Annotated in this window: 45 protein-coding genes and 4 pseudogenes; 33 read left to right on the forward strand and 16 right to left on the reverse strand. The window is 58.5% G+C overall.

Annotated elements, in window-relative coordinates; all coding sequences use genetic code 11:
- The 3 genes and pseudogenes from C0Z16_RS38430 to C0Z16_RS32075 all read right to left on the reverse strand — a co-directional run.
- Positions 1 to 189, reverse strand: a pseudogene (locus tag C0Z16_RS38430) (hypothetical protein); the annotation flags it as partial.
- A gap of 3,465 nt (positions 190 to 3,654) precedes the next feature.
- Positions 3,655 to 4,635: a ParB/RepB/Spo0J family partition protein gene (locus C0Z16_RS32070; protein WP_102636053.1), complete on the reverse strand. Its 981-nt coding sequence runs from the start codon at positions 4,633 to 4,635 to the stop codon at positions 3,655 to 3,657.
- The gene (locus C0Z16_RS32075; protein ID WP_102636054.1) at positions 4,632 to 5,840 is read right to left on the reverse strand and encodes a ParA family protein; all 1,209 of its coding nucleotides are present in this window, start codon (positions 5,838 to 5,840) and stop codon (positions 4,632 to 4,634) included. Before C0Z16_RS32075 ends, C0Z16_RS32070 begins: the two co-directional genes overlap by 4 nt.
- 805 nt (positions 5,841 to 6,645) lie before the next feature.
- On the opposite strand from C0Z16_RS32075, the gene C0Z16_RS32080 reads away from it, so the two are divergent.
- The 4 genes and pseudogenes from C0Z16_RS32080 to C0Z16_RS39050 all read left to right on the forward strand — a co-directional run bounded on the left by C0Z16_RS32080 (position 6,646) and on the right by C0Z16_RS39050 (position 9,971).
- Entirely contained in the window at positions 6,646 to 8,022 is a 1,377-nt protein-coding gene (locus tag C0Z16_RS32080; RefSeq protein ID WP_102636055.1) for a replication initiation protein, read from the forward strand.
- Positions 8,023 to 8,989: 967 nt separating this feature from the next.
- Positions 8,990 to 9,385 carry a primase-helicase zinc-binding domain-containing protein gene (locus C0Z16_RS39045; RefSeq protein WP_244201433.1) on the forward strand — a complete coding sequence of 132 codons (396 nt, stop codon included), beginning with the start codon at positions 8,990 to 8,992 and terminating at the stop codon, positions 9,383 to 9,385.
- Positions 9,366 to 9,449 (forward strand): annotated as a pseudogene (locus C0Z16_RS39760) (DUF7146 domain-containing protein); the annotation flags it as partial. The gene C0Z16_RS39045 and the pseudogene C0Z16_RS39760, both read left to right, overlap by 20 nt.
- An 87-nt stretch (positions 9,450 to 9,536) precedes the next feature.
- On the forward strand, positions 9,537 to 9,971 hold the full coding sequence (locus C0Z16_RS39050) for a toprim domain-containing protein (RefSeq protein WP_244201434.1): 435 nt from the start codon (positions 9,537 to 9,539) through the stop codon (positions 9,969 to 9,971).
- A gap of 382 nt (positions 9,972 to 10,353) precedes the next feature.
- Here C0Z16_RS39050 and C0Z16_RS32095 read toward each other — a convergent pair whose 3' ends face one another.
- From C0Z16_RS32095 to C0Z16_RS32105, 3 genes are all read right to left on the reverse strand, one after another.
- Complete coding sequence (locus C0Z16_RS32095; RefSeq protein WP_102636056.1) at positions 10,354 to 10,587, reverse strand: hypothetical protein; 234 nt, start codon at positions 10,585 to 10,587, stop codon at positions 10,354 to 10,356.
- Positions 10,588 to 10,819: 232 nt separating this feature from the next.
- Complete coding sequence (locus tag C0Z16_RS32100; RefSeq protein WP_102636057.1) at positions 10,820 to 11,164, reverse strand: hypothetical protein; 345 nt, start codon at positions 11,162 to 11,164, stop codon at positions 10,820 to 10,822.
- Entirely contained in the window at positions 11,161 to 12,183 is a 1,023-nt protein-coding gene (locus tag C0Z16_RS32105) for a PRTRC system protein D (protein WP_102636058.1), read from the reverse strand. Before C0Z16_RS32105 ends, C0Z16_RS32100 begins: the two co-directional genes overlap by 4 nt.
- A 1,209-nt stretch (positions 12,184 to 13,392) precedes the next feature.
- On the opposite strand from C0Z16_RS32105, the gene C0Z16_RS32110 reads away from it, so the two are divergent.
- Positions 13,393 to 14,520, forward strand: coding sequence for an integrase domain-containing protein (locus C0Z16_RS32110; RefSeq protein WP_102636059.1), 1,128 nt, complete (start codon positions 13,393 to 13,395; stop codon positions 14,518 to 14,520).
- A gap of 373 nt (positions 14,521 to 14,893) precedes the next feature.
- On the opposite strand, the gene C0Z16_RS37920 is transcribed toward C0Z16_RS32110, so the two are convergent.
- Together C0Z16_RS37920 and C0Z16_RS32115 are read right to left on the reverse strand one after the other, a co-directional pair.
- Positions 14,894 to 15,031 carry a hypothetical protein gene (locus C0Z16_RS37920; RefSeq protein ID WP_154670924.1) on the reverse strand — a complete coding sequence of 46 codons (138 nt, stop codon included), beginning with the start codon at positions 15,029 to 15,031 and terminating at the stop codon, positions 14,894 to 14,896.
- An 81-nt stretch (positions 15,032 to 15,112) separates the two neighbouring features.
- On the reverse strand, positions 15,113 to 15,355 hold the full coding sequence (locus tag C0Z16_RS32115; RefSeq protein ID WP_102636060.1) for a hypothetical protein: 243 nt from the start codon (positions 15,353 to 15,355) through the stop codon (positions 15,113 to 15,115).
- A gap of 350 nt (positions 15,356 to 15,705) precedes the next feature.
- Between C0Z16_RS32115 and C0Z16_RS37925 the strand changes: the two genes are divergently transcribed.
- Positions 15,706 to 15,873, forward strand: coding sequence for a hypothetical protein (locus C0Z16_RS37925; protein ID WP_158244555.1), 168 nt, complete (start codon positions 15,706 to 15,708; stop codon positions 15,871 to 15,873).
- A 36-nt stretch (positions 15,874 to 15,909) separates the two neighbouring features.
- On the forward strand, positions 15,910 to 16,383 hold the full coding sequence (locus C0Z16_RS39665) for a hypothetical protein (protein ID WP_407070715.1): 474 nt from the start codon (positions 15,910 to 15,912) through the stop codon (positions 16,381 to 16,383).
- Positions 16,384 to 16,389: 6 nt separating this feature from the next.
- Here the strand turns inward: C0Z16_RS39665 and C0Z16_RS37930 are convergent, their stop codons facing one another.
- On the reverse strand, positions 16,390 to 16,554 hold the full coding sequence (locus tag C0Z16_RS37930) for a hypothetical protein (RefSeq protein WP_158244556.1): 165 nt from the start codon (positions 16,552 to 16,554) through the stop codon (positions 16,390 to 16,392).
- An 85-nt stretch (positions 16,555 to 16,639) separates the two neighbouring features.
- Between C0Z16_RS37930 and C0Z16_RS32140 the strand changes: the two genes are divergently transcribed.
- Positions 16,640 to 17,032, forward strand: coding sequence for a hypothetical protein (locus C0Z16_RS32140; RefSeq protein WP_102636062.1), 393 nt, complete (start codon positions 16,640 to 16,642; stop codon positions 17,030 to 17,032).
- A gap of 762 nt (positions 17,033 to 17,794) precedes the next feature.
- Complete coding sequence (locus C0Z16_RS32150) at positions 17,795 to 18,220, forward strand: hypothetical protein (protein WP_244201435.1); 426 nt, start codon at positions 17,795 to 17,797, stop codon at positions 18,218 to 18,220.
- A 32-nt stretch (positions 18,221 to 18,252) separates the two neighbouring features.
- Here C0Z16_RS32150 and C0Z16_RS32155 read toward each other — a convergent pair.
- Positions 18,253 to 19,687, reverse strand: a pseudogene (locus C0Z16_RS32155) (Y-family DNA polymerase).
- Positions 19,688 to 20,413: 726 nt separating this feature from the next.
- Between C0Z16_RS32155 and C0Z16_RS32165 the strand changes: the two are divergent.
- The 3 genes and pseudogenes from C0Z16_RS32165 to C0Z16_RS32175 all read left to right on the forward strand — a co-directional run bounded on the left by C0Z16_RS32165 (position 20,414) and on the right by C0Z16_RS32175 (position 22,025).
- Positions 20,414 to 20,892, forward strand: a pseudogene (locus tag C0Z16_RS32165) (DUF2778 domain-containing protein).
- Positions 20,892 to 21,170, forward strand: coding sequence for a hypothetical protein (locus tag C0Z16_RS32170; RefSeq protein WP_102636063.1), 279 nt, complete (start codon positions 20,892 to 20,894; stop codon positions 21,168 to 21,170). The pseudogene C0Z16_RS32165 and the gene C0Z16_RS32170 overlap by 1 nt, the downstream one beginning before the upstream one ends.
- Before the next feature lie 180 nt (positions 21,171 to 21,350).
- A complete protein-coding gene (locus C0Z16_RS32175) occupies positions 21,351 to 22,025 on the forward strand; it encodes a hypothetical protein (protein WP_102636064.1) in 675 nt (224 codons plus the stop codon).
- Between the two features lie 493 nt (positions 22,026 to 22,518).
- Here C0Z16_RS32175 and C0Z16_RS37935 read toward each other — a convergent pair whose 3' ends face one another.
- The 4 genes from C0Z16_RS37935 to C0Z16_RS32195 all read right to left on the reverse strand — a co-directional run bounded on the left by C0Z16_RS37935 (position 22,519) and on the right by C0Z16_RS32195 (position 24,618).
- Entirely contained in the window at positions 22,519 to 22,695 is a 177-nt protein-coding gene (locus C0Z16_RS37935; protein ID WP_158244557.1) for a hypothetical protein, read from the reverse strand.
- 143 nt (positions 22,696 to 22,838) lie between these two features.
- A complete protein-coding gene (locus C0Z16_RS32185; RefSeq protein WP_102636066.1) occupies positions 22,839 to 23,294 on the reverse strand; it encodes a hypothetical protein in 456 nt (151 codons plus the stop codon).
- Positions 23,295 to 23,411: 117 nt separating this feature from the next.
- A complete protein-coding gene (locus tag C0Z16_RS32190; protein WP_102636067.1) occupies positions 23,412 to 24,353 on the reverse strand; it encodes a tyrosine-type recombinase/integrase in 942 nt (313 codons plus the stop codon).
- Positions 24,322 to 24,618, reverse strand: a complete 297-nt coding sequence (locus C0Z16_RS32195) for a hypothetical protein (protein ID WP_146014386.1) — start codon at positions 24,616 to 24,618, stop codon at positions 24,322 to 24,324. Before C0Z16_RS32195 ends, C0Z16_RS32190 begins: the two co-directional genes overlap by 32 nt.
- Positions 24,619 to 24,732: 114 nt before the next feature.
- Between C0Z16_RS32195 and C0Z16_RS32200 the strand changes: the two genes are divergently transcribed.
- The 11 genes from C0Z16_RS32200 (at position 24,733) to C0Z16_RS32255 (ending at position 33,717) form a co-directional block, all read left to right on the forward strand.
- Positions 24,733 to 25,938, forward strand: coding sequence for a hypothetical protein (locus C0Z16_RS32200; RefSeq protein WP_102636069.1), 1,206 nt, complete (start codon positions 24,733 to 24,735; stop codon positions 25,936 to 25,938).
- A 145-nt stretch (positions 25,939 to 26,083) separates the two neighbouring features.
- The gene (locus C0Z16_RS32205) at positions 26,084 to 26,917 is read left to right on the forward strand and encodes a tyrosine-type recombinase/integrase (protein WP_407070716.1); all 834 of its coding nucleotides are present in this window, start codon (positions 26,084 to 26,086) and stop codon (positions 26,915 to 26,917) included.
- A 168-nt stretch (positions 26,918 to 27,085) separates the two neighbouring features.
- Positions 27,086 to 27,337: an AbrB/MazE/SpoVT family DNA-binding domain-containing protein gene (locus tag C0Z16_RS32210; RefSeq protein ID WP_102636070.1), complete on the forward strand. Its 252-nt coding sequence runs from the start codon at positions 27,086 to 27,088 to the stop codon at positions 27,335 to 27,337.
- Complete coding sequence (locus C0Z16_RS32215; protein WP_102636071.1) at positions 27,331 to 27,681, forward strand: type II toxin-antitoxin system ChpB family toxin; 351 nt, start codon at positions 27,331 to 27,333, stop codon at positions 27,679 to 27,681. Before C0Z16_RS32210 ends, C0Z16_RS32215 begins: the two co-directional genes overlap by 7 nt.
- Before the next feature lie 554 nt (positions 27,682 to 28,235).
- Entirely contained in the window at positions 28,236 to 28,430 is a 195-nt protein-coding gene (locus C0Z16_RS32230; protein ID WP_102636074.1) for a hypothetical protein, read from the forward strand.
- Positions 28,431 to 28,454: 24 nt separating this feature from the next.
- A complete protein-coding gene (locus C0Z16_RS39410) occupies positions 28,455 to 28,583 on the forward strand; it encodes a hypothetical protein (protein WP_279635090.1) in 129 nt (42 codons plus the stop codon).
- Positions 28,584 to 28,892: 309 nt separating this feature from the next.
- Positions 28,893 to 30,068, forward strand: a complete 1,176-nt coding sequence (locus C0Z16_RS32235; RefSeq protein WP_102636075.1) for a hypothetical protein — start codon at positions 28,893 to 28,895, stop codon at positions 30,066 to 30,068.
- Positions 30,069 to 30,446: 378 nt separating this feature from the next.
- Positions 30,447 to 30,623 (forward strand): hypothetical protein, encoded by a 177-nt coding sequence (locus tag C0Z16_RS38285; protein WP_167403578.1) that lies wholly within the window; start codon positions 30,447 to 30,449, stop codon positions 30,621 to 30,623.
- An 813-nt stretch (positions 30,624 to 31,436) separates the two neighbouring features.
- Complete coding sequence (locus C0Z16_RS32245; RefSeq protein ID WP_102636077.1) at positions 31,437 to 31,844, forward strand: hypothetical protein; 408 nt, start codon at positions 31,437 to 31,439, stop codon at positions 31,842 to 31,844.
- A gap of 81 nt (positions 31,845 to 31,925) precedes the next feature.
- On the forward strand, positions 31,926 to 32,795 hold the full coding sequence (locus C0Z16_RS32250) for a hypothetical protein (RefSeq protein WP_102636078.1): 870 nt from the start codon (positions 31,926 to 31,928) through the stop codon (positions 32,793 to 32,795).
- Positions 32,796 to 33,012: 217 nt separating this feature from the next.
- Positions 33,013 to 33,717, forward strand: a complete 705-nt coding sequence (locus C0Z16_RS32255; protein WP_102636079.1) for an H-NS family nucleoid-associated regulatory protein — start codon at positions 33,013 to 33,015, stop codon at positions 33,715 to 33,717.
- A gap of 557 nt (positions 33,718 to 34,274) precedes the next feature.
- On the opposite strand, the gene C0Z16_RS32265 is transcribed toward C0Z16_RS32255, so the two are convergent.
- Positions 34,275 to 35,003, reverse strand: coding sequence for a haloacid dehalogenase type II (locus tag C0Z16_RS32265; RefSeq protein WP_102636081.1), 729 nt, complete (start codon positions 35,001 to 35,003; stop codon positions 34,275 to 34,277).
- A 581-nt stretch (positions 35,004 to 35,584) separates the two neighbouring features.
- Between C0Z16_RS32265 and C0Z16_RS32270 the strand changes: the two genes are divergently transcribed.
- The 4 genes from C0Z16_RS32270 (at position 35,585) to C0Z16_RS32285 (ending at position 39,928) form a co-directional block, all read left to right on the forward strand.
- A complete protein-coding gene (locus C0Z16_RS32270; protein ID WP_102636082.1) occupies positions 35,585 to 37,462 on the forward strand; it encodes a potassium transporter Kup in 1,878 nt (625 codons plus the stop codon).
- A 310-nt stretch (positions 37,463 to 37,772) separates the two neighbouring features.
- Positions 37,773 to 37,997 carry a dodecin family protein gene (locus tag C0Z16_RS32275; RefSeq protein WP_018419010.1) on the forward strand — a complete coding sequence of 75 codons (225 nt, stop codon included), beginning with the start codon at positions 37,773 to 37,775 and terminating at the stop codon, positions 37,995 to 37,997.
- Positions 37,998 to 38,400: 403 nt separating this feature from the next.
- The gene (locus C0Z16_RS32280) at positions 38,401 to 38,979 is read left to right on the forward strand and encodes a phasin family protein (protein ID WP_102636083.1); all 579 of its coding nucleotides are present in this window, start codon (positions 38,401 to 38,403) and stop codon (positions 38,977 to 38,979) included.
- A 568-nt stretch (positions 38,980 to 39,547) separates the two neighbouring features.
- Positions 39,548 to 39,928 (forward strand): DNA-binding transcriptional response regulator, encoded by a 381-nt coding sequence (locus C0Z16_RS32285; protein WP_102636091.1) that lies wholly within the window; start codon positions 39,548 to 39,550, stop codon positions 39,926 to 39,928.
- A 322-nt stretch (positions 39,929 to 40,250) separates the two neighbouring features.
- Here the strand turns inward: C0Z16_RS32285 and C0Z16_RS32290 are convergent, their stop codons facing one another.
- The gene (locus tag C0Z16_RS32290; protein ID WP_102636084.1) at positions 40,251 to 40,508 is read right to left on the reverse strand and encodes a hypothetical protein; all 258 of its coding nucleotides are present in this window, start codon (positions 40,506 to 40,508) and stop codon (positions 40,251 to 40,253) included.
- 1,549 nt (positions 40,509 to 42,057) lie between these two features.
- Here C0Z16_RS32290 and C0Z16_RS32300 point away from each other — a divergent pair.
- The 6 genes from C0Z16_RS32300 to C0Z16_RS39065 form a co-directional block, all read left to right on the forward strand.
- The gene (locus C0Z16_RS32300; RefSeq protein ID WP_102636086.1) at positions 42,058 to 43,431 is read left to right on the forward strand and encodes a M14 family metallopeptidase; all 1,374 of its coding nucleotides are present in this window, start codon (positions 42,058 to 42,060) and stop codon (positions 43,429 to 43,431) included.
- A 739-nt stretch (positions 43,432 to 44,170) separates the two neighbouring features.
- Positions 44,171 to 44,785 (forward strand): GNAT family N-acetyltransferase, encoded by a 615-nt coding sequence (locus tag C0Z16_RS32305; protein WP_102636092.1) that lies wholly within the window; start codon positions 44,171 to 44,173, stop codon positions 44,783 to 44,785.
- A 97-nt stretch (positions 44,786 to 44,882) separates the two neighbouring features.
- A complete protein-coding gene (locus C0Z16_RS32310) occupies positions 44,883 to 45,305 on the forward strand; it encodes a hypothetical protein (protein WP_175130780.1) in 423 nt (140 codons plus the stop codon).
- A 95-nt stretch (positions 45,306 to 45,400) separates the two neighbouring features.
- A complete protein-coding gene (locus C0Z16_RS32315; RefSeq protein WP_244201436.1) occupies positions 45,401 to 46,357 on the forward strand; it encodes a T6SS immunity protein Tli4 family protein in 957 nt (318 codons plus the stop codon).
- A gap of 9 nt (positions 46,358 to 46,366) precedes the next feature.
- Positions 46,367 to 46,654, forward strand: coding sequence for a PAAR domain-containing protein (locus tag C0Z16_RS32320; RefSeq protein WP_102636088.1), 288 nt, complete (start codon positions 46,367 to 46,369; stop codon positions 46,652 to 46,654).
- 42 nt (positions 46,655 to 46,696) lie between these two features.
- On the forward strand, positions 46,697 to 46,778 hold an 82-nt coding region (locus C0Z16_RS39065), incomplete at its 3' end, for a transposase (protein ID WP_407070698.1).

Consider the following 46,778-nt stretch of genomic DNA (forward strand, 5'->3'; position numbering starts at 1 on the left):
GAACGCTCCACTCCATTGAGCATGTGATGTCGTGGTCAATCTGGCGGCGTCAACATCAATACCGCGCCCAGCAATGTCACTACCGGCGACGCGGTGGCGTGCCTCCGGCGTATCTACGGCTGTAGTACTAAACAGGTGCCCGTTGCCATGACCGTCGCGGCAGGCAACAAGCGCAAGATGGGAGGTCAACGATTGCTCCCGAACCGACGCCCGGTCCATGGGCAATAACATCGCTTTTGTGAGGTGTTTTCGTGGGCGCGAAACCGCTGCTCCGCCTCGCCTTGAACTCATGCCGTCCGGAAATGTATGTGTGACAGTGCGACTATTCTAACGAGGTCTTCTCCGCGATCGGTGATTCTGGCGTCACGAGCCCCTCACCTTCCGTCGTCTATGCGCGATAGAACGCGGGTTCGCTCCGCTTTCAGAAAGGTACCTTCGTCGCGGCACGCATCGTTCGACGCGCCAGCCCGAAGATGCGATCCGGCACTAACTTGACGTCTACAACGGCCGCCCGGGCGATTGGTATCATGCGGCTTTCGGTATTGCCGGCAGTGTGCGGCTCACGGCTACCACAGCGTGCTGCATCGGCTTGCAGAGGAAGATTGGAGTGCGGCGCACCAGCAAAGGCTCCGCAGGCGCTGTCCGCAATGCCGCCGCCAGAGTCCGTTTATTATCAACAGCTGTGTGATCGAAGCGCCATTCCGCTGCGCCTGATGTCGTTCACACTTCTGCTATGGGCTGCTCTTGGTCCGTTCGACGACGCAGGCTATGCGACGGCACGACCCGCCTCGCGATCAAGGGTCGCTTACTTCTACGACTAGGTAGAGATGCCTCGGGTGTGTCGAACGGGTAATTGCCGCATTTCGGTGCCGTCTGCGGGTTAGCAGACCGCCCTCCTTTTTGCCGAACGGTTTATGGCGAAGCTGCGGAAGTTATTGCGGCGATTGACGGTTAGTTGCGCCCGTCGGCGCCGACGCGAAGTGGCAGATTTAATTGCGCAATGGAGACAGATTTAATACGTTCTACGCGAAGCCTCAATCACACGACTATGGTCTGCTTCGCGCCGGATGCGCTTTGTTGCCTCGTCAATTTCCTTCTGCAGCTTTGCCGCGACGCCCCGCTTTCGGTCGATCTCGAGCAGCGCGAGACGGAGAGTATGAGTCTGCAGCCGTCTAGGGCTCGTTTGTAACTAAAACAACAGAACACGTAGCATTTACTACGACGCCGACAGAAAGCGCGGAAAGCCCCTCCGGCGCGTCCGCGGCAGCCCTATCCAGCACGTCACAACTCTCGCGTTGACCGGTGCTGCGTGAAACATTTTCACCGATAGAACAGATTAATCAAGAAACACAATGACTTGCGACTTCCGGCCAGTCTCTACCGTTGTTTCACGGAAGCTGCACTTTCGCCTCTCGACGTCGGGGCCATGTTGCTTCGCAGTCCGAAATTGTGCGATGAAGCGTGCGGCAGCTGCGATTTCCTTGGTTTCTCAGGCAAAGCGACGTGCAGCGCAACGGCCGGCGCCAATGTCAAAGCGGCGGAGCCAAGGCGACGAAACCCGCGGGACGCCAGAAGGTTGCAGCATCTGCCGTTTTCCCACGGCTACCTTGGGCTCCCGGCTCCTGCAGAGTTCGCCGGCCAGTACTCTAAGTTCGGGCAGGCGCGCGCGAGCTCGTCTCGACACCCAAGGGCGGTGACAGACGCCGTCATGAATGCCAAGACTTCACAACCGCGCGGCTGTTCTGTGTCCGCGAGGCGACCGTTCGTCGCCTTTCAACGCGGCAAGTTCTCGACGGCTCCAGTATAGAAATTGAACTGCTCGAGCTTTTCGTCCTGTGCATCCGCGCTATGACGCAGAGACCAGCGGCGCGTACAGCGACCTGCGGGTGATCGATTCCTGGCGTCCCCGCCAAGGGAAACTTCGCGCGAGGAAACTACACACCAGAAAAGCGCAGTCGCTACGATCGACCGGGACGAACAAAGATCGGCATCGGTTTTAGCATCGACGACCGTGGATTAACAAACCATTTCCTGGTTTCATCCCGCACCGGCCATACAGAGTTATGAGATCGCCAAGCGCCGCTGGGCCGCCTCGGCTGGTACCACTTTTTGCGGCTCCGCGGCAAAAGGCCGTCAGCGAGAGCTTGCCGATGGGAAGAAGTGCTTCTCCAGTGCGATCGCCGCGTGTGTGTCAACTCGATGAGGGTTGGCGGTGCCGCGCAGGCGGCGAGTGGGCCGGGGAGCGTCGCGATGCTGGTGCTTGGTGCTGCGCTGAGGCTGTGCGGCCCATTGCGGTTCACGCTGGCTATTTGTATGCAACGCAGACCCGCGCCGCGTCCGACTGTTCGGAATATTCCCGGACGAGATCAGTATCCGCTACGCCGACGCGAGGAGGTTGGTTCGAAGTGCCGTGCGTCGAGGGCAAGGTACAGAGATCGCTGTTTCGCTGGAGCCGACTTCCCGCCATGCGCTTGGTGACTATGTTCAATCCCCCCGGCCGTCCACTCTGTCAGCACCGTTGCCCTGTCCGTACTCGCTTCCGCTGCGTTGAAAGGTCTCTAGGCGCGTGCGCCGCGCAGCAGCACGCAACTACCGCAGCACCCTTCCGCATTCATTCGTTCGTGCGCTTCTGAGTTTGCGGCAGTCACGCGCATTTGCCTCGGCACTCCTTTGTCGTCGTTGAGTGCGCGGGTCTAACGGTGCGTTCAATTTGCCGCCACGATCCCCTCGACATCGGCGGCATATTTACAACAACAGTTCTCGCGCTCCAACGTCGGGAAGATGTTTTCTGCAACCCAGCTGTGCAACTGAGTTGATGCTTTCGCGGGCGCCGGGACTCGGCTAAACATCCCGTATCCGCTAAAGCTCACACGGTTTGCACGATTTCGCCGACGCGAGGACCCTCGGGATGCAGATTCCGTTACCCTTCGTGATTGCACCTCGGGCTCCGACAACTCTCCACGTTGCGTGGCCACAGCGGGAGCCAGCCGTTTTCACCGAACCCCAGCAGTTCCCCGGCAACACGCCATCTCCGGCCGCTGGCAGCTTAACGCACTAACGCGCCGGCGAGTTCGCGGCGCGATGAGCGAGACCGAGTGACCACAACGGACACATTTCTGTCACTTATTCGAAAGATAAGCAGTTCGCGGCAACAGACGGCCCGCCGGGCGTTACAGGTTGTGATCAATCAATCGACGGCCCCTGGGATAGGGTGCGGAGGCGTTCGGCCACGGCGTGCTGCGGCGGATCAACGCCCGTCTCTGGGAGATATTGACGGCTGGAAAGGTGTCCCTAATGGGGACACGCATGGTGAATATCCATCGCGTTGGCGGCTCGTCGTTAGGCTCCAACCTTGATGGTTGAGCGCCTGAGCCAGCACTTGAGTGGGCCGGCGGGAGCACAAGTCGGGAAGGCAACAAGGTCCGGCCTGCCTGCTTCCTGTCACTGGCTCGACGCCGGGCGTCAGAGAACGGGTGTTATGGGTCGCGAACGAATCGCTGCCTAGCTGTGCATTGGTCGTCGCGTCGCCGCAAGCCTAGTCTTCACTAGGTGTCCCCACTGGGGACACCCTAGGACAACCGCCGCGCACCCGCGCGTGGGGACAGCGCGCCCGCCGTCCCCTAATCGATCTCGTGGAGCCGCCGTTCCCACGTTTCAAGCGGGATTATCTTGGCCGTTTGCGAAAAGCTCGGCGATAAGTGCACGTATTTTCATCTCCTTCTCGGCAGACAACATACCTGCCTTGATCTTGACGGTAAAGCCAACCGCGTCCTTCGTGATCGACCCAGCCTGGCTCTTGCCGGAGAATATCTTCTCAATGCTTCTATCGCTGACCGCACCAGGCGCGCTCCCATCAGCGTCTATCGCAACTTTAATCGACCGTGCCAACTTCGTCTGGTCGAGCTCGCCGCTAACAACCTTCCTCCAAATGTTCCTCGCAATTTCGAACGCGCGCGGGTTTTTGTCGCGAAGGGCTGACACTACGCCTTCTGCGGCGTGCGCGCCGATTAACCGTGGGTGGACATCCAGGTCCTGGATGACAAAATCCGGCAACTCGCCGAATGCCAAGAACCGGTAGAGTTCCGAGCGAGAGATTCCCAACGCTTCCGCCATCCGTTTGCGATTCGGGAATTCCTTTTCTGTTCGCCGGATGGAACGTGCGACCTCGTAATCGGACAAATCTTCCCGCGCGACATTCTCGACCAAAGCCAACATCGCCATCTCTTCGTCGGACAGGTCGATGATGACGACCTTAATCGACTCCTTGCCGATCATCTTGTGCGCCCGCCACCGCCGTTCACCTGCCACGATCTGATAACCATTCGCAGCCCGACGGACCACAATCGGCTGCACTAGCCCAGCTTCTCGTATCGATTCGGCAAGCTGCGTAAGCTTTGCTTCATTAAAGACCTGCCGGGGTTGCCAAGGATTGGGAACAATGTCCTTTACCGAAAGCTCGGAAGCCGCGCCGGAGTTCTCCAACTCGACAATGCGCTGCTGCGCTGCTGCCAACGCGCCCGCCATCCCTGGCGCCGTACGCGGGCTAGATGGCTTATCCTGCGGATCAATCTTAATGTCCTTGGCTGCACGCACTTCAGCAGTCTTGCTCATCATGCGGTCGCGGAGACTGCTCATTGCCCGGCCCTCCATTGCGCTACATATTGGTCATCGATCCACTTGCAGTATTCCATCAGTGGTGATTTCACACGCGCCAAGGTCTTGGCCACGGAATCGGCTCGGGACAGGTCGAAGACTGTGGAGAATGCCAATGCACCGTTGCTCATCACCGAACTAGCAGGAACTTCCGTTGTGTGTAACCAATCCGCGTATGCACGCTGCGCCCAAGAGCGCACTACCGGCGCCGATGACGTCGTACCGTAGTCCACTCTCGATAGAAGAACCGAGATGAAGTCGTATGTCTTGTCCACTTCATGCTCAACAAAGCCGTTCGCGACCTCTGCGAACAATGACCAAAAAGATACCGATGAAATGAAGTCCAAGCTCTCAGGGACCAAAGGCATGACCATCGAATCGGCCGCCATTAAGCCGTTAAGGGTCATGTAGGATAGGGACGGCGCCGTGTCGAGAACAATGTAGTCGTATTGAGACCGCAAGGGCTCGATACCTCTTCGCAATACGGACCAGAACTCAAATCCCGGGCTACTCTTCTGCGCCGTGGGAAGATGAAATTCCGCGTCATGCAAATAGTTATGTGCCGGAATAACGTCAAGCCCGTCCCAATAAGTGCTTTGGACCTTTGTACTGAGCCCGCCTTCGATGGTCGGGTCATAGATGTATGGGAGCACAGTGTCCTCCCAACTGACGTCCTTTTCCGCGTAAAGCCCGCATAGTTCGGACAGCGAGGCTTGGGGGTCCAAGTCGATCACCAATACTTTTCGACCGCGGAGACTGAGACCTTGGCCGATGCACATTGTCGTTGTTGTTTTACAGGAACCGCCCTTGAAGTTGGCCGTTATCAGTACACGTCCACGATGTTCACGCGTACCCGTGACCAGTGGCGTTTGATAGATGTCAGATACCTGCTGGACCCAGGTGCGCACGTCCTTCAGCGAAAATATTCGCGCACGACCCGTCCCGTGAGCCTCACCCGGCGGTAGTTCGCCACCTTCTTTCGTCGCCAGATAGTTGATTTTCGATCGGTCCATCCCACACAGTTCCGACAGCTCGCCGATCGTGAATGAAGGAGGTGTCTTTCGCGGACGCGGCGCCAATATCTGATCGCGCAGTTCATTCGTCATTACCGATAGGCGCTCAGAGAACTCTCCAAGGTCAGACAGCTTGACGCTTCGGTCAATGCCTGGCAACTCACTGAAGTTCATTCACGTTTTCCTTTGAGTTAGACGGTGAGGCGATTTATGCACGCACACCGCACGTTTTTACGGTTTCATATCGAGATATCGTCGAACCGTAGAATACCTCCGAGACCGAAGAATAGCTATCGCAATACTAGGGTCAGCCTAGATCTCCCCTAATTTTTCAACCACTTAGACAGCGGCTGCTCAGAAATCGCCAACCGCCAGATGCCACACGGAGGTATCGGCTCGTGGGGATATCACAGAAGACCTCACCTTGCTTGCCCGAAAGGCGGCGGTTTGCGAGAGTCTTTACGGCTCGTCGCACAATTCACCTCACCTTTCGAGGCGAAGCGGCTTATGGTTTTTGCCTGCCGCTGGTCTAGCAATCTGTAGTTTCGGCCCGGCGACGTAAGCAAAGCTTCGCACCCTCAGAAACCCTCTGATTCGTTCCCACTCAGCGGTGCCTTCATCGCCTGACTCCCGCAGGTAGTTTGTGTTTTTAAAAAGAAAAACTAACCCACTACTAACAGCTTCCGTGCACTTCCTTTTAAAACAAAGGCTTAGGGGAATAAGGTGAGGCGTTGTGTGTCTGAGGTGCTGTGAATTGAGCAAGCAGGTGAGGTCTTTTGCGCTGCATGGTGCCGTCCCCTGATCTCAAAGGTGAGGTCAGAAAGCGCGGGTAGGTGAGGTGAATTGAGCATCTGCCTTCTTAAGGTGAGGCGTTTTGTGACGCCCATATCGCAAGGTGAGGTGATGTGTGTTGACAGGGCACCTTTGTGCCGGTACGGTACCGGGCGGTGAAAACCCATAACTACGATCGGGAGGTCGAATGACGACAGGAGCGCAAGTGGCCACTTCCAGGCAACTAGCACTGGCCTTATTCGACGATGCACACGCTCAAGACTTGCCGCTTGATGCCGCCCGTTCCGACATTGGATTTGCGCGAAAGAACGTCCTGATACGCATCATCGATCTCGGGGTCGCTGCTCGTCGGTTGATAGACGCCGCATATTTCATCGTTGCGCAGGAAGAGTTGCCGCGGGATTTGTATGACGTCGAGCTAGACTACTTCAAGTGGCTCATGCGGTACTCGAGCCGCAACAATGCTCACCTTGAACAAGTGATCACCGAGGCGCAACGAGCCCTCATTCAAGCCACCACTGCACCCGATGCAGATGGAACCAAGCCATTTGGTTCTGTGCAGTTGATCGGTCGAATTTCCTATCAGGGCGGGCGCTTTCAGTTCCGCGTCCCGCCCGACCTCATAGGAATTATACGGGGCCCGGGGAAGTCGCACTGGCTGAGCCTTCGGATAACATCGCTCTTTACGCTCAGCTACGCGCGGGTGATGTACGACCATCTGTTGCCGTACGCGGATGGCGGGATAACCGATTGGTTCGCCCTGGACGAGTTGCGCTCGTGGCAAGGGACAATGGGCGCCAAGGCGCACGAGTTCAAATATTTCAAGCGGGACTGGCTCGCGCCTGCCGTTGATCAGATCAACGAAGTTTCGGATTTGAACGTCTCGTATGAGACCCGCAACGAACCGGGATCGCGGAAGATCGGTCGCCTACGATTTCGCATTGAGAGGAAGGAGTTGGCCGAGCGGGTCTTGCACACGCACGAACAGGCGCAAGCACTCTACAGGACCTTGAAACAAGAATTAGGACTGTCGAGCGCGCAACTCAATCAAATTGCGGCAGACCGAGATAAATACACCGATGAACGTCTGGAGCAGGCTATTGAGCGCACGCGCTTCAGCCTAAAGCTCGGCAATATATCCAAGAGCCCCGCGGGGTTCTTCATGAAGGCGTTGAAGGAGCAGTGGATCGTTTCCGATGCTGAACGGCAGATGGTGCAGATTCAGGAGACTCTTGCGCAGACAGAGACACGCGTTCTGGAAGAAAAGCAGCACGTTCAAACCCGTATGGCTTTGCGAATCGCCGCGCAAGACGTCCACGCGCAAGACCGAATGGCCGAGGAGCGTCGCCGTGGCTGGGAAGCATACGAAGTGGCGACTACTAAGCAGAGGGAAGACTGGCGACGCACCTACAAAGGAACGCCAGCGGGAAAGCTGACGTTGCGGCGGTTAGGCGTCGACGCCAGTGCAGACCTATCGGACGCAATGATCCAGAAATATCCGGATCTCAAAGACGGATTTGCCGGGTATGTGTTCAATAGATCTAAGACCATGACGAGTCCGTAGTCCAACACAGGGTTTGATCTAAACGAATGGGTTTATGAAGTTCCAGGCCTATCGTCACAACGACCACCGAAATGCTCCCCTGAGAAACCCCTAGCCCTTGAGCGACCGGGGCGGGTACTCCGAGGAAGATCTCTTGAAGATCGTTATCGATAAGGGTACGCCCTTGCCCCCTCCGACAACTGTCTTCGGTTCAAACGAACGGTATCTACCGACGCTCGCATTGACGTAGGCTCTCCGGGAAATGAGCGGGCCGAATCGAGTCCAACACGTCTTGCTGCTGTCGAAAGTAATTCTTGCGAAGAACGTTCACGCCGCACGACTGTGAAAAACTGCTGACCCTCAAGGGAGAAGCAATACACGGCTCATTCATCCCAGCCAAACGCGAGGGCTCCCAAACAAGGCGTCCACGATTGACGGTCATCGCCGCTCCAGAAAAAATATAGCCAGCTTTGGGAGTCTTTCTCGGACCGCCGCCTCGACAACAGTCGTTCAGAGCACCGCTGGAAGTTATCGCGTCACGCTGTCGACAGCAACCCGGCTGCCTTCTCATGGGTTGGCTGGCGACCAACGCACCTCATAGCAACATTCAATTCGTCCTAGTCGACAGACGCCGGCGGAATGGTAGGCGCAGGACAGTGAAGCGACCGCACGGTGACGTTTTTCTTAGCTGGTAACTGGCGGGGCCCGTCCTAAGAGCCCTCGTGTGTCATTGATGATGGCAGCCTTTGGCCGTTCCCTTAGACCGGAAGGATAGGAAAACGCCGGCTATCAGCTGATAGATGATTTTTTCCCGCACGAGTCTTAACTCCCTCCCGCCGGGCGCTGCTGCGTTTCTACCCGCGGAGAGACCAACAATGGCTTGTTCTTGTTGGTCTCTCCGAACATCACGTTGAGAACCGCTTCCAGTTCTGGGATCCACGGGGAAATCTGCTCGAAGTTCGGCACGTCGAAAGGCGCACCTTGTCCCATGTGCGGCGGCAACGACCGCTTTACTTATGACAACAAGCGCGGCCGCGGCGACTGGGTGTGCCGCAAATGCAATGAAGGAAGCATGAGAGCCGGAGACGGCTTCGAGCTTATCTGCAAAACAACCGGGATCACTTTTCGTGAGCTGATGCTCGAACTCGGCGGCGGCATTCCGCTGCCGGCGCGTGACACACCCAGATTCTCTGGCATAACGCCTTCGCCCGGCCGCAAGGCCGATCCGGCATGGGCGCGAAAGAGGCTCGAGTCGATGTGGGAGAGCGCTGTGGCGCATGGGCGCGACGATCTCATATCGAGGTATCTGCGCGCGCGCGTGCCCCGGCCTCGAGGTTTCGTCGTCGCCGGCACTCCGGCTCGCAATGCTCGAGTACCGGCATGAAAAGAAGGTGATCGGTAAGTGGCCTGGCGTTCTCGCCAGATTCACGCTGCCCGACGGACGCCTCGGCGCGCTTCACCGAACGTTCCTTGACCGGTCGAAGCCTGCAAAGGCGACGATCATCACTAGCGATGGCGAAGTTCTGCCTTCGAAGATGAACGACTTGACGCTGCACAGACTGAACGGCGGCGCAGTCCGGCTGATGGAGCCGGCTAACGGCGAGATCGGCGTGGGCGAAGGGCTCGAATCGGTGCTCGGCGCGCACATGCTTTTCGGCGTGCCGGTGTGGTACTGCCTTAACCGCGTGCTGCTTTCAGACTTCGTTGTTCCTGAAGGCCTTGGTATCCGCGTAGTGCACATCTTCGCGGATTTTGATGCGGTCGATCCGAAAACGCGGAAGTCGCCTGGGATGGCTGATGCGCTGGCGCTTGCAACACGTCTTCGCGCTGACGGCTACACCGCGATTGTTCACCGCCCAAAGGTTCGGGGGACTGACTTCGCGGACGAATGGATGACGTCATGTAACAAGCCTCGCAGCCTAGCCGTCCCTGCGCGGCTCGGCGGGAAGCCCGAGGCGCTGCATATCTGATTGACTGCGGCTTTGTCCGCTCAGTAGTTTTTCTTAACCGCCCGGTGGGGATTCGTCCCCGCCGGGGCCGCAATCCGTCTGGGCCTTCCCCATGGAGAGAAGCATGTTCAAGATGATTGTTGGCCGGTTTGAGATTGTTGCTACGTCGGGCATTAAAAACGGGTCGGCAAGTCGGAAGCGCAGGCCTACGATGTGATCGACCGGCGTAAAACCGGCATTGTTACGCCCGAGAAACGCGGCGTTGAGTTGGACGATGCGTGGACTTATTGCGTTCGCCATCAGGGTCGAGCTCGCGGCATCACCTTATTGCATTGACTCATCTCCATAACGACAAACCCGGCCATTGGCCGGGTTTTTTTTCGCCCTGAGTCGATGAATTGGTTCACCACGGAGAGGTCTTGATTCGGAAGACGATCTTCAACAGCAGAAACATCATGAACAGGAACGGGCGCAGTATGCCAATCGCCCACAGAAATGCGATGCCGCAAATCATAAAGATCGAAACGGTGAGATCGCATTTGGGCAATAAAACGTCGATGGCAATGAAGCCGAAAAGCGCGGCGGCAACGATCGCACGGCGCGCGAGGGGATCCAGACTCCAGAATTTGTTAAGCATGATCGCTATACTTGTGAAGCCACGACAGCACCGCACCGCGCAGGTGATAGGAAGACTCCAAGGCAGCGACGCCCACAGCCACCAGGAGCCAGAAGCGCGCGGCCCGAGTCCAGTCCGCGTTAGTTAGTACGTGCAAGAGGTCCATTGTTCCTACTCCATTGGTAAGGCCCGTCACGCAGCCGATGACCTATCCCCGCAGCCGCAGGGAGAAGTCAAGTGGCGACGCCTGCGCTCAGAAGAACGCTGCGAACTCGTCGGCCAGCGCGCCGGTGTCGTGTGCATGGTCAAAACTGTCTGTGGAAGCGACATTGAGCGGTGACTCTTCAGTCCGCGACTGCCGTTCACCGAGCGCAACCGGATGTGATTCGGACTGCCGCCCACCGACAGCGGGAGCGCCGGCGGAGACGCGCGCGGCACGGCTGGATTCGGCGTTGACTGCGTCTCTTAGCCCAGCTTCCGCGATCGATCGCAGTAGCGCGGCCCGCTCGCGAGGTGAACTGGCCGCCGAGAGCCTCGCGTACAGGAGCGGCGTGGTCACCTCGTCGATGACCACCTTCATCTGGAGCTTGTCGCTCATGCTTTCGCAGGCTCGCGAGTGCGTTCGCGCGCAAGCCCTGCGTCGCCGACGACGAGAAAGCCCCTGACGTTGGCAAGGCAGGGGGCGTCGATTATTTCCATCGTTACACGCGGATACGCACGCCGGATCGCTGGTGCATAAAGCGCCGCACCGCCGCCTGACAGGATGATCGACCGCGCGTTGGTAAGCTGTCCGACATTGTTCTGCATTTCCTTGACGACGCCAGTGATCAACGGCTGCGATTTTTCCAGATACGGGTCGAGGTCGATGTCGTTGCCATTAAACCGGAACGGCGTCCGCTCCCGCAGAGCCTTGTCGATGAGCTCCAGATCCTCGACCTCTTCGTCCTGATCGCGGGCGAGCAGGCCTGCAATACGCTGGTAGATCTGCGAGGCGCCTCCAGGCATGCCGCCGCTTCGCCTGTCGTCCATGGTGAAGCCGTTTGCATAGACCCAGTCGGTTGTGAAATATCCGACGTCAACGACCAGATGGGCGCTATCGCGGCCGAACTCTTTCTGCCGGTTGCCCGAGGCCGATACGAGTGACCCGAGCGGCTGGGGAATGACGACGACCTTGTCAACTGTCACGCGACCGGCGCCGAAGTCCCACTTGCCAGTGAAGCGTTCCTTCAGCTTCTCCGCTAGCTTATGCATGGTGTGGACAGGCAGCCCGAGAACAAGCCTCTCTATGTGTGTCACTTCGGAAAAGTGAATCGCACCTGCAAGCAGCGCGGCGTAGTTATCCGAGAGAGCGAAATCGTTGGAGAGAGCGCGGCCAGTATTGCCATAGGCGGCGGTCAACGGTACATCCGGCCCAACCTCATACTCGACTTCGTCGATCATCATCGTAGCAACGTTACGGGAGGTAAGCACGGCCTCGCCGGAAGCGGAGAGAGCGCGAGTAGCCGCGAGCGGTGCAAGCGATGGGAACATGGCGGAAGCGATCGTGCCGCTTGCCGCGCGGTACGCGTATTTGGTATTGCCATAGCCGACGTCGACGGCAAAGACGGAAGTTTTCAATGTGACTCCATGCGAGGTTAGTTTGGCTCAATGGCAAAGTGACACTTATCTAACACTTAAGTGTCAGACAGCCGGGGCGAAAAGATGAGCAAGCCCGGAAGTGCCACTTAACTGATACTTTTGTGTCAGTTCTGCCTGATTTCAGTCTATCCCGCGTTCTGCAAAGTCAAGGCAACTTAAGCCCACTACATTTACGTAGCTTTCACTGCGCCGGCAAGTAACGCGGGGAGATATTCTCTACGTTACCCACCGCGCGACGAGCGCATCGACCTCGAGTTTCACCATTGAAGGGATCGCTTTGCCTGGCGAAAACCCTTCCTGTCACAGGCCGCATTCTGACGCGGCCTTTTTCTGAATCAAATCAAGTGCACCATGGTCCACACTGAGGACCTCCGACACGCGATATCCATTGAGTTTGCGGGCGGTTTTGCCCTGAGCTGCGCGATGAGGCGACGTGTAAGGCGGACAGTCGGACAATTCCGGCACTGCGCACGACGACTCAGACACGCATGGACACACCCTTTCAGCAAACGAAGCTGGGACCGTTACATGAAGCCCGACACACTGCGGCCGATTGAACGGACTTGGGGGTGGGGGCTTGTGCTCGCCTATCAGCGAACACATCCCTGTACGGAAGACGACGGCAGGCGCAGCCGGACAAAGAAGCGCAAAAGGTATTGCCGGGCAGTTGGCCGAAGTCGTGCGAGTCGAGAGACAGACGCACACGGGCACGCGAAGCGTGTCACAGGCCGGCACGGCAGCCAGAGCAGCCGGCGTAGTCGGGATCGCGGAGCGAAAAGCGCTGCGGCCCGACCTGCGAGACCGCGGACCCGATCAACGACGATGGACTCTGCAAAGGCAGATCCGGTTCGGTGATCGCAGGGAAAGCAGATATCGCAGGCAGGCATCGCGCGTAAGCGCGGCGTCTCGGTGCAGGCAGCAGCTGGACAGTCGATGCACGTCTCTTCCACGTGCGGGGCTGATCGAATGGAATCGCTAAAGGACAGGAAGGCAGTACCCGGCGGGGAACGCAACGCGCAGCGCGGTCAGGTTGATGCAGGGGATAGGCTCCCGGCGTCCCGCGCGCAGCGCTACCGACGATGACCGTGACCAGCGGTCGTGTTCAACTCGGTGTCCGGTGCCGCAGCGGCGTCCGGACAGGTTGCTGTGCAACGGATTGCGCGGCGCTACATACATGGGGGCATCAGGGTGTCAGCGATTTTGAACGTGCGCGCGGTGTTGCGCGACTACTGGTTGCGCGCCGATTTCAAGGACGTATTGGAAGAGCTGCTTCTGAGCAACGTGAATCGCGTTCATAGTCGGACGAGAATCAGCGCGAAGCCGCTTTCGATCAAAACGCAGGAGCGCCGGACGTCGGCGATCTGCAAGTCATTCGAAGAGTTGCGCCAGAACGGCTTCGCGTTGCAATCCCCTTACGCACTGAAGCAGAAACATGTCGAGTTCCTCGTCAAGTTCTGGGTCGATGCGAAACAGACTGGCGGGACAATCGAGAACAAGCTGACCTATCTCCGGGCTCTCTGCGGATGGATTAAGAAGCCGAATCTCATCGGCACGCTGGCCGACTATGTCGACCGCGAGCAGCACGATCTCGTGCGCTCGTACGTAGCGCAGCGGGACAAGTCGTGGGAAGGAAATGGCATCGACGCGGAAGCCAAGATCAACGAGATCGCTGTCACTCACCCGAACGTCGCGGTGCAACTGAAACTGCAGGCGGCGTTTGGTCTGCGCGTTGAAGAGAGTTTCCTGCTACGCCCGCTGGAGGCTGTGCGTAACCACGATTTGCTTGACGTCACCCGCGGCACAAAGGGCGGCCGTGAGCGAGTCGTGCCGATTGAGCTCAAGTTTGCCGTGCTTGAGGAGGCCGCGACGCTTTCGAACCCATATACCGGGTCAACGATCCCGCATGGATACACGAAGCAGCAGTGGCGGGAACACTACTATCACGTGCTAAAAAAACATGGCGTCACGCAGGCGGGGATCGGAGTGACCAGTCACGGCCTGCGTCACCAGTTCCTGCAGCAAATGTACGAACGGATTACTGGTGTCGGAGCGCCAATCAAATCGCCTGCAGAACGGGTAGATCGCGAAGCGCATAAGGCGGCAATGCAGCGCGTCGTCGAGGCAGCGGGGCACAGTCGGGCAACGAAGGCAAACGCTTATCTCTCAACGCATGCTGCGTTGGCCGTCAAGAAGACGAGTTCGCTGACCAGAGAGATGGCACTGGAGGCCGTCGCTACGGCAGGCGGGGTGAAGTCGCGCGCCGCAGCCGCGATGGGAATCTCGCGTCAAGCGCTGTACAGGCTGTTAGAGAAGTGAATGGCGGGCCGCTTTGTCCGGTTGCCTGCCTCGCACCGTCCACGGCTAATGAGCCACGGTCTCCGCTACCGGCACATGCAGGAAAGATATGAGCGAATTACGCCGTTTAGGCACCGATGAAGCAACCCACGCAGCCGGTAGATCGCGAGGTGCAGAAGGCGGCTATGGCGCGCATTGTCGAAATGGCCCGACACGACAAAGCGGGGAATGCTCGGCTGATGTGGTAACGGCAGCCGGTCGTTGTTCCAAAAATCTATCCAAATATCCGTTTTTGGAACGGAGAGGGTCGGAAAAAAACGCTGACTAATCAGGCACTTGGTGACGTCCGTTTTCGTAAAAAAATAACCATGGTTAATTTTTTGGACTGTTTTGGCTAACGCAGCCACTCAAGGACCGGGCTGGTCAGTGCGTGATACGTGAAAATCACTCCGAGTGCCAGCACGGTGAGCAGCTGCGGAACGAGCTTTTCGCGATGGCGGTACGCGGCACGAATGTATTCGACTGGGGACATGGTTTTCTCCGACAGGTGGTTGTTCGCTCACCGATGTGGCGAGAGTTGAGTCCAGTATGGCGCCGCTCCTGCGAAGTCAAGTCACCAGCGGTTGTGATCCGGTAGGTCGTCAACGGCGGCTGAGACCCGGGTCTCAAAGGAGCAATCCTCGTCACCACTGGTCGCCGGAATGCGTGGGAACTGAACGGACGCCACACCATCGATGTAGACGAAGCGCGCCATCTGCTGCAGCGTGCGATAACGGGCGGCATCCTTGAGCACCGGGTCGATCGGCCAGAAATCGCGCGTGGTGATTTTCCCGTCGACAATCTTCTGCGCGAGCATTGAGAAAATCGGGCCGCGCTTCTCCCAGTCCTCCGTTGTGCGACTAAGTAAATCGAGGATGTACGGCGCATGCCGGGTTTGACGTGCTATCGGTCGAGCTGAACCATGGGCGACTTGTCGACTACCACTTTGAAACGCGGGAGAAGGTTTCGCTTCACGGACTTGACGTCGTGATGTTCAACGAAAAGTGGCAGTTCAAGTTCTCGCATCAGGTGGGCGATGCACTCTCGCTGTTCATCAGCGAGTTTGGCGCCGACCACCTGGCCTCGCGTGACCGGTACTGATCGGGGGCCATCATGTCTCGTCAACGCATCTATTTGTTCTCGCGCTACGTCGCTAGGACATACGCCTTGCCTTTCGAACATCTCATCACCATCGTGCGCGCGTGTGATTGCTATTCGCCGATGTTTCGCGCCGCGGCGTTGCGTCACATCGTGATGCAGGCTCCGCTGCAGGTAACGGGCGGGCAGCCGTTCGCCGCGCGCCGGCGAGCCGTGCGCAGGTTCTATCAACTGTAGTTCTCTTCCCGCCGCGCAGTACGTCGGCGTTTCTCTTTGGCCCGCTTTTACGCGGGCCATTTCTTTTTATGGACACAAATCATGCAGAGAGATCTGTTTTCTTTTGCGCCGGACTGGTACGAGCCTTTGCGCTCGCTGCTGAGCCTCGGGTCGCAAGCGGCTCCGGTCGCTCATCAGGGCGAACTGGCCGCGGCGCGTCGTCAGCACCTCGGACAGTTTTTCACGCCGGACGCGATCGCCGCGTTTATGTGGAGCTTCATCAGCGGCTGGCGGCAGGATCGCCGGATACGTCTGCTCGACAACTCAGTGGGTTCGGGAAGGCTGTTTCAATATGCCGACCCCGAGCGCTACGCTGTTTATGGCGTTGACGTGCAACGACGTCGGCCAGTACAAGGCGACGTTACTGGTGAATCGCCTGAACCTGCTGATGGGCACGAACTGGAAGGCGGAGCCGCGACGTGTCGATTCGAAGCTGAATCTGTACGCGGACATGGTGATCGGCTGCGTTGATTCATCTCACAGCATGTCAGCGCTGCGATGTCGCGTCACAGCGGCGTTGAAGTCTTTTTGCGTCGCGCCAGCGGGCAGACCGTTGTTGTGACGCAGGTCGACGATCAGCAGTTCGCTCCCGGCGAACACGTCTATCTCGTGTCCAGCGGGTCCGGTTACCGGATTACCCACTGATCTTCCGCGCGCTCTGACCAGCGCGCTTCCCTTGCGGGGCGACTCCCCGCGAGGGAGTCGCCTCGTCTATTCGAGGTTCATCATGAAATTTCCCAAGCTGTTCTACGCGGATTGTCGATCCGCTAGCGCCGGCGCTGCCGTTGGTCTCCAGCAGCAGGCCTCGCGCGTTCTTCGCCGGGTGGCGCAAGACCTGCGTCTTCGTTCCCACGAAATCGTCGTCGAGCCGTCGCGCCGGAATTCTCCGGGGCGTGTTTCGCTCCGCACGGAGACGCTGTTTATCGACGTGCTGGACCGGCCTTGTCAAAAGGCCGTAGCCCTCAGCTTCCGTACGCGCCGCGGCCGGTCGGACCTTACGGGTGGGGGCGAAAACTACGGGCCGCTCGAGCAGATCGAGACGACGTGTGGCTATCAGTCGTTCCTGGATGGCCTCCGGCTGGCAAGTGGCGTCGACACCTCGTCCGGAGGTCGCCGATGAAACTCGCAGACGTCAAAGTCGAATACTCGTGCGGTACGACGATATCGGACAGGGTGACGCTTGACCCGGCAACGGGACAGGTGCATCTGCCTCGCGTCTTCAGGCCCTGCTGAGCGCGATGGACGAAACCGAATGCTCCCCGTCTTTTATTCTGGAGTACAACGGCTCCACGTTGCCTGTCACGGTGGATTCGAACGGACTTCGGAAAATCGGAGTGCCCGATGAGCCGAAGTCAGGCTTCGAGCAGCTGTTGAATCCGACGAAGGATCAGCGACAGCAGAACGCACGGTTCCTTCATACTCTGTCGGCTGCGTCCGTGGGCGGCCTTGTCGGCTACGTTCATGCTGCCTCCAGGCTGGACTCGACGACAATCGCCGGCACCGCGATTCTCGCAATAGTTGCGATACTATTGGTATGTCGGTTTTGTTGAAATGAAAGGAGATTGAAATGGTTGCAAATCTCATCACTCTCGTCGTGGGCGTGTCCATTGCAGCATTCTTTCTCTGGACAAATAACAACGGGCGTAAGCGTGATCATGAGCGCGCCTGGGGCAAACGTGACTAAAGATGCGGCCTGACGCCGCTTCAAACAGATAGGGCCGCTCCTTCGGGGGCGGTTTTTTTTTCGCCTTTTTCGACCATTGAACGCGCCTTCGGGCGCGTTTTTCTTTTTGCGAGCTCAGAAATGAACCATGCATTTGTAAAACCTGTGGACTATCAGCAGCCCGTTGCCGTCGCCTCGGCGGTCGGAAACGGAAGCGTCGTGGCCGCGATCGCCGGCGCACGCGCTGATGCGTTGCCGTGCGGTGACCGTCTGGACGTGGAAGGCAAGACTGTTCAGGAGGTCTGTTCGATGCTCTGCAAGGTGTTGCGCAGTACGGAGCTTGAGCCGGAGTGGCTTGTCGCAGCCAACATGCTGGATGACCCCAACGAAGCGACCAGTGGTGCGCGCATGGACCGGGTCTGGCCCGCGGACAGCGTCTGGAACCGCGTGGCTGTCTCCGTTGACATTGGCAGATCCGAAGGCTGGATTGTCCACGTCGACTGGATCACGCGCACCGAAATACCGGACGCCGTCGGCCGCGGATATGCCGTGATGCCGCTTCTGCGTGCAAAGGTGTTCGTCGCGGACCAGGCGTGGCAACTGGCGCGCTTTATGAAGTTGGAGGCGCACTGCAACTCGGCATAGCCGGGCAGGCCGAAGGAACCCGGCGCCATGACTTATCCGAAAAGTCCGTGCAGATACCAGCGCGGCTCATCGTCGTCAACGGCGCCGTCCGCTCGCGGAAGATCCAGTAGCAGACGTGATCGTCGGCTTCCGCAACAAAGTAATCACGCGTCACTGGCTCGCCCTGGAACCAGCCCGCCTCGACTCGCTCACCGGACGATACCGTGCGCAACGACGTGCCATAGAAGGGGCGTTCGCCTCGCATCAGCAGCTTGATCGGCGCTTCGAGCTGCCACGTGGGGCGCGGCGTGTCTGTCGCTGGTGCGACGTACTTTGTCTTGTCGGTCACCGACACCCAGCGTGCGGCCACCTCGGGTCGATGGTCCGCGAGCGGCACGGGTCGCAGCACGTTTTCTGCGCCTAGGCGCGCGACCAGCAGTTCGAGCAGCCGCGCGTGGTCGGACGCAGTGCCGCCCGGGTCGGGAAAAAGCGAGTCCGATGCAGCTTCGGCCTCTTTGACCTCCTGCACAACGACTTGCAGCGCAATAACGGCGCCCGCCAGTTCGACGCGCGTGAGTCGTTCTTTCAGCAGACGCACGAGGTGATCCTCGCGCCACGTTGGCTCGGCGAGCGACACTTCGATCGCGGTCGGCTCTATCGCGTCCCGGCAAGCTGTTTCTGTGACAGCCAGCCGGTCAACTGCACGACGAGCCGGCGCGCCGCAAAGAGACAGGCTTCGGCGTGCTCAATGCGGTCCGGCAGTTCCACGCGCGCCCGGAAAGTCTGCGGCGTCTCAAACCATTCGTACACTTCGGGTGCATCTCCACTCGCGCGGTCGAGCAGATCAAGCAATGCCGTTCCGCAGCGTTTCTTGAGGCCTGCGCGAGGCAGGCGCATGAGTTGTCCGACCGTCTCGCAGCCAATGCCGGATAGCCAGTCCAGATGGCGACGGGAGGGCGGGGGCAGGTTCACGGGCAGGTTGGCCAGCGCGCGAGCGAGCGAATCATGAGACAACGCTGCGCCGCCACGATAACGCGCGAGTAGCCATGCGGCCTGTCCCGTTGGCGCCACGCTGATCGTGGCGGTTACGCCGATCGCGGCCGCTACGCGGCGCGCCATACGGCGCAGGGATCGGATGCCGCCGAACAGCCGCAGGCTTGCCGACACGTCGACGAGCACCGTACCTTCTTCCGCAATCACGACCTGCGGTGACAGGTTCAGCAGGCCTGTGGCGACCTCGCGCACGGCGTTGACCTCCGCCGCGCCGTCGCGCTCCTGCATCTGGGTGGCCGGGGCGAGCGTCAGTACACCGCCGCGGCGCATTCCGATGCACACGCCGGCAGCGCGCGCAGACGTATCCGCGGCAATGACGCGCTCCTTTTCGAGCACGGCAAGGCCTTCGGCTGCATCGAGCGCTTCATGCGACCACTTCGGCCGAAACACTTCGAGGCACAACAACGGAAGATGGACGCCTATCCACAGTTGCATTGCGTTTTACGTTCAGGATCGGAGAGGGCGTCAATGCGACGAACAGCGGTTCATCGCGCGCAGGGCCACGGCGTTTCAGGAATTCGATGTTGACGCCGTCTTTTGCGGCGCGGATCGCGAGCCGCAATGGCGCGGGTGATGCATCGCGCGTCGTAGCCAGCGGCCGCAGCATGAAAAACAGCGACTCAGACGCCTGCGCGGCCAGGTGCAGCCGGCGCAATGACTCGGGCCGTACATGGTTCTGCCAGAAAAGCAGCGCGCCGCAAGTGCCAGCCCGCAGAATCTGCTCCGCAGCCACAACGCATCGGCCGTTCTCGGCGCCTTCACCGTCATGAGATTCGCCGCATCAAGTCCCCACCAGGCGAAAGCGGTGGGTTGAACCGATATTTCCGCGGTCACCACAGCCCGGGTAGGAGAGCAGAACGGCCGCGGTCGCAGTGCGGCCGTTGCAGGCGGGAGCGGCTTGAAACATGGTGCGTCGTGCCCACCGTCGACCGCGGCCGCCGTTTCCATCCGGCACCCGTCTCGCGGTTGTCGCTTCGAGTGATTTTTAAATTCACGTGGCTTAATCGCGGGATTTTTCTTCACGGTTTTGAAAGCGCCAGCTTATCAGCGGAGAACTGTGGCTATTGGCGCGATCAGATTTGATTGCGGTTATGAAGCGATTTGTGTGTAGTGGCTGTTTTGGTAGTATTCGCTGGTCGTAACAGAAAACATGAGTGCTTTATGCCTGTCGCATGCACATTCAGCCTGAATTCACAAACCACATCGGTACTATCTTGCCCCGGCGTTGGGCTGTTCAGTGCATTTTCAGGTACGTCCACCGGACGTGATAATCCGCGGGCGGTAGCACAGGCAGATACTGGACCGTTACCGCCGGGACGCTACTATCTCGTAGATCGCCAAAGCGGCGGCCGTTTGGGCTGGCTTTATGACTTCGCACGGACGTACGCCTATGGACAGACCGAACCCAGTGGTTCATGCTGTGGCGCGAAGGCTCGGGGGATACGACGGTTATCAATGGCGTCCGGCGGGGCTCTTTCCGTCTTCACCCAATGGGGCCGCGCCGGCTGTCAGAAGGTTGCATAACAGTCGTGAATCAAGATCAGTTCAAAATACTGGCCGATTATCTGCACAAACAGGGTGCGACGTTGCCGATCCCGGGCACTGCGCTGAAGGCATACGGCTACGTGGACGTACAGTAATGAAAATTGCCCGCAATATCGCAAACGTCGCGGCCACGTTGGTGCTGGGTGACCTGCTTGCGCGCCAGGTGGCAACAGCAGTGTATGCAAGTCCTGACGCGGTCCAGTCAATAAGACGGCTTCTGATGTCGGTCGGCGTATTAAAGCCCGACAGTTCGTACGACATCGACGGTCCCTTGCTGATCGCAATTCTCGTCGTGTCGGTTGCGATAGTCGGCGTGGCTGTCTGGGCCATCAACATCGGTGCACGACGCTACCGGCAAGCGGCGCACCACTGAGGCCGGGGATGCGCAGTTAATCGCGCCGCACGGTCGTCTGATGCCGCTGCATTGCTCCCGAATCTCACCTCTCGTAAGCGAATGGCAAACCGATCCACAACACGGAAACAACCTCGACCTTCCTCGACGGGGACGCCGGCATCGATCAGGCCGGATGCGCACGAGGAACTACCAGACGAAGTGAAGGATCGGTTGACCCATGCAGAGATCGTCCGGCTCGACGGCCAGGTGACCGGGTTGGAGTGCGGCACGATGTCGGTGAAAACTGAGGGGTCCCCGTATGGCGTTACCAAAGGACTGTTGCGTTCGTTTCGATTTCAGGTGAATGGGACGTCCCTCGTCCTGTATTCGCCGGAAAGCGCCATCCCTTTCTACGGCAAAGTGGAGTTGCCGCTTGCGGACGGCGACGATGTCTGTCTCGCAATTGCGTCCGAAGCGCTGGACGGGCAACACCTGGTGTATGGGCTTCGCCATCCGGCGGACCCGCGCGTTTTTGTTGCATTCGCTGCGGGCTCCCTCGAGTTCCAGCCGGACAGACAGATGTACTACCTGCCGCGCCTCCCCCGTTTCTGGGGAAAAAGCAGAGGGTGGCAGGCGTCGAGATTTGGCGTGGCAGCCATCATGGCCTTCTGCCTTTTCAACTATCTCGCACGCGGTGAGCGGGTCGAGCACGGACTCTCGGCGTACGTAGTGATGAATTCGATCGTCGCAGTTGCCTTGGCAGGTTACTTACTGACTATCGCTTATGGGGCGTTGCGTTGGCGACTGAATCTGCCGACGCTCCGTCAGCGCAATCTTCTTGCAGTACTGCATGCGCTTGAGGTTTTCGACAAGAGCACGATACGCGCGGTGTAATTTGCTACCGTCTCGCGATAGCCTGCCCGGCTCCGGTCATCACGTGAACCGCGGGAGCGCGGTTCACGCGGTCAGTCGGTAGGGCGGCTCCTCACGTAGGCTTCTTCCGCCTTCGCGATCTGACGACGCAAACAGGCGCGCATGTCGTACGCCGCTTCGGCGGCCGTCCTTGCATAGCCTTCGCTGATGATGACCGTCTGCCTTGACCTCAAGCAACTCTCTGCCTTCATCGCGAACGCGGTTGAGTACCGTTTTCGAGATGCGCCAGACCCACTCATCAAGACCAATCTTGTCGGTCGACGGGTACATGTGCCGAACAATTCGCCGTGTGTGAATGTGAACAGGTCATCTCTAGTCACCACGAACTCCAGTGGGGTATCGTCAATCGCCATTTCTCGCCTTCATTTAAGTTAACCGCGCCCCTGCGTGGCAGCGTTCTTCTCAATCCGATCGCACTGGTGAGCCTCTAATCTGTCCATACGCACACGCCGCTTCACTGATCGTTTTCATCGTCGGTCAGCGCCGCGACACGTGGCCATGGCCACGCCTGGAGAGCCCAGCCAGGCGGCTCATCCATCACCTGAAAATTGTACTCATGCGGATCATCGAAAATATCGTTGTACGTCTCGTCCAATTCCTGTTGCATGCACTCAAGGTCGGACATGCTCATGTAGTGCCACGCCTTGCGGAAGCGGTGTTCTCCGGCGACGACTTTTCGCGCCGGGAGGTCGATAACTATCCTGTGTGACAGATACGGCTCACTCGCCCACAGGGACTCCCAACGACCGACGGCGTATCGGCATGTCAAAGCGGTCACTGAAGCATCCGCACGATAACTGCGCCTGCAGGCTTGCCGCCTTCGCGATCGACATAGAACGCGACGGCACCTCTTACGACATCGAGCGAGCGGATATGAATCGGCTGGTCCGTCGCGGTCGCCGGCTGATTGGCAGCAGTGCGGCGACGCTTGATTTCCAGAGCGTTATACGTAATCGGGTAGTCGATCATCTGCGCCTCGGCCAGAACCACGAGTCGGATGCAGTCGTGGCGCACGCCCATCAGTTCCACTTCAATGATCCTGTTCAGGATGACGTCCAATGCGGTGAGCAAGTCGGTGTGCTGGGGCCGCAGCGGCTCGTCGGCGAGGAGCTGAACGATGGCGCGGACCAGCCTCGAATTTTTCACGAGCACGATGCGGTACCGCGTAACGCGAGGCTCCCGGCTATACGCCGGATAGATGATATCTTTGAACGCGCTTTTATAGAACATGGCTGAGCCTCAGAGTATGGCCGTACCCCGTGTACGGTTCACACACCAGGCTACGCGGCGGTGGCCAAAGTCAAGGGAGCATCGGGCACGTAGGCGTCTTATGCGGCGCTTCAGTCGTCATCCCCTACGTGCTGATCGCCCATCACAACCGGCGGGGAAAATCGTCTCGCGCAATCGGGTCGCCGTCCTGTGACTGGACAGGCCCATCAGGTTACTCATCTGTTCGTTGGTCTTGCCTTCCAGAAGGTGTCTGCGACCATACGTGTTGCGCAACAACCGCGGACTTTCGTCGGCGGCCGCAGCGCCGGCAACGCGTAACGCACTCCGTACGCATTGCCCCAGCGTTGCAGGCTTCATTGGCTTGCCGCCCGCCGTCGCCATGAATAGCAGACCGTCCGACGCCGGCAGTGCGGCGCGCGCCTTCGCATACTCCCTCACGATCTCTATCGCGAACCCGTCGACGGGCACGCGGCGCGCAATGCGCGGCCCATGTTTTTTCACGTAGACGGTGACTCTCGACCCTGCTGTGTCGAGATCGTCCACGCTCAGTGCGCTAAGTTCGGCCGCCGTAATACCAGTGGCAAGCAACAGCGCGACGATCGCCCGGTTACGCAGTTCCTTGAACGACTCGAAGGTCGCTGTGCGGCAGACGTCCTGCAGCCGGGCATCTTCGTCTGGCCACAGGAAGACTGGCATCGGCTCGTCGTCGGGCCAATGCTCGCTCGGCAGCAGAGCGGCGGCCGGATTGTCAGTGCGCAAGCCGAGCAGGGAAAGATGGCGCGAGAGCCGGTCCATCAGTTTGAGATAGCGCAGGCGAGTCGACGTACCCGGCTCGCAGTCGCGGTCGAGGTCGGCAAAGAAACCGTCGATGTGATCAGTGCCGAAGTCCATCAGCGTAATGCCGCGGCTGCCGAGATAGCGATAAAAGCGGGCAAACATCGACCGATGCTGAACGATGGAGCGCTCAGCAAAGGCACGCCTGTCTGCGCCGGTCGCCTCGGCGCGTTGCCATTCGGCATAAGCCGCTTCAGGGTCCGACAGCCAGAATTCGCAATCCATAAATGTATATACTGAAAGTGCGCCTTCCCCAATCATAACGAAGCTCGCGCTTCGCCGAAAACCCGGCCGCCAGAAGGAAGGGGCACTGGTCGAAGAGGGTCGGGGTGTCGGTTCCAAACGCTGATTTACCCATACCGGTCGCGACATGAGCCGTCGCGCTTAGGTGATTGTCGGCAAGCGCAAACGCGTCAACGACGCCGGCGGGCGTCTGCCACATCATCCGGTAAAGCAGCGTTCGACACTGTTGCGATAGCTCGTCGGTCATGCGATTCCCCATCTTGTTGATCTTCCGCACCCGCGCCTTGGCATCGGTCAGCGGTCGGTACGATGGGCAACAGCCCTCCCGTCGCACACATTACCCTACTGATGGGTTCTGAAGGTGGAACCGGGCTGGCTGCTTGGCGAGCAAGACACGTCGACGCCGACGGAGTCCGCTGCCGCCGATGAAGTACAGCCGACCTGCTCAGCCGCCGAAATCATCGTCGCCGTCGGGCGCGCGCTTGCGGCGGGGAGAAAGTGGAGCACGGTAGAGCGCAATGCTGAGCTTTTTGCGATGCGCTACGGCATCAAGGCCCAAGGCCGGACTCTGGCGTCAGTTGCCATGCAGCATGGCATTACGGAGAGCCGCGCATGCCAGATCCTCACGCAGATGCGTGCGAACGCCCGCGATTTTCCCTCAGAATATGTCGACGCGTTCCGCGGAATTGACACGACGGCCAACCAGCACCTGCCGTGCTCGCCCGAGCGCCTTGAAGCAGTCCTGCGTCCATTGCTCGGTGACGGTCCGACCATCGAGGACGCGTGGCGCTTCGCACGAGACTACCTCGATGCACACCTTATCACCCTCGAGGCGCATCTCTTCAGTGCCCCAGACCGTTCAAGAGCCGGTGACGAGCGGACCAGGACGGTGCACGAGATGGCCCAGGCGATGATCAGTGCGGTGGGGGCGGCTCACGTGCGTGTACTGATGGACTACGCTGTTGAACTTGGCTGGGAACTTGATGCCATCAAAGCCATCCGGGATCTGGTGCAAACCGGTCATGGCTTCGAATGGCTTGATCGGCCTGAAAGGGCGGCTCAGGAGTGGTTCTGGTATGGCGAGTCCGCGCGACATAACCCGGTCACACAGGCGCTTCGCCGCGTTTGCTCCATTGCTGACTCTCCGTTTTCGCTCGACGTCGCGCTGGGTGCCGTGGAGCGCCTGAGGGAACTCCGCCTGAGCCGCGAGGAACGCTGCTCCATGCAATACCCGGTACCGCCGGCCTTTGTCACGATCGTAATCCTGTCCCGCCTCAAGTTCCTTGCAGGTTCGCACGGCCGTTACCGGCCGGTAACCCGTCTCGACCCGGAAACAGAACTCACTGCGCACGAGCACCGGCTGTTTATGGCGCTGTTGCGGCACGGCCCGAGCGTGACCTGGAACGCGCTCGCATCGGAGCTGGTCAGAACCGGTCAGATCGGCGAGTTGACGCTCAGAGCGCTGCTGTCGCGCTCGCCGATCATCTATACGCAGTCGCCGGGCGTCTGGGCCTTGCGCGGTGTCCGCATGAATGGCGGAAAACTTCCGGCGGACTGCGCGGCCTAGATCCGGCACCCTCGCGTGACGGCCGGCCAGAAACGGGCGCCACCCGGAAGCGACGGCGCATCGGGGTCCTCCAAGGAATCGTTCCGCATGTAAAGGCCTCCGACATGATGGGCACGTCTCTCAGGCTCTGCCCCGGCCCTAGGAAATGGGCAGAATCCTTGCGCCGACCCTTTGCGGTCGGCTCTTTTTTGCCTGCGGTGGCCGCTTTTCCGAGGAATCGAATAAACAAGCCGTGATACGCTTGAAAAAGACCCTCATCAAATCTCTCTCTGAATATGTCTTTAACCAATCCCATTCAGAGGGGCGCATGGCCCAAGCTGCAACACTCCGACCGGCTCAAATCCGGCATCTACTCGCCGTCACCTCAGCAACATCGCGCCATCCCGAGCGCGATTGTCTCGTTCTCCTGCCAGGCATTACGTGCGGAATGCGCATCAGCGAAATAGCCCAAGTCGAAGTTCAAGATGTGCTGTTTCCTTCGGGCGCAATCCGTTCAGAGGTCAGTCTTCGGGCCGCAATCACGAAGGGTTGTCGGCAGCGATGCATCTATCTCACGCATGCAAAAACGGTTTCGGCTCTGGAGTGCTATCTGAACCATCGCATTGCGCGAGGCATCGGAACCGAGCTAACCGCCGACCGCTATCGCGGACTCGCGCGGTCAACGTGCCTGGTCCTTGCTGGCAAGGGCCGCAAGTTTGCGATGAGCACCAAGCGGCGCATCAACGAGGCCGGGGAGCCGGTTGATTACTCTGCGTGTGACAGCCTCCAAGCCTACGTCACAAAGCTCTACAGGGATGCCGGGATACGCGGCGGATCGTCCCATTCGGGACGGCGCTCGTTTGCCAGTAACCTCATTGAGCAAGGGCACGACATTGAAACGGTGCAGCAGCTTTTAGGTCATGCGGAACTGGAGCATGTTCGGCCCTATCTGGCCGTGTCCGATAAAAAGCTACGGCAGATGTTTTGCGAAGTGTTATGAGAGCCATTTGGCGCTTGCGGGGCATTGAGTTTCAGCGCGAGATGCCGTTCAACCGGGTAGCCATTTATGGGGCCGTCGAGCGAGCCGCCTGTAGACTCAATGTAGATACAAACCGCTTGCCTTTCTCATGGCAAGTGTCTACAATGGATCTACATTTGGAGCGATATTATGGAACTCAAGATTCAGAAGTGGGGCAACAGTGCCGCCGTCCGGCTTCCCGCTGTGTTACTGGAGCAGATCGGCGCATCGGCGGGTAGCTCGCTGAATGCCGATGTGCGGCCCGATGGCGTATTGCTTACGCCCGCTCGCCGCAAGTATTCGCTCGATGAACTTGTCGCGCAGTGCGACGCGAAGGCCCCGGAACCGGCCGACCTTGCTGCATGGGGTGAAGTCAACGCGGTGGGACGTGAAGCATGGTGAAGCGTGTCAAGTTCGAGCGTGGCGATATCGTCCGAGTCAGCCTGAATCCGACGATGGGAAATGAGCAACAAGGGGATTTTCGGCCCGCGCTCGTTCTGTCTCCTGCTGCATTCAACGCGCTCGGCGTGGCGCTAGTCGCGCCGATTACGCAAGGCGGTGAATTTGCGCGATATGCCGGGTTCGCCGTGCCGCTCTCGGGTTCGGGCACCGAAACGCAAGGCGTTGCGCTTGTGAACATGGTTCGGACGCTCGATCTTGAGGCGCGCGGCGCGCGCAAGGTTGAGCGCGCGCCGGTCGAGGTTGTCGAAGATGCGCTCGCGCGCCTTCAAACAATTTTGGAATAACGGAAACCAACGCAATGACTTTGGCCACGATGATTATTTCGATTGCAACGCTGCTTACGTTACTGGCCGCGGTTAGCGTTGCGCTAGTAAATCGTTGGTACGGGGAGCATTTTTTGTCCGCTGTGGAGCGCAGAAAAGTGATGGAAGCAGACGGTCAAGAGCACGATCACTATTCATTCACGGCTTCGCGCTCGAATACGTTCATCGGCCACACCGTGGGCCGAGCTTACATCGCATTCGCGGCAGTTCGCTATGACCGTTTGATGCGCAAGCATCGGCCGGCCATAGGCGCATAGGAAAACAGGGGGGCAATATGCGTAAGGTTCTGTACGTTTACAAATGCGCAGAATGCGGCAAACGTGGCGAACAACACCTCGACGGTGACTCGCACGACGGCGAAACGTCCACCTGTTCTGCCTGTGGTGCGTCAGTTACCTTGGAATGGGATGGTGGCGTCGTGCTGGAAACGCCGCAGACCATCGCAGCCGAAGCGATTGCGCGCGCTCGCGAGTGCAAGTGACCGGATAACGGAAAACGACGAAGGAGCCGAATCGATGGAGAAGTATCGAAATCGACGTGAACTGCACCGTCAGGGCGGCAAGTTTGCTAAGGCTCCGACGCTGGCGCAACAGGGCTACGCGATCAACACACAGCGCCGCAAGTGCGCGGGCTGCGGCAATCAGTGGACTCCCATTATTGCGACGGGTAAATGCCCTCCCTGCGGCACGCCGTTGACGGCAATCGAATAATCATCGGAAATTCGAAAAACAAACATGCCGGATATTATCTCCAGCCTTCAAATGGCGATGGATATCACGAAGAAGCTTCGTGACCTCAATGAGAAAGTGAAAGACGCTGACATGAAAATGCTCCTGGCGCACCCTTCAGGGCGAGATCGCTGACGCCAAGTTGGAGGTTGTAAGCCTCAAAGAGCAAGTGGCGGCATTGTCGGCTAAGAACGCAGAGCTATCGGCGCAACTCAGCTCCCGTTCGTCAGAAAAGACCTGTTGCCATGAACGGAGGCTACAGATTTGGCGACGAAGGACCTTTTTGCGTCTCCTGCTTCGAGGAGAAAGGAAAGAAGGTGCTGCTGCCACCTGCGACGGGAATACATGGGCACTTTGGGCAATGGTATTGCCCGGTCTGCAAGAACCACAGCTAGCACTTCGGAAAACGGAAGTCAGAACGGCAGTTAAACCGGGGTGGGCCATATGGATTTCGTCGCATCGAGTTTGGGCGGGCTGGCGGCGTTACTTTCTACCGTGCCGAACGTTGTTTGGTCAGGTATCGTCGGATCTGTTGTTACCGTCGTTGGGGTCTTGGCGACAAACGTGGGCCTCTCGCGGAGACATCGGGAACAACTACGGCACACCGCCGACGAAAATGTCCGCAAGCTGATGCACGAAGCATCCGAGAACGCGCTTGAGCGAAGGATGAAGCTCAGGCGCGACGTGTATATTCCGGCAGTCGAAGCGGTATATGCCGCAATGAGTTCGCTCGGAGCGTTGGCCGACCCGGGCAATTCACGATCCGGCATTCAAGAAAAGTTCGTGGAAGCTGTCGGAGCGATATCCAAAGTCAACGCTGTTGCCGGACTTGAAACGGTCGCAGCCGTTGGGACATTGTTGCAGCGGCTCTTGGCGGTTAATCTCGAACTGTCGGTAAAGCGCAACGCCATTGAAGTGACCTACGGTCAATTCCGGGCAAATGCCGACACGGTCACTCGTGCTGTTGCGGAGCACGGTCGTTGGGTGCAGGTCCAGACCTCTATGTTATTTGAAGGGCCGCCAGTACCTGAGAAGTGGAATTTTGTTGCTAACCAGATAGCCTTCCACCAAGGTCAGATCGATTTGTGGACGGTTAAACAAGCGGCCTGCTCCCGGGAGCTTCAAGTAGCACAGCTGGCTTTCCTTCGGGCAATAGCGGAATCTCAACCGAAGTTGACTGAAGCTTCCGTGTCAGCAAGTATCGCGTTGCGGGACGAACTCGGCATGCTGGATGGTAGTCCAGACCTCCTTAGGAGGACGCTGGCGGAGAACGGCGAACTTGCGCGAAGGGCGTTGGAGGAGAGCATTGCGCGCATGGAGCGGGAAATCGGTAGATGTTCGATGGTCTCGGATGAGAAGCCAGTTTTGGTTGAGGCCGACGGGTACCGGCGGCTAGTTGAAGCTGACGCCTACGATGCGCAAGCACCGATCGAGTGGGCGGTGACGCAGGTTGAGCAGTTGCGGAGCCGAATTGTTGATGGGCAATCGGTCGTGATTATGGGCTCCGGCGCGCCGCTGTCGATCTGGTCTGCGGAGACTTTTGACGAGTGGGTTTTGTCGGCACTGCCCAACACGTGGGCGGTCATGCAGGCAGACGCTAAGCGGTTTAAGGCAACATAAAGCGGAAAACCCAACGACGGCAATATGAGAACCGCTATCTTTCTCGTACTGATGATCTGCACTGTTGCAACGTTCGCGCGCGGAGGCGGAGGGCATGGGGGCGGGCATGGCGGTGGTGGGCATGCCGGCAGCCACGCTAGTGGACATTCGGGCGGCGAAGAAGCTCACTCGACTACCCGCTACGGCGGGGGTTATGCCGGTATTGCGGCTCATACCAGCAATGCGAGCGATGCCGACACAGATTCAGAGCGGCCAGTGTGGTACGACTTGGCAGGGCTTGGAATTGCAATTGGCGGGATTGGACTCGTAGCGTGGATGACGAAGACATAAATCGTACTGGAAAACGAAAGCCGGCTGCGACGGCGAAGGAAGGGAAGAATGCTAATTAGGATCGAAGTATCGGACGCCGACTTGGAAGCAATGGAGTGCGACTCTGTTGACGAGTTCGAGGAGCCGATTCGCAATCAACTCGACAACGGCGTTGTTACAAGCGACGGCGGTGCCGGTGCTGATTGGATGGCCGAGTACGACCTTGAAATCATCAAGGTAGATTGAACGAATCGGAAAACGGCAAGGACTATGAACTGAAAGTGTTCACGTCCCCCAAAAGTCCTATGCGGCTTGTCATCGATGAGCTGCAGGTAAATGATGGGCATATCACGCGTGTGCCTTTTGCGGTCGAGGACCTTCACTTGTGCGGCAAGTGACCGGTGAAATGTACGGCCGGGCGAGTAAATGTCAGAAATGCTCCGATTGAACGAAGACTACGGCAGCGTTACCGTCAGCTACTCTCGCGGGTCCCAGTGGTCGTCTGCACTGTGCGTCGCGGCTGCAGCCGTCGCTCTCGGGCTTGTCGGTTATGCCGCATGCGTTGCAAGACCCAGCCTCTTCTCCGAAGGATGGCTCCTCGTTCCTACATGCTTGCTAGGCTTTGCGTTTCTCTTACATGCCGTTGTTCACTACGGCGTTCTTAGGTCGCCAATTCATATAACCACTTCAGGGACGGTTCAGCAGGCTATCTGGGCATGGCGATACCCTGGACCGTTCACTGCGACCTGTGTCAAAGTTACGTGCAAGGTGCCGCGTTTCAAGATTGAACTGCGTTACGCCGGCGCTCGGCAACGATTCGCAGGTGCCGAATCGGAAGGGGATACGATTGGCGTCGCTGTGAGGCTGGACGACTGGTCGCGTTCCAGAGTCGTTGGCAACACTTTGCCTAACGAGCAAAGACACTCATTGAGTGAGACCTGGCTTTTGGGCGGTTGCCTTGCAACGTCCGCCTGCTTGCCAAAAGCAGACAGTCTATTAGGCGGAGACCATTATTATCTCGATGGTCTTGCGCCTTACGGATGTTGGGCAACTGCGGCAATGGCTGTGTTTGCCGCATTCGGCGCGGCATGCTTGATTTTCGTCTTGGCTCAGCGGGCGGTGCGCCCAGTCCGCGCCAATGTGGCCGTCTGGCTTAGCGACATTGCCGCGGCCGCGCTGCTTATCACGGGCTCGACAGCGGTCGTTGGTCACTACGCGCAGTCCTTCGAAATGCGCATCACCCCGGCGCAAGAATCTGTGTATGAGGAGCCGTTTCGAATGGAAATGCGAGATACGCGAAAGGGCTGCAAGAGGTTCCTGGTCGTTCAAGAGCCGGCTTTGCGACGCATAGTCAAGGTCTGTGACACGTATGGCGCGCAATATTGGAGCGGCGCTGAAGCGGTTCGGGTGCATCAGTCCAACAACCGGCTCGGCGTGCATATCGAGTCCATCGATAGGGCTAGATAGCCCACGACCCACATCGCCGACGAATGCGGGCCGGTGCCCGGAGTCACCGACGTCAGAGTCACATAATCGACTTGGGTAAATATGAGCTACGACCTGTATTTTGACCTTGCGCAGCCCACATCATGCGCGGACATTCAGCGTCATTTCAGAGAACGGTCGCATTATCAGGTAAGCGACGGAGCAGTCTACCAAAACGCGAATACCGGAGTGTATTTCCAATTTAATTGGTCGCGCGATTCGGCACAGGCCTTGGTTAGCCGCGTCGCCTTCAACATGAACTATTTCCGGCCCCATGTGTTCGGCCTGGAGGCCGAACCGGAGGTACGCGCGTTTGTTGCTCGCTTTTCGCCAAAAATAGAGGACCCGCAGTTGCACGGTATGGGTTCAGGGCCCTACGCAAGCGACCGCTTTCTCTCGGGATGGAATGCGGGCAACGAGGCCGCGTACGAAGCCATTCTTCAGATGCAGCATCCAACCCGCAAACTTTATACACTGCCCTCCGCTGTGCTGGAGCGCATCTGGCGATGGAACTCGCTCATTGACCAGACACAGGCGAAGTTCGGTGAATCCCTGTTTGTGCCGAAGGTCATGCTACTTGCCGTCAACGGGGAACTCACGACTGTTATAGTTTGGGGCGACGGAATACCAGAGGTCGTCCCCGACGTCCAAGCCGTGCTTGTGGTGCGGGACGAACTGTCGCCAGATTCGGTGAAGAACAAGAGTGCGAAGGACCGGTGTCTGGTTCAGCAAAGGACGCTGGATGACGTCCTCGCCCCATTGCTGGAGAGCGGCTATCCGTTGCCTGTCAGGTTTCCTAGCTACAACGAGCCGCCAGCGGCAGTGCGCACCTTTATCAAATCACTGGTACCAACTAGCGACCACATTGCCGGAATTGCCTTCGACAGCGTCCTCGACCGGGAGCTTGCGTCGAAGTATTCGCGCGACCTGTAGGTTTAGCTCACAAAATTCGCTTACGGAGCGCCCGTTGTACCGGGACATTGAATTCGTACCTGAACCTCGGCGGGTAATAACAGTTCCTCGGTTTGCGACCTGTTTCGCCGGTTTCGTCTCTGTGCAGGCAGGCAGGTCTATTGGGCCTTCCAGCCAGAAGTAGCACACTGCATCTTACCCATGGCATAGTGCGGGCATCTCAACTGCGGAGGCGCGAATGGCGACCTTGGAATCCTTGCAAGCAAAAATCCAGAGACTGCAGGCGCAGGCCGACGCGCTCGTCGCAAAAAAATCGAGCGCCGTTATCGACAAGATTCGGGAATTGATGGCAGAACACGGCCTGACTACTGCTGACATCGATTCACATGTTGGTGGCAAGAAACGCGGACCGAAGACAGGGAACAAGGCTGCAGCGAAAGCTGGGAGCTCGATAGCGAAATATCGCGACCCAAAGACCGGCGCGACGTGGTCAGGACACGGACGCGCGCCAGCGTGGATTGCCGGCGCAAAGGACCGCTCGAAGTTTCTCGTTGAAGGCAATGCTTTGGTGTCGGCACCTGCTGCCAAGAAGGTTGCGAAGGCAGGAAACTACGTGAGAGGCACGCAGCCAGCGCTCTATCTTGACCCCAAGAGCGGCGCGACGTGGAGTGGACGCGGTCGCGCGCCGGCGTGGATCGCCAACGCCAAGGACCGCAGTCGATTTCTGATTGACGGCGCTACTGCGGCCGACAAGAAGCCGGTGGTCAAGAAGGCTGCTGCCAAGGAGGCCCCGACGGCGAAGAAGGCTGCGGCCAAGAAGGCCCCGGCGGCAAAGAAGGCTGCGGCCAAGAAGGCGCCGGCGAAAAAAGCGTCGCGCAAGAGCGTGGCGGTGCCCGCCGCCCAGGTGTCAACAGTCGAGTCTGGCGCCGAGTTCACGACCTAGACGAAGTTGTCAGGTGACCGGTGGACCAGCGATTTTCTGGTTCCACCGGGTGCAGCAAGCCGACGACGTTTCGTTCTATTGCGCCTGTGCTGCCCGACGTTGCTCGGCTTCCTGTTCACCTTGCTCGTCCGCCCGAAGAAAGCGACGAACGTCATTCGCAATATAGTTGCGGAACAAATCGTCTATGTGTACTCCTCCAGTCAGCGCGAATTTTCCGGAGGAACTCAGAGCGAGCAGGAAATGCAGGATGCGTTTGCTAGTTGGGCACAAAGCCGTCTCGCGACGTAATGGGCCTTTCGTCGCAAGCTCGGTCCCGCTCGATGCTTGGTTGCTTGCACGACCCGACTCGATGGCTGGGCCTCAAGCGATAAAGATGCTTGTGAGGGCTGAGCAGAATGGGGTTTCGCCGAAAAGACTGGTTGGAGCCGGAGTGCGGGGCTTCGTGGGGCTTTCGTTGCCAGCAGCAAATGAGTCCACCGCCTGAATTTTCGGTTGCCGTCATCACAGTCGGCGCGGCCTGTCGGACAAAGCGTGGGCAGCGGCGGCGTTGGGAGCCGTCAAGTCGGGCAACCTAGTTGCATCGCCAGGTCGTTTAGGTCTGCCGCCTCATAATCCCACGGCCGTTCAGCGCGTAAGTGGCTCTGTTGGTCCGGGCCATGTTCGACAGGCCGAAGCACAAAGGCAGTTTTTAGGCCGCATTGACGCGCTGCCGCCAAATCGCCGTCATGCGCCGCGACCATGCAAACCTGCGATGGGCTCAGTCCAAGGATTTCGGTGGTGTCAGCATAGACTTGTGGCGATGGTTTGTACACTCTGACGACTTCGGCGCCGAGAATCGCGTCCCAAGGAAGCGCGGCACGCTTTGCCATGTCCACCATCAATCTGATATTTCCATTTGAAAGGGGCGCGATAATGAATCGACGCTTGAGTCTCAACAGCCCTTCTACAGAGTCAGGCCAAGGATCTAGCCGATGCCAGGCAAGGTTCAACTCATCAAGTTCGGCGGCGGTGACGGAGTCGACATCAATGCCGAAGCTGCGCAAGACCTTGACCAGATTCTCTTTGTGAAGGACGTCAAGGCGGACAAACGACCGTCGTCCCCTTCTAATTTCTTCCATAGCGGGCGAGTATTCACGTCGCCACGCGTCTGCGAACTCGGTGGCGTCAACGGCCATGTTGTGACGGCTGAGAAACGGGCCTACTTCTCGCGCAACACCGCCTCGCCAATCAACGACGGTGCCAAAGACATCGAACAAAAGAGCTTTGATTTCGGAATCCGGGGTCATTTCCTGAGCCTCTCAATCGGCGCACTGCAACAAGTCTACTCGCCTAGTGCTGTAAGAACCAAGGCAGCGTCTACTAAAGGCGACAGGACAGGTGCCCGCCAAAGTCTTTGAGTGGAAAGCAGAAGTTGTGTGTCTCGGCATTTACCGCCACGACCTGCGCGTTCCGGCCGACATGACCGTCACCCAGTTTCGAGACTCCGCCGGCTCCCACTCGAAACATTGAGACACATCTGCTGGGCCGGCGACATACCACGAATGCATAAAGGGCTCCCAAGAAGACCACCATCACCGCCATGAGTATCAGAAGCCGACGTCTTTCTTTAGAGTGCGCGTACTTCCATGCAGCGTCCTGCCAGCCCGAATGCATAGACTTGCGCGAACTTCGCGGCTACGGATTCGGAGCGGGCAAGAATGGCACCCGCCTATAATCACTATCACAAGTTGGGAAGCGCCGTCACGGGGAACTGCTGGAACGTAAGCGGAGGTCGGATGCGATGCGACGGTTGCAGAAGTTGTAGTGGGCTGGGGCAGCAGTTCGCTCCGCAGTTACATGCTTTAAAGCGCAACAATGAGGCGGCGTCGTGAATACAGACTCCAATAAAAGTAGCATTGCTGCGCTGACGCTGGCTGCCATTGGAATTGTGTATGGCGACATTGGAACCAGTCCGCTTTACACAATGAAGGAGGTATTCGCGAAACATCACGGTCTTTCGCCTGTCCCTGTCAACGTGCTGGGGGTGGTCTCGCTGATTTTGTGGGGCCTCATAATCGTGATTTCGCTCAAGTACGTAACTCTTGTTTTGCGGGCGGACAACCGAGGGGAAGGCGGCATTATGGCGATGACCGCGTTAGCGCTATCGTCGGTCACTCAGAAATCCCGTTGGTACTATCCGGTGATGCTGCTTGGCATGGTCGGCGCAGGGCTGTTTTTCGGCGACGGTGTGATTACGCCAGCCATTTCAGTCTTGTCGGCCATTGAAGGGTTGGAAGTGGCCGCGCCTGCTCTTAAGCCGTATGTTATCTCTTTGACATTGGCCGTTCTCGTTGCACTGTACTTGTTGCAGCGCAGGGGCACAGCCGGTATCGGAAAATGGTTCGGCCCGATTGTGCTGGTCTGGTTCATTACGCTTGCTGCGATGGGCGTTGCTAATATCGCTAAGAACCCGGTCATTCTGATTGCCTTCAATCCGCTCCACGCCCTCGGCTTTCTCATCCACAACCGGTGGCTGGCCTTCGTCGCCCTCGGTGCCGTTGTCCTGGCGCTCACCGGTGCGGAAGCGCTGTATGCTGATATGGGCCATTTTGGCAAGAAGACAGTTCGCTTGGCCTGGTTCTCTATCGTCGCTCCCGCGCTGGCACTCAATTACCTCGGGCAAGGCGCCTTGTTGTTATCGAATCCGGCAGCGGTTTCGAATCCTTTCTTTCTGCAACTTGGCCCTTGGAGCGTCTATCCGCTCGTAGTGCTCTCGACGATGGCGACCGTTATCGCATCGCAGGCGACAATCTCTGGTGCATTTTCAGTGACTCAGCAAGCTATTGCGCTGGGCTTCCTGCCTCGTATGCGCATCCGCCAGACCTCTGAAAGTCAAAAGGGGCAAATCTACATCCCACTCGTCAATTGGCTCCAGCTCACGGCTGTCATATTGGCCGTTGTGGGATTCGGCTCGTCTTCCAATTTGGCTTCGGCCTATGGCATTGCTGCGACCGCTACGATGTTGACGACGACGCTGCTGACGTTCTTCGTTGTTCGTTTCGGCTGGAAATTTCCGCTGTTGCTGTCGGTCGCAGCGACCGGATTCTTTTTGACGATTGACGTCGCTTTGTTCTCTTCCACGAGTTTGAAAATCATTAGCGGCGGCTGGTTTACGCTAACAATCAGTGCGCTGATGGTCATGCTCATGCTGACGTGGCGAAGGGGGCGCGAACTGGTATTCCAAAGCCTCCAACGCCAACTCATCCCTCTCGACGACTTCCTCCAGTCGCTCTTCATCAATCCACCGCTACGCGTGCCCGGTACGGCCGTCTTCTTCCGTGCAGAAGGTGACGGCGTACCCCATGCGCTGTTGCATAACCTACTGCACAACCAGGTGCTGCATGAACGAACGATATTTTTGACTGTGTACGCCACCGACATCCCCAGAGTCCCGGATAGGGAACGCATCAAAGTGGTCCCGCTTGGACACAACTGCTATCAAGTCAACGTCTACTATGGGTTCTCGGATGAGCGCGACATACCACGCGCTTTGCAAAAAGGTCGGCATGCTGGACTCTCGATTAACCCGATGCAAACCTCCTTCTTTATCGCCCGCCAGACAGTCCTCGCCACGCCGAAAGGCGGCATGGCGCTGTGGCGGGAGGCCTTGTATTCCGCGATGTCTCGCAACGCTCGCGACGCGGCTGATTACTTCAAGATTCCGCCCAATCGGGTCATCGAACTGGGAGCGCAGGTAGAGATTTGAAGGGTAATACCGACTCGAGCGAAGTTTCGGCTCCGTCCTTGGCAACATCACGTTGGGAAAAGTGGCGATAGTTGCCTGGACAGCGCTCGGAACGAGGCCCATCGCTCCACGAGCATTGAGCGCCGGCCTTCGTCAGGAACGAACGCCTGCGATATAGGTGGCGGGCGCACAACATCCGAAAAATCCACCGGCCGCTAACCGGCCGAGACGCGCGGCTCCGAGGGCAGCGACGACGGTCGGCACGTCGGGGCCTATGATGAAATGACCGAGGTGCGGGAATCGCGCCTCCTAACCGAGAGGAGTGGAAATCATGGCCACGCAGGACACTGAATGCAGCGTTTACAGCGTCACTGAGATTATCGGCACCAGCCCGAACTCCTGGGAAGATGCCGCGAAGAATGCTGTGGAACTCGCTGCGAATTCGCTACGAGATTTGCGCGTTGCCGAAGTCTGCAAGCTCGACATGAGGGTCGATGGCGGCAAGGTCGTCGAGTATCGCGCGCGCGTATCTTTGTCATTCAAGTACGAAGCCTGAGGGGCGCTCGCAGCAGCGGCGCGCACTGCTTTGTGTGAAGAAAACGCGCCGGAAGGCGCGCAGGTGCAAAGGCCGTCGAGGCGTCGTCCTTGACATTCGCATGGAGCCAGCCCATCGGCATGGCCTGCGTCACCCGGGTGCTGAGTCTTGCCCCCAAGTTGCATGCCAGCACGACACCTGCCGTTCGTGTTCCGGCTGGCTTCCCGTGCGTCGCTGTGCCCGGCAGAGGTCTGTATGGCGCGCCGCTGGTTGTCCCGGTCGCGATTCACACGACAGCTGACATTGCACGGATTCCCTGGACCAGCCCTTGCTCGCGATCAGACTCCTGCCCAGTAGCGTTGTTCGGGGTGCCATCGAAGAATGACTCCCAGATTACCGCTACCTTACCCAGATGGAGGTTGTAATGAGCAGTCTTTCTGGTGAACCAGTGGTTGCTTTGCAAAGAGCCAGCTTGGAAACGCTGTCCGATGCATGGACCAAGGCATTTGGCTGCATCGAAAAGCTGACCGAACTGAACCTGCGGGCGGTCAAATCGACGCTTGCCGAAAATCAGGCAATCGCAAACCTGGCATTGTCAACCAAAGACCCGCAGGAACTATTCGTCTTGCAGGCAAGGCGGGCGCAAGCCGCCATGCAGGAAGCACAGTCGTACTGGCGGCACGTGAGCACCATCCTGTACAGCACCCAGGCCGAACTGGCCGCGAGCGCCGAGGCCCAACTGAAGCAGCAACAGCAGAAGACACAGGCGTTGGTAGACACGGTCGCGAGCAATGCACCGGCGGGAAGCGAAGCCGCTGTGAGTGCGATGCAGTCGGCTGTGACTGCCGCCAGCGAGGCGACGGGCGCGACAATTGAAGCCGGTAAAAAGGCCGCCGAACAAGCACGGGAAATTGCCGAAGACAACATTGAGGCAGCAACTTCCGCCACAAACAAAGCGGCCCAGCAGGCTGTTGAACAGGTCAAAACTGCGCGAAAAAGATAAGTGTTATTCGACATGCCCCGTCCATGCTGGTAACTGCCTGCCGCGCATCCCTTCGGCTTCGGTGTTCTCATCGTAGGGGCCCCGCCTGAGCGGCGTGCGCGGAGCGTGGGTGGGCATCCGAACGGCCGGTGGCTGCGTCAGTAAAACGACCTTGTTTATGCGAGCGGGTACGGGCGCTGGCTCGCGCACCTGCATATTCGCTTGCATCCTGAACCGGGCGAGGACAAGGGGACGTGACGCCGCATCCGCAGCCGGCGGCCCATACCGGTCCAGTAAACCGGGCACTAGCTAGAGGTTGAAGGCGGGGCCAGTTCTAATCCGATTCACCGGCGCTACGTTACGGTTCAGCCTCGCCCGAGTTCCTCCCTTTGGCAACCACAAATGCCGTGCTGAAGAAGCGGGGTTTGCGCCTTCGCTTGCGAGGGCGGCGTGCGGCGGTGCCCGCGCAAGATGCACGTCGCGGGAGGCGGCAACGGAACCTGCCCGCCTTCCAATACCCGCGCTCGCCAGCGACACTCAACCAGGCACGTCCCATGCGCGCCTGAAAAGCAACCAAGCGGGGATGTCCATGAGCAGAATATTGCTGGTCGGCAAAGAGCCTCATCTAATTGACGTGCTGCGACTTTCTCTGGAGTCTGCGGGTCATCACATCATGACGGCGCTCGATTGCCTGGAGGCATTGGAAATGGTGTCAGGGAGACTTCCGGACATCGTTGTCACCGACTCGAAGGTGCTAGACAAAATCGCCCTTTGGAAGTTGCAACGACACGCGCACCCGGGCGAAGGCTTTCCTGTCATCCTGCTGTCCGACGGCCCGCAGCCGACAGACCCGCACGCGTCCCTTTCCGACGCCTATGTTCAAAATCCGGCGGGCGTTGAGCAGTTGCTAACGCTGGTTTCGCAACTGATTTCAGAGCGGCAGAATCCGGCATCAATACGGCGGCACTAGCCGGCCAGGCTAGGAGTGGAATGCTTCGCAAATGGCGGCGTGCGAAAGCAGCACCGTTCGCGCTACCGCGACGGCTATGTTTCATGAACCCGCCGACGGCGACTTCGGCTTACCGACGGTTCGATGGTCGTAGGTCGCGCGGAACTGCTAACGTCGCTTGCGGGGGCCGGTGATCCCGCGCAATCAATTTACATTATTGGCAGCGCAGGATGAGAAGTGCGTTGGGGGCGACAGGGTCCGTCGCATGCGATTATCGCGAGCCCAGACCGGCCCGCTGCAAGTCGGGCGAGCCTCGTCTTTCGTCGCACACCCCGTTTACCGCTCAAAGTGCCTTTTCGCCGAGCGGCTGGTCGCCGGGAGACGGCTCCGGAGGTGTCTGCTCGTCGGGCACGTCTTCGTCCGGTTCTGTTCCTGGCACGTCGCTGTCCGTCTGCGTTTCAGCATTCTCGTCTGCCGCAATTTTGGTCGCCCCGCCTGTCGACGGCGGGTCGCTCGCCGGAAACGTGTCTTCGACTGTTGAATCGACGTCATTCTCCGAGTTGTCGTCGGGCGAGCGTTGCTCGGTAGGTTGAGTCGCCATTTTTAAGCTCCTGGATGATTTGCGTTCCAACATATGAGCAACCGCTATTCCTTAAACGACATCAGACTCAGCAAACGCTTCTTGCGACGTATGGCCTCCGCGCTGAAACGTTTGGACGCCAATGCGCCATGATGGGATTCGAAAGATGCCAAAGGACGGTCACGGAATACAAGGAGGGCTAGGGCGTTCGAGGCAGTGCCTGGAACTGCTGCTGTACATGGCAGTCTTTGCTCGGACCGGAGTATGGACGAGTGACATTGAATGCGCGGCAGCCCGCCGACTAGCCGAGCGCGTCATCTGTGACCACGCCATTCTGAACAACGAGTACAACGATATCCTCACTCAACAACAGGCCCTTCTCAGCAGCGGTAGGCTATCACCCGGACAACCCGCTCGACGGAGGCACTTCCGGAACGCGTCCACCGACATGCGCAGCATTGGCACGGTCCTCGTGCAATGGAAAACGAAAACTAAGCCCGCGGAAGCGAAGACTGCCGCTGCGCCCGCTCCGCGTATGGCTTCAGCATCCAAATTGGCTCCCGTTGGACCTACATCTGATGCAGGCGTTCTTCCTCTTGACGAGCTCAGTCTTTCTGCAGCCGTAGCATCGCCAACATCTGGAGCCTCTGTGACGCGTCAAGGCACTGAGGCCAGCGCCGCGCTGCTGCAACCGGCCGCAAGTAACACGCTCTCACCGCGGATTACTTCCTCCGCGTTCAGCACGTATGACGCGCGCCGCGAAAGGAGGTTGACCGCCGGGTTAATAGCGCTCATTCTTATCGCTACTCCACTCAGCGCGTTCGTCATCCACCGGAACAAAAAGCTCGGGATAACCACCAATTACCGGAGAACTCGCGGTAAGAAGAAGCGCTGAATTGGCGCACCGCATTACTAGCATGGCGGCGGCGAACGGACGTCGGCAATGGCCGACAAGCAACACTTCAACATTGCGACTTGAATGGCCGGTTGCTGAGCGGAATCGACGTTTGAATGTCTGTGCGACGGTGCGTGCGTATGACCCTTCATGTCCGATTGGGTGAGTTCGCCAGCGGCCGCTTGGTGGCACTCCCGTTTGCAAAACCCGATTTTGGCTGACTGACCGGTTTGAACAAAACTGTCTGACTGGAGTGGGTCGGTTAAAGACGGTCCAGGCCTCAAGACAGGCGTTCAATCGACGACTCATTACACTGACCGTCGAAGTCGTGCATTCCGTTCCTGCAAGGTGCAATAGCGGACCGTTGCGCACCTGCGCGGTTTTCAATGTTGTCAGTCTCATCAGTTCCGTCTTTCAGTCTCGCGAATTCGGCCCCAGTCTCACGAATTCCGTCTGCCTGCAAATCCTAGGCGACAAGCCTGTGACATGAACTGCCTGATGGCAAGCGTTTACTTTTTTTTAAGAAGATGCCTCAGTACTTCATAGCAAGAAAATAAATAGGTGAGAAACATTGCACGCCGCCCGCCCTTGCTACAGGCAAGTACTTATTGAAATAATCGACTCGCTCGCCGTTCTTGGTACGAAGGACCGGCCATGCGTCAAGGGAGAATCGACATGTCCCGCTACCACGCTCGCATCACAGGAAACGATTTCGCGGCCTTGGCAGATCTCGTAACGAAGTACAAGATCACGGTCGCGCGCCATACGATCGAAAAGGTTTCCGACGGCTACTGTGTCGACGCGCACGTAACAGATGAGCAAATCACGACGCTCACGGCGGCGGGCTATAAGCTCGAGCAGTTGGAGGACGCGGACGCTCAAGGTAAGGTGCGACAGTCGGAGGTACGCGCACGGAAGGCGGCGCCGCTCACGACCAATGCATTATCGGTGGCTGCGGCCACGGCGTATCTCGATGTCGAACAGGTAGAAGCCGCGCTCGCCGCCGAGAGCGCTGCGCCCAACGACAGCTTCACGCAACTGATCAAGCTGCCTCATCCGACTTGGGAAAAGCGCACCTGTCACGCGCTGAAGATTGCAAAAGGCAGCGGCGAGAAGCGTCCCGGCATCTATTTTCTGGGCGGTGTGCACGCACGCGAATGGGGAAGCCCGGACATCCTGATTCATTTCGTACAACTGCTTTCGAATGCGTATCGAACAAATACGCCGATCACGATCGGCACCCGCACATTCGACGCGATGGATATCAGGAACGTTATCGAAACGAAAGACGTTTTTGTGTTTCCACAAGCGAATCCTGATGGACGTAATTACAGCATGACTGCGGAGTCGATGTGGCGCAAGAACCGGCGGCCCGCGCCTGCGGGGCATACGAAGCCGCAATGTTGCGGCGTGGATATCAACCGCAACTACAATTTCCTGTGGAATTTCCCGCAGTACTTCGATCCACAGTGTCCCATTCAGAATTCCACTGATCCTTGCGACTACCAGGTTTATATTGGACCGTCGGCTGAGTCGGAGCCGGAGACGAAAAACGCTGTGTGGATGTTCGATACGTATCCGCACATCCAGTATTTCGTCGATCTGCATAGCTTTTCGGAAGACATCCTGTACAACTGGGGTGATGACGAGGACCAGAGCAGTCATCCCGACATAAACTTCCAGAACCCGGCTTACGATGGCAAGCGCGGTATCGCAAGCGACCAAGCGTATCGTGAGTACATCGAAGCGGGGGACAAGAAGATCGCCGTCGAACTTGCCAACGAGATGTGCGATGCGATCAAGGCGTCGCGCGGACGCGTGTACAAGACCGAGCAGTCGATGAGCCTCTATCCGACGGCAGGCACCTCTGACGACTACGCGTACAGCCGCCACATCATTGATGCAAAGAAGGCGAAAGTGTTCTCTTATACGATCGAGTGGGGGAGCAAACATAATTCGACGCCGTTTCATCCCGTGTATTCTGAGATGAAGCAGATCATTGATGAGGTCACTTCGGGACTGCTGGCGTTTTGTATTGCGGCCAAGTGAGAGTGCTGGTTCAAAGCTCTTCGACCAGCATCACGCGGTGGCGTCGGCCGTTGGGGTGGCATCGCACGACCTCCTGATTTCGCCGTTGGGTTCACGCACGCGTCAGTTCAGCAATTCAGTGATCGAAATCCGAGTGTCACGGTCGGTTCGGGTGGGTCGCCAGCGACGAACGGACTCAATAGTGCCCAGAAGGGCAACCGGGCGAGTTTTGTCGGCTGCGAATTCGGTTCGAGCGGAGCCTCGACGATGCTGCGCGGGTCCATACATCCTCTTTTGAGCTCGCAAGTCGCACGGCACTGAACGTATCGCCGCCCTGACGCTTACCTGAGCTTCGGGCGCGTCTCGCGACGCTGCAGACAAGATTTGCGTGAACGTACACTTGTCGTTGCCCACACGCATAGTCACGAATCGTGAGCGCTCACTAGCGAAGCAAATCTCACCAACGACCCGTCTGACTTCGACTAATTAGAAGACCGTTGTATTCTGGAAGCCGCCGTTCGGTCGGAGAAATCGCGAGCGACCGAGAAGGATCGAGTGGGGAAGTTCGCCGGTCAAGGCGATCCGTTGCGGTGCGCTTCCGATGCACTTCCGGGTCCGGCCAGTACCGGCCACTCGACGGCAGGTGCAGGATCGCTGACAATCGGGTTGCTCTCACGCTTGGTTCCCAACTCGTGATGCTGACATCGCAAAGATGCTGAACCTCCAAGCGCATCGCCGACTCAACACTCTCCTCATGGTTATGAACGACGCACCACGCCTAACCCTTTCTGGCAAGACAATTGAACTTCGCGTTCTCGAACCTGCAGACGCGCCTGGTCTGGTAGACGCAGCAGCAGACGGCGAGCTATGGAATCTGAAAGTGACTGTTGTGCCGGAACCGTCGACTATGGACCGATACATTGCTACGGCATTGCGAGGATACGAGGAAGGCCACGTGATCCCATTGGTGATCATCGCTCGTGATAGTGGCCGCATCGTTGGCAGCACGCGTTTCTGGAAGATCGACCGGGCCAATAGGAAGATCGAAATTGGTCATACTTGGCTGAGCCAATCAGCTCAACGAACGGCAGCGAACACGGAGGCGAAATTCCTCCTCTTGACATACGCATTCGAGATCCTGCGAAGTGTCCGAGTTCAGTTCACGACCGATGATCTAAACGAGAAGTCGAGAGCGGCAATTCTACGCATCGGCGCAAAGCAAGAGGGCATCGTGCGCCATGAGCGGATAATGCCCGACGGTCGCAAGCGCAATTCGGTGCGGTTCAGCATCATTGATACGGAATGGCCAGACGTGAAGACCGCGCTAGAAAATAAGCTGGCGCGCCGGACTGGAGCGCCGGACGCGATCATCTAGCGCGCAAGTACCGCCGGCACGCGCCGCGTGACCCATCGCGGCTGCGTCTGACAACGTGTTCCCCAATCGGCCATGAAGAGACCCGACGAAAAATCTGTTGACGTGGGGCAACGCAATCTGGACCGGAGATGTGCCATCGGACGTGCAGGCGCCTGAACTTCAGGCCGCAACGTTGCTGCACGACTCGGGCAAGGGCGAGATCCGCGTGCTTCTGGAGCAACGCAAACTGAGCGTCACGTTCACCGTCCAGAAGACGAACACGTTCCCGGACGTGAATGCCAAGACGGACTGGTCACAGGTGGCAACCAGGACAGGAATCATCCGCGGCGACGGTACGGTGCCGGTGTGGTCGGCCGATGCGCAGGCGCGCGGGTTGAAGCCGGATGTGCCTGGCGACCCGGCCAAAGGAGTTCAGATGGCGTTCCTGCAGGGCGGATACCAGCATATGACCAGCTACGCGCACCCATGGACGCACTGGGCGATACTTTACAGTGTGGTCCAGATCGTCAACGACATCTAGGTGCCGGGAACATGTTAATGGTTCGCCTCTTTCGCCCCCTCATTCTGCTGGCAGGTCTTTGTGCCTGCTCTCTTGCGCTTTCCGTGGAACCAACGATGAACAATCCGCTGCTGTCCAAAATGCGCCCGTGGTGCATCGGCCGCCTCGTATTCGACCGGCCCGCGTCGAGCGAGATTTCGAATCAACATTACGCGTACAGGGGAGACAAACTCGAAACAACTCACAATGTCTCACTTGATGCCTATCGCACCAAAGTCGAGGCCCGGGAAAACGAGCTGCGTACGAAGCAACGCTATAACCCCGTCAACCTGGATGAGAAAACCGGGAAGGCCTGGCTGGAGAAGGCATTTTCGCCGGTCAACGATTCGCGGTTTTTCATCTACCAGGAAGGAGTGGCGAAAGTCGAGATGCCTTTCAGAACGGATGGCTACCTCTTTGCGGACCACACACTCTTTCATACCGCTGGCCTCATGGGAGCGTCTGCTCTCGGTAACTCCGAGAATATCTACAGCGACACCTACAGGCGCATCAAGGCACGAGACAACTGGGCCGTGCCGGCGGAGTCGGGGTTTTGCTTCGACGGCGGAATCGTCACCGGATCGTCGACCTACACGGAAGAAGTCAGCCAGTCGTTTGCACTGCTGCCGGGCCGACCTGCCTTGCTCCTGATCAAGATGCGAGATGCGGTCGAGCAGGATCAAGGTCAGCCGCTCACCAAGAATCTGTCCGAGCTTCGCGCACAACTCGATCGAGTGCCTGGCAGCTATCGCATCCTGCGCAAGGGCAAGCGCGTGGTGGCCGGCATGGACGCCGAAGAGGTCCTGTTTGCGGTTCAGGACGGCCCGATTACGGTCTACCGTTTCTATCTGCTAGCACCGGGCAATCGTGCCACGCTTGCACAACCGCATACCTCGGTTGAACTGCTACTGGGCACGTCTTCACGGAGCGACCTGCCGCCTGATCAGGCAACGTCGCCGGTCGATGAGGCGGGAGCACTGCAGGTATGGGACGCCCTGCTGAATAGCCTCCGGCCGCGACCGGGTGCAGTGTAGGAGCGTACGATGCGGCGTTACGACATTGTGAAAGGCGACAAAACGACGGTGGGTGGCATCGTGCAGGGTGGTGACGGTAATGACCTGCTCGGCGGGCGCGATCAGGCCTACGAAACCGATCCCGTCCTGTGCCCGGTCTGCAAGACCGTTGGGTTTATCAAGTGCGAGGGCGCGCGAATTTCCACGACAGGACCCGACGGCCGCCAGGTGGCGCTGAGCGATGATCTGTGTGCCTGTCAGTGCACACCGCATCCGCGTCTTGTGCCGTCGCAAACGACGTCTTACGTTGACGTGTAGAGGGTGTTAGGAACTTTCCTCCAGACCTGGTACCCTGGCGGAATGACAAAACGCAAGCCATACCCGACAGATGTCTCGGATGAAGAGTGGAGCTTTGCGGCTCCCTATCTGACGTTGATGAATG

Source organism: Paraburkholderia rhynchosiae (assembly GCF_002879865.1).
Classification (GTDB): Bacteria; Pseudomonadota; Gammaproteobacteria; order Burkholderiales; family Burkholderiaceae; genus Paraburkholderia; species Paraburkholderia rhynchosiae.

Bases quoted from the DNA above. Each gene is read 5' to 3' on its own strand.
- C0Z16_RS32070 (WP_102636053.1), bottom strand. From the start codon at position 4,635: ATGAGCAGTCTCCGCGACCGCATGATGAGCAAGACTGCTGAAGTGCGT.
- C0Z16_RS32075 (WP_102636054.1), bottom strand. From the start codon at position 5,840: ATGAACTTCAGTGAGTTGCCAGGCATTGACCGAAGCGTCAAGCTGTCT.
- C0Z16_RS32080 (WP_102636055.1), top strand. From the start codon at position 6,646: ATGACGACAGGAGCGCAAGTGGCCACTTCCAGGCAACTAGCACTGGCC.
- C0Z16_RS39045 (WP_244201433.1), top strand. From the start codon at position 8,990: ATGTGCGGCGGCAACGACCGCTTTACTTATGACAACAAGCGCGGCCGC.
- C0Z16_RS39050 (WP_244201434.1), top strand. From the start codon at position 9,537: ATGAACGACTTGACGCTGCACAGACTGAACGGCGGCGCAGTCCGGCTG.
- C0Z16_RS32095 (WP_102636056.1), bottom strand. From the start codon at position 10,587: ATGCTTAACAAATTCTGGAGTCTGGATCCCCTCGCGCGCCGTGCGATC.
- C0Z16_RS32100 (WP_102636057.1), bottom strand. From the start codon at position 11,164: ATGAGCGACAAGCTCCAGATGAAGGTGGTCATCGACGAGGTGACCACG.
- C0Z16_RS37920 (WP_154670924.1), bottom strand. From the start codon at position 15,031: ATGTCCCCAGTCGAATACATTCGTGCCGCGTACCGCCATCGCGAAAAG.
- C0Z16_RS32115 (WP_102636060.1), bottom strand. From the start codon at position 15,355: ATGCTCGCGCAGAAGATTGTCGACGGGAAAATCACCACGCGCGATTTC.
- C0Z16_RS32140 (WP_102636062.1), top strand. From the start codon at position 16,640: ATGAAATTTCCCAAGCTGTTCTACGCGGATTGTCGATCCGCTAGCGCC.
- C0Z16_RS32170 (WP_102636063.1), top strand. From the start codon at position 20,892: ATGAAAATTGCCCGCAATATCGCAAACGTCGCGGCCACGTTGGTGCTG.
- C0Z16_RS37935 (WP_158244557.1), bottom strand. From the start codon at position 22,695: ATGAGCATGTCCGACCTTGAGTGCATGCAACAGGAATTGGACGAGACG.
- C0Z16_RS32185 (WP_102636066.1), bottom strand. From the start codon at position 23,294: ATGTTCTATAAAAGCGCGTTCAAAGATATCATCTATCCGGCGTATAGC.
- C0Z16_RS32190 (WP_102636067.1), bottom strand. From the start codon at position 24,353: ATGGATTGCGAATTCTGGCTGTCGGACCCTGAAGCGGCTTATGCCGAA.
- C0Z16_RS32195 (WP_146014386.1), bottom strand. From the start codon at position 24,618: ATGACCGACGAGCTATCGCAACAGTGTCGAACGCTGCTTTACCGGATG.
- C0Z16_RS32205 (WP_407070716.1), top strand. From the start codon at position 26,084: ATGGGCAGAATCCTTGCGCCGACCCTTTGCGGTCGGCTCTTTTTTGCC.
- C0Z16_RS32210 (WP_102636070.1), top strand. From the start codon at position 27,086: ATGGAACTCAAGATTCAGAAGTGGGGCAACAGTGCCGCCGTCCGGCTT.
- C0Z16_RS32215 (WP_102636071.1), top strand. From the start codon at position 27,331: ATGGTGAAGCGTGTCAAGTTCGAGCGTGGCGATATCGTCCGAGTCAGC.
- C0Z16_RS32230 (WP_102636074.1), top strand. From the start codon at position 28,236: ATGGAGAAGTATCGAAATCGACGTGAACTGCACCGTCAGGGCGGCAAG.
- C0Z16_RS39410 (WP_279635090.1), top strand. From the start codon at position 28,455: ATGCCGGATATTATCTCCAGCCTTCAAATGGCGATGGATATCACGAAG.
- C0Z16_RS32235 (WP_102636075.1), top strand. From the start codon at position 28,893: ATGGATTTCGTCGCATCGAGTTTGGGCGGGCTGGCGGCGTTACTTTCT.
- C0Z16_RS38285 (WP_167403578.1), top strand. From the start codon at position 30,447: ATGCTAATTAGGATCGAAGTATCGGACGCCGACTTGGAAGCAATGGAG.
- C0Z16_RS32245 (WP_102636077.1), top strand. From the start codon at position 31,437: ATGGCTGTGTTTGCCGCATTCGGCGCGGCATGCTTGATTTTCGTCTTG.
- C0Z16_RS32250 (WP_102636078.1), top strand. From the start codon at position 31,926: ATGAGCTACGACCTGTATTTTGACCTTGCGCAGCCCACATCATGCGCG.
- C0Z16_RS32255 (WP_102636079.1), top strand. From the start codon at position 33,013: ATGGCGACCTTGGAATCCTTGCAAGCAAAAATCCAGAGACTGCAGGCG.
- C0Z16_RS32265 (WP_102636081.1), bottom strand. From the start codon at position 35,003: ATGACCCCGGATTCCGAAATCAAAGCTCTTTTGTTCGATGTCTTTGGC.
- C0Z16_RS32275 (WP_018419010.1), top strand. From the start codon at position 37,773: ATGGCCACGCAGGACACTGAATGCAGCGTTTACAGCGTCACTGAGATT.
- C0Z16_RS32280 (WP_102636083.1), top strand. From the start codon at position 38,401: ATGAGCAGTCTTTCTGGTGAACCAGTGGTTGCTTTGCAAAGAGCCAGC.
- C0Z16_RS32285 (WP_102636091.1), top strand. From the start codon at position 39,548: ATGAGCAGAATATTGCTGGTCGGCAAAGAGCCTCATCTAATTGACGTG.
- C0Z16_RS32290 (WP_102636084.1), bottom strand. From the start codon at position 40,508: ATGGCGACTCAACCTACCGAGCAACGCTCGCCCGACGACAACTCGGAG.
- C0Z16_RS32300 (WP_102636086.1), top strand. From the start codon at position 42,058: ATGTCCCGCTACCACGCTCGCATCACAGGAAACGATTTCGCGGCCTTG.
- C0Z16_RS32305 (WP_102636092.1), top strand. From the start codon at position 44,171: ATGAACGACGCACCACGCCTAACCCTTTCTGGCAAGACAATTGAACTT.
- C0Z16_RS32315 (WP_244201436.1), top strand. From the start codon at position 45,401: ATGAACAATCCGCTGCTGTCCAAAATGCGCCCGTGGTGCATCGGCCGC.
- C0Z16_RS32320 (WP_102636088.1), top strand. From the start codon at position 46,367: ATGCGGCGTTACGACATTGTGAAAGGCGACAAAACGACGGTGGGTGGC.